This window comes from Aquimarina sp. AU119, assembly GCF_900312735.1.
Lineage (GTDB): Bacteria > Bacteroidota > Bacteroidia > Flavobacteriales > Flavobacteriaceae > Aquimarina > Aquimarina algiphila.
Genome location: NZ_OMPF01000039.1, coordinates 1 through 57,671 on the forward strand (window position 1 = coordinate 1; position 57,671 = coordinate 57,671).

Genomic DNA, 57,671 nt, shown 5'->3' on the forward strand with positions numbered 1-57,671 from the left:
ACCTGGGAACTGAAATAGATATTGTATTTACACAAAAACTATTAGCTTTTGCAACACTTAAAATAGGATACTCTCATATGTTTGCCTCTGATTCTATGGAAATACTTAAAGGAGTACCTGAACCTGCGGATAATCAATTTTGGGGATGGGCTATGCTAGTCGTAAAACCTAACTTCTTAAAATGGAGTCCAAAACCTGAGGTTCCCTCAGAATAAAAAATATTAGTTCACAATAAGTTAGCTATAAAACACTATAATATAGACAAAAACCTGCAAAATTGATTTTGCAGGTTTTTGTCTATATTTTTTAGAGATTCATAATTTACCATATTCATAATTACGTAATTCTTATTACATTAATAAGTATTAATACTTAATTTTGACTTATAAATACGTAATTTATGAAAAATGTAGTAGTGATCGGTAATGGAATGGTAGGTTATAAGTTCTGTGAAAAGTTTGTAGCCTCAGAAAAATTTAGCGAATATAAACTTACTGTTTTTGGAGAAGAGCCAAGAAGAGCATATGATAGAGTCCATTTAAGCGAATATTATTCAGGAAAGACAGCAGAAGATTTAAGTATGTCTTCGCCAGGCTGGTATGAAGAGAACAACATCGATCTTCATATCTCAGAAATGATTACAGAAATCAATAGAGAAGAAAAAACAATTGCAAATCATAGAGGAATCAAATATTCATATGATTATTTAATCCTTGCAACGGGATCTTCGGCATTTGTACCTCCTATCCCAGGTGTCGAAAAAGAAGGAGTTTTTGTATATCGTACTATTGAGGATTTAGAAGCAACAGAAGCTTTTGCAAAAAAAATAAAAGCTGCTGGCAAAACAGAAGCTGCGGTACTTGGTGGAGGGCTTTTAGGTTTAGAAGCTGCAAATGCAGTCAAAAATTTAGGGTTAAATGCTCATGTGGTAGAATTTGCCCCACGTTTAATGCCCAGACAGTTAGATAAAGGAGCAAGTGATATGCTTCAATCAAAAATTGAGAGCCTAGGCTTAAAAGTACACTTATCAAAACAAACACAGTATATTCAAGGGGATAAAACAATTGAAGGTTTACAATATGTAGATGATACAGAATTAAAAGTAGATATGCTTGTAGTTTCTGCTGGTATTCGTCCTCGTGATGAAGTTGCTCGTGAGTGTGGTTTAGAGGTAGGTACTCGTGGTGGTATTCTGGTAAACAATCAAATGCAAACTACGGATCCAAACATCTACGCAATAGGAGAATGTGCCTTACTCAACAATATGATTTATGGCTTGGTAGCTCCTGGTTATGATATGGCAGAAGTTGTTGTAGATCAAATCACAGGCGGAGAAAAAGAAATGCCTTCATATATCGATATGTCTACGCAATTAAAACTTATTGGTACAGAAGTAGCTAGCTTTGGTGATGCATTAAATGATGCTAAAGAAGAGATTGATGAAATTACGTATGTAAATAAACGTAACGGAGTTTATAAAAAAATAAATGTTACTAAAGATGGAAAAAAATTATTAGGTGGTATTCTTGTAGGTGATTCTTCAGATTATAACGCCTTATTTCAGATTTATAATACGGCGATGAAGCTTCCTGAAGAGCCAGAGGATCTAATTTTAGGAAGTCGTGGCGGAGATGGTGGTTCTTTATTAGGGGATGTTATGGATTTACCTGATGATGCACAAATTTGTTCTTGTGAAAGTGTTACTAAAGGTCAAATATGCGGTGCTATACAAAATGGAGAAGCTAAAGACTTAGCTGATGTTGTTAGTTGTACTAAAGCCGGAACAGGTTGTGGTGGATGCAAACCTATGGTAAAAGATCTAACCGATGCCACGCTAAAATCCTTAGGGATTGAAGTAAAAGATCATATTTGTGAGCATTTTGATTACAACAGGCAAGAATTATACGATATTATTCAAATAAAAGGATACACAACCTTTGACGAAGTTTTAGATCACATCGGAAACGGAGGGCATGGTTGTGAGCTGTGCAAACCTCTTATCGCCTCATTAATGGCTACTATTCATGCAGATACTGCCAATAAAGAATATACTATTCAGGATTCTAATGATCGTTTTTTAGCGAATATCCAACGTAACGGAACCTATTCTGTAGTGCCACGTATAGCAGGAGGTGAACTAACCGCACAACAATTAATTGATTTAGGCGAAATAGGAAAGCGCTATGATCTATATACCAAAATTACTGGAGGACAACGTATTGACTTTTTTGGCGCAACGCTAAATCAATTACCAAAAATATGGAAAGATTTAATCGATAAAGGTTTTGAAAGTGGGCATGCTTACGGGAAATCATTACGTACTGTAAAAAGTTGTGTAGGTTCTACATGGTGTCGTTATGGAATGGATGAAAGTGTAAGTTTTGCAATCGAATTAGAAAACCGTTATCGCGGAATGCGCTCACCGCACAAAATTAAAGGTGGAGTTTCGGGTTGTATTCGTGAATGTGCAGAGGCACGTGGAAAAGATTTTGGGGTCATTGCTGTAGAAGGTGGTTGGAATTTATATGTTGGTGGAAATGGAGGAGCAACCCCTAGACATGCAGAATTACTTGCAGAACAAATTGACAATGAAACTGTAATTAAATACATAGATCGCTTCTTAATGTTTTATATGCGAACTGCAAAACCTTTACAACGAACAGCTGCCTGGCTGGATAGATTAGAAGGTGGTATTGAACATTTAAAAGAAGTAGTGATCAACGACAAATTAGGTATTGCTGAAGATCTAGACCGAGAAATGAAAACACTGGTAAATAAATTTGAATGCGAGTGGAAACAAGCTATTGAAGATCCAGAAATGATGAAACGCTTTAGTCACTTTGTAAATAGTGATGATGACGATGATAATTTGGTATTTGTTCCGTTACGTGAACAAAAAATGCCACAACACTGGAAATAAAAAAATAGAATGGGGTTTCCGTTTTTACGGAAATAACTTAAACAAAACCTTATTATGGAAGAAATTTTAGAAATATATAAATCTACTTCATTAGAAAATGTAACCATATGGTTCGAAGCAGCCAAAGTAAGTGATTTCCCAAAAAATGGAGGAGCCTGTATCAAATACAAAGAAAAGCAAATTGCAGTTTTTAACTTTGAAAGAAAAAATACCTGGTACGCTTGTCAAAATGTTTGTCCGCATAAAATGGAAATGGTACTAAGCCGTGGTATGATTGGTGATCAGAATGGAATACCAAAAGTTGCGTGTCCAATGCATAAAAAAACATTCTCTCTGGAAAACGGAGAGAATTTAAATGGTGATCTTGCTCCTATAGCTACTTACCCTGTAAAAATAGAAGATAACAAAGTTTATATTGGTTTTTCGGAGTGAGAAAAAGTAGTATTTATAATTCTTTTGTTTAAAATTGTAATTTCATAGAAAAAGGTAGCAACCTAAGGTTACTACCTTTATTAAAAAATTAATCTAATAATTCATAAGTATTATTTAGATTATAAATAATTCCTTTTCTAGTGCACTTAAGCCAAAAAATCCTTAACCGCATGAATAAGATGCTGTGCAAGTAGTCCAATGACCGCCACCTCCGCAATCTTTACCTCTTGTAGGATAATTTCCACCTCCTACTATTTTTCTTTGGTTAGAGTTACTAAGACTACTAATTTTTTGCTTACCTAAAGACAGTTTTAAATTTTTCTTTTTTTTCATGTAATTTAGTTTTAAAAGTTATCTTAAATTTATTTAAAAAATCTAACATATCTTTTCAATTAACAAAAGTTTATTACCCTCATTAACATTACGTTAAACACTGGAAGAATATCATAAATAGTTCCTTAAATTTAATGACTGAAACCTAAAAAATACAATGAAAATACTCCACAGTTTTTGGTCAAAACCCTATTTTTTTAATAAGAACTACAAAAATATTGGAGGCTGGCGACAAAATCGTTTTTTCTATATGAGTTGGGCATTAAGTTGTTTAACTCTAAATAAAATCTACGGTAATATCTCTTTAGTAACAGATCGACAAGGCTATGACATATTAATTAAGAATTTAGACTTACCATATTCGAATATTACTATTGAGCTAGACAATTTAAATAAATATCCTGCTAATCTTTGGGCTTTAGGAAAGATTGCGGCTTATTCTTTACAAAGAGATGCTTTTATTCATGTTGATGGTGATGTCTATATATGGGATCGTTTTGGCTCAAGAATCGAGAACGCAACATTAATTGCTCAAAGTAAAGATATTGATGAAGGGCACTATGAATATGCTATTAAAGAAATTCACAAAAACAATTATATTTTACCAAAATTAATTACCAATAGATTATCATCAGAAAGTAAAATAGTTGCAGCTAATGCTGGTATTTTTGGAGGAAATGACTTAGACTTTTTTGACGAATATTGTGAACATGCTTTTAAGCTTATAGAGGCTAATCAGAAAATTAAAAATTCTGATTTAAATGGCACATCTTATGCATTAATTTATGAGCAATATTTATTTAGTTGTATGGCACACAAAAAAGGGATCAAGATTGAATATCTAGTTTCAGATACTCCTACTCACACCAATTATGTAAAAGACATATCCAACTTTAGTAACAAATACGAATCCTCGTTAAAATATGTTCATCTATTATCAACCAAAAAACGATATATGGATTCGTGTTATGAATTACAAAACCAACTAGAATTAGAGTTTCCAGAGTATATGGATAAAATAGAAAGAATATGTCACAAGATTTAATAGGTAAATTAAAAATATATTACTCCAGAAGTATTGCTTTATCAAAAACATTAGGAATATTCATTCCTGATTTATTAGATTTTCATGACGGTGAAATCAAAGATGAAAATAATCCCATAAAAGGGTATTACAAAAGCAAGATTACTTCTCTAAAGAAAAATGATCCCAAACACAATATGCTAAAAGAACTTCTTTCTATCGAATTCGAAAAAGCACAACTTTATACACCTTCTAATTTAGATAAGATTAAAGAAAATGATGTAAAACTAAATATACAAAGAGAAGAAATTTTATCAATCTCTTATGATGAATTGTGTAATAAGAAAATCGTACAAAACCCTTTTGTAAATACTTATGAATCTTCATGGGAGTTTATAAATAATGCCACTGAAAAAAAGTTCTCTACAATAGAAATGAAAGGAGATTATTATTTTGTTTTTCAGTTAACAGGAATGTTTGACAGGGAAACACAGACATCAATTTTAGAATTTCCACTTCACAAACTAGAGTACTATTTTCTTCAACTTTCTGAAACCCCAGTAGTATTATTAGAAGTAATTAATGAATTTAAAAAAGTGTTTGATATTAATGACTTAAAAGAAGAAAATACATTAAACAATGAAATAAAAACAATGATAAGAAAATTACTTTTCAGAAAGTTCTTGATTTTTTACAAAGAGGAAGAGTATTCTATTCTTAAAAACCTATCTTTACAACAAAGACATTCCTTCTCTTCCTAATTAATAATTAAGCACATCTTAAAAATCTGATTATTAGCAGCATAAGTCTTAGTAATAATTGAGATAATACACCTTACATATCCTATAGAAAAGTTATGGGTTGAGCTATATATAATGGGAATTCAAAGTAAGAATCTCATTTGAATTCTGGTTTAAAAAGCACTAACTTTGTAGGTATATCAATACAATACTTTTTATGTCAAGCAATTTATTAGTTGAGGCTTATGCTTTATTTGATCAGGCAAACGCAAAAGATCCAAATCAGCATACTATAAATGGAAAACTTGTTCCTAAAGAATTAATTTATGGCCAAAGAATGTCTCAAACTATTGAAAAATTCGAACCCAATGCTTCTGAGGCACTAAAATTAGCTGCAAGATCTCAACACATCTGTAGGTGGGAAATTCCTCGTAAAGACTATCCTATGGATCGTATTGGATACCTAAAATGGAGAGAAGACTTAAAAAAATTTCATGCCACAAAAGCTTCTGAGATATTAGAAAAGGTTGGATATGACTCAGAAATTATTGACAGAGTATCTTTTTTACTGCAAAAAAAGAAACTAAAAAAAGATGAGGATACACAAACATTAGAAGATGTAATTTGTCTTGTTTTTCTAAATTTCTACTATGAAGACTTCTTAAACAAACATACTCCTGAGAAAGTGATTGATATTTTACAAAAAACATGGCGTAAAATGTCTGGAAAAGGTCATAAAGCAGCATTACAACTGTCATATTCAGAAAAAGCATTAGATTTGGTTAAAAAGGCATTAGCATAATTATAATTGAACAAACAAGAATCATTAGATCATCAAACTTTTGGACGCCTAAGCAAAATATATAGTATTGCATTAGGTGCTATAGCGCTATTTTCTATTGGAAGTCAATTTTTTATACAGAAATACTTAAATTCTCAGATTGATGATTCACGAATCATTAATATATCAGGTAGACAAAGAATGCTAAGTCAAAAAATATCAAAGGATATTCTTGTGCTGTGCCATCTAGAAGATGAAGAATCAAAAATACAATACGCTAGTGATTTAGAATCTACCCTTGATCTCTGGAAAGAATCTCATGAAGTACTTCTTCAATATAACGAATCTGTACAGAAAAAAAATCGTGATAGTAGTGAAATAAGAAAAATGTTTTCTGTTCTAGAACCCTATTTTCAAAACATTCTACAAAGTAGCACCGAAGTCCTTAATCTTGCGAAAAACGATTCTATTGATGCTATAGCTTTAAAAACAAATCTTGATACTGTACTTCTCAATGAACCTTTGTTTTTAGAACAAATGAATGCAGTTGTTTTTCAATATGATAAAGATGCAAAACAAAAAGTCTCAAGCTTAAAAAGAATTGAATATTTACTTTTTTGTATTATAATTTTAATTCTGGTTTCTGAGTTCTTTTTATTATTTAGACCAGCGGCAATACGCATTAAAAAGACAATTTCAAACCTATTAATTTCTCAGGAAAAAGCTGAAAGCATGGCTTCGAGAACAGAAGTATTGAGAAAAATACAAGAAGAAAACGTACAGGAATTACTTACACTTACTAAAGCAATCAATCAAACTCTTTTGTATGCCAGAGTGGATAAAGCAGGCTTAGTTATCGATTTAGGTGAGCGCTTTGGAAAACTCCTTCAAGTTGACCAAGATAACAAGCAAAAAAGCCTTGCTGACCTTATGAGACTTAATGAAGTTCAAAAAAGTAGATTACTTGAGCTTATTTCACAAAATAAAGGAGGTGTTTTTAACGAAGAATTTGAGCTACAAATCGTTGCTAACCAAAAAATCTGGTTGGACGTATCTATATACACTGTATTTAAAGAATCAGGAAAATCTGAACGACTTGTATTATGTTCTGATATTTCTAAGCGAAAAGAAGCTCAAAATGAAGTAGAACGACTAAATGCTAAACAATACAAAGAAAAAGAAGAATTACAAAAATCTAACGCCAGTCAAATAGTAGAAGCCCAAGAAGAAGAACGAAAACGCATCGCAAAAGAGATTCATGACAGTATTGGTCAAATGCTAACCGCTCTTAAATTTAATATAGAATCTATAAATCTAAAGAATATTGAAAAGGCAGGGCAAAAAATTGAAGGTTTAAAGAAAGTTTCTAAAGATTTAATTCAAGGAATTAGAATGGCAACTTTTAATCTTACTCCGCCAGAATTAAAAGACTACGGAATACCTATCGCTCTGCAGAAAATGGCTAGGGAGCTTTCTAAATTGACAGGAAAGAACATCATTTTTGAAAACAAATCAAATTTTGAACAAAGGTTTGACACTTTAGTCGAAACCAACTTGTATAGGGTCACTCAGGAAGCCGTTAACAATGCTATTAAATATGCTAATTCTGATTATGTTATGATTTCAGTAAATCATTCTAATTCGATACTTAGCATCATTATTGATGATAATGGTGATGGATTTGACATTGATAGTATTCCTTCTAAACCTAAAAACAACGCCGAAGGTGGCATGGGTTTATTCTTTATGAAAGAACGTATGAATTATATTGATGGCAGAATATTTATTAACTCTATCCCAGGTGAGGGAAGTCGAATTACTTTAAATTACTCTATTTAGCGATAAGATTTCTTTACACTTTATCTTTCTTACCTTTTATAATTTCATTACGGTAATAATCAATAATGCCATCTATAGGTCTTCTCACTATATTTCCAACAGTAAGGTTATATGGCCATACTGCAGCTCTAATAATATCCTCACTAAAATGTGCTATTGAGCCAATAAAATGAATAGGTACATTTTGCGCTTCAGAAAAACACAATACTCTATTCTCTACAAACTCCTGGATACCTTCAGTTACAATTTTATAAAAATACCCATTACGTTCGCTGGTAAAGATAAATTCAGCAAAAGAAGCTAAATACGTATTTGGATTATCTTTTTTGTACAAATTTTCTTTGATCGTATCTGAAGAAAGGTCAAAACGTTTTTCAAATTCTGATGCTACTTCAGGAGGCATTCTTTTGTAATAGTAATCACGTATTAAACGTTTCCCAAAATAATTACCACTTGCTTCATCCATAAGAATATACCCTAAAGAATCCACAGTCATATGAATATCATCACCATCATAGTAGCAACTATTAGATCCTGTACCCAAAATACAAACAATACCAGGTTCTGTTGTAGCAGCATAAACTGCAGCTACCATATCCTCTTGTACATCAACCTCTGCATTTTCGAAATAATCTTCAAAAATTTTCTTTAGCATTGCAGCCGGTTTTGGTGTACCACACCCTGCTCCATAAAACTTGACGATATCTATTTTTTCTCTATAAGAAGAAAGTTCTTCGTTGGCTCTTATTCTTTCTTCTAGTAAAGATTTTCCAAATACAGCAGGATTTAACCCCTCTGTTCGGGTTTTAAAAACGATTTCTCCAGAGTTATCTAGAAGAATCCAATCGCATTTAGTAGAACCACCGTCAGCTAATAAAATCATTTGAAAATTTATTTGTTGTTTACAAAAGGGAAAAAAGCCCCGAAAAAAGCCTCGGGGCCAAAATTATATAGTCTTCTTATAGGTTACCTACGTACTCTGATAAATCAACTAACTTAGAGGAATACCCATATTCATTATCATACCAAGAAACTAGTTTAAAGAAATTATCGTTTAATGCAATACTAGCTCCTGCATCAAAAGTAGATGTATGTGCTTCTCCAACAAAATCCTGGGATACTACATCTTCATCAGTATATGCTAAAACTCCTTTAAGTTCATTTTCAGAAGCATTTTTAAGCACAGCTTTTACGTCATCATAAGATACTGATTTTTTAGTTCTTACCGTAAGATCTACTACTGAAACATCTGCCGTTGGGACTCTAAATGCCATACCTGTAAGTTTCCCATTTAGTTCAGGGATTACCTTACCTACAGCCTTTGCTGCTCCTGTTGATGATGGTATGATATTATTCAATGCAGAACGACCTCCTCTAAAATCTTTTTTAGATGGAGCATCCACAACAGCTTGTGTTGCAGTAGCTGCATGAACAGTGGTCATTAATCCTTCTTCAATTCCAAAATTATCATCAATCACTTTAGCTAGTGGAGCTAAACAATTTGTTGTACAAGAAGCATTAGAAACAATAGTATCTGTTGCTTTTGCCTGAGTATGGTTAACCCCCATTACAAACATAGGAGCATCTGCAGACGGAGCTGAGATTACCACCTTTTTTGCTCCTGCTACTAAGTGAGCATTAGCTTTATCTAAAGTTGTGAAAATCCCTGTACAATCCATTACAACATCCACTCCAGCAGCATCCCATTTTAACTCTTCTGGGTTACGCTCTGCAGTCACACGGATTTCTTTTCCATTTACTACAAGGTTTCCATTTGCAACTTCTATTGTACCGTCAAATCTTCCATGTACGGAATCATATTCTAATAAATAAGCTAAATGTTCTACATTTAATAGATCATTGATTGCTACAATCTCTACATTATCACGTTTAGAAGCAATTCTAAATGCAATTCTTCCAATTCTTCCGAAACCGTTAATTCCAATTTTTAACGTACTCATATCTAAAATTTTAGTTGTTTTTGATTTAAATAAAATGTGGTTATAATATAAACTTTACACCGAGGTGATATCTGCGACTTTTATTAATCCGTCATGCTTATGTAATCTTTTGTCTAATGCTGTCTTAAGAGGCACAATAGTAACCACCTTATGAACAATACCAATCATTACTTCACTCTTTCCTTCTAAAAGTGCTTCTACAGCGCCTACTCCTAATTTACTTGCCAGCACTCTGTCATAACAACTTGGTGGTCCGCCTCTTTGTATATGCCCTAGTACCGATACTCGTACTTCGTAATCATCAAGGTTTTCTTCAACATACTCTCCAAGTTCAAAAATATTTTTTCCTGATTTATCTCCTTCTGCAACGACAATTATACTTGACGTTTTTCCTGTTTTCTTACTTTTTCTAAGAGAATCCAAAAGTCGTTCTACACCCATATCCTCCTCTGGGATTAATATCTCCTCTGCTCCTGCTCCAATACCTGCATTAAGTGCAATATCTCCTGCATCACGACCCATAACCTCAATAAGAAATAATCGGTTATGCGAACTTGCAGTATCTCTAATCTTATCGATTGCTTCAACCACTGTATTTAATGCAGTATCATATCCAATAGTATAATCTGTACCATTAATATCATTATCAATAGTACCAGGAATACCTACAACAGGAAAATTAAATTCTTCTGATAATTTTAGCGCGCCTGTAAAACTTCCATCTCCACCAATTACAACTAATGCATCAACATTATTCTTAATTAGGTTTTCATATGCTTTTTTTCTACCTTCTACAGTTCTAAAATCTTTGGATCTAGCAGATTTAAGAAAGGTTCCTCCTTTATTTATAATATTACGAACAGAACGTGCATTTAGCTCTTCAATCTCATTATGTATCAGGCCTTCATATCCTTTATAAACACCAAAACAATTTATTTTATAATAACTACACGCACGGACCACAGCTCGAATGGCAGCATTCATTCCAGGAGCATCTCCCCCAGAAGTTAGCACAGCTATATTTTTAACTTTTTTTGTCATCGAGCCAAATCTATCGTTATTGGAAGTAATAACCTAATTTGCTAAAAAACTAAAACGTTTTCGGTTGATAAATTCAGTATTTACCGACAAAAAAGACATTATTTTAACACATTTTCATACTTTTCGTTAAGAATAAAACAATATATTAAATCACAAATTTTAAATATTATAATATCATAATAGATTATATAAAACATAAAAACGACCTGTCGAGACAAGTCGCTTTTATAAAATATTGCTTTTGTTTTTGATTATTTTATAATATACTCTTATTTAATAAACTGTTTAGTAATCACTTTATCATCCTCTACATATACTTTTACGATATAATTTCCCTTTGATAATTTTTCAATATTTATGGTATTCGTATTTGAAACACTTAACAACCTAGAATTTAGATCATAAATTTCGCTTTTTATAATATTTCCAGAATACTGTACTTTAATTTCTTCATTACCTGGGTTTGGGTAAATCTTTAAGTTTTGAATAGAACGTTCCTTTTCGATGTTAGGAGTTTGCACATCTCTTTCTGGGCCATTTGGTCCAGAAAATATTTGGCTTACAGTACTTGCCGGTACTGTCTGGGCACAATGCTGCATTTCGATTCCTGTCCATCTTATAACCCAATCTCTATTCTTTGCTGTACTTGCTCTCAATGGATTTGCAAAATTTAAAGATCCTACCGTTGGCAAATCAGAAGGAGCATCTGTCCATCTTAGATATACTCTAAATCCTGTAGGCGTAACATTATATAAAGACGGAGTACCTGAAATATACCAGTGAAAGCCTTTATTAGTTGTGGATTCTAAGGTTACCAGATAATGAGGAGTAGTATTAAAGCCACAAGCCGAGGTATTAATATCCACATAAATACCTGTTGTATTATAATCTACCCAGTCATCTGGAGAGGTTACTCCCTGGCCTATTTTTACCTGAGCTTGAATAATGATAAAACTAAATACTGTAAGAATTGTTAATACTAGTGTTTTAAGAGATTTCATGATTAAAAGGTTTTAAGAATTAAAAAGTTAGTTGTTTTGGTATACCGATTTAGTCAACTTTAAAGCTTTCCTAAGATACCATAAACCTCAAAAAACTTATTATGGAATAACAACAAAAAAAAGATTGACTCTCCTGATGTTTTGTCTTAAAAAACATATAATCCATTGATTACATGAAATTTAAAAACAAAAATCATTAAAGAAGCAATCTTCTAATATCATGCTAATTAATAAATAATTAACAGATTATTTCCCTTAATTTAATTGTGATATATAAATTATTACAATTTTATTTTTTAATCAAGATCCAATAGTCCCAAGCTGCAAGTTCATATTCTTGTCCGGGTTTTATTTCAAAATTATCTCCTGAAAGATAATTTGTAAATTCTCCTTTATATTCTGTTGTAAATTTTACTGGTTCCTTAGTCAAATTAGCCACAAAAACAACTTCATGATTCTCTTTTTTCCTTGCAAATGCTAATACTTTATTGTCATCTGAAGTTATAATACGAGTATAAGAAGCTGCATTTTTACCTCCATGTAAGGCAGGATTAGTATTTTTAAGTTTTCCTAACTTCTTATATAAAGGAAAGAACTTATTTTTCTTTTTAATAATTGTATCTTTTTCAAAGAACAATAAGCGCTTATCCATATCATATTCTTGTCCAGAATAGATTAGCGGCATTCCCGGAGCAACATATGACAGTGCCGCGAATACTTCTGCTGCATCTCCCATTCTTTCTTTTACTGTTCCGTTCCAGGAGTTTTCATCATGGTTCGAAGTAAAATTCATAAGAATATCATCTTTGGCATACATAGTGTCTATTTGTACCATTCTTTTATCCCATTCACTAACATTACTTTTACCTTGAGCGATATCATTCATCTTATGATGTGTATCCCATCCATATCCCATATCAAAAGCATTTTCTAATAATTCTGGCTCCCATCCTTCAGCTAACATAAATACTGGTTTAATTTTCTTAAGTTCGGTAACCGTCGTATTCCAAAAATCTACAGGAACCATTCCTGCTACATCGCAACGAAAACCATCTACTCCTTCTTCTTTTAACCAATATATCATATCGTTTTTCATCTGCTCCCGCATGGCGGTATTGTCATAATTGAGGTCAGCTACATCTGTCCAATCTGTATCCACAGTATGGGTAATATTACCTTCAGTATCTTTGGTATAGTATTCTGGGTGTTCTTTTAACCAAATATGATCCCAACCCGTATGATTTGCTACCCAGTCTAGAATTACATAAATATCGTTATCATGAGCAGTTTTTACCAGTGTTCTAAAATCCTCGATAGTTCCAAATTCTGGATTTACTTTTGTATAATCTGATATTGCATAATAGCTTCCTAAAGAACCTTTACTTTTGGTTGTCGAAATTGGATAGATAGGCATTAACCATAATACTTTCACTCCAAGTTCTTTAAGAACAGGAATATCTTTTGTAAACGCATTAAATGAACCTTCTTCAGAATATTGACGGATATTTGCTTCATAGATAATAGCATTTTCCATCACGGTATCACTAATTGGTTGAAGTTCTTCTTTTACCTCTTCCTTAATTTCAGTTTCAGCCTCTGCTATAACATTCTCTTCTTTTGTTTTTCCGCAAGAAAATAGAATTCCTATTGCGATAAAACTTAGTATTATTTTCTTCATTTCAAAAAATTTTATATCTGTAAGTATTCGTTTATTTTAATTCGATTATCATTGAGGTTTTTGCCGCCACGCCAAAATTCTCTGTTACATTTATATTAGAATCTGTAATAATATCTGTCCCAATCTTAAAGCTTTTTAACCCTTCTCTAAACCTATTGATATCTAATTCTTGATTTTTTAAACTATTATTAATGACCACCATAACGCTTTTCTCTGCATTATGTCTAAAGTATACGTATACATTATCAAAAGGAATAAACTGCAATAGCTTTCCTGTATGAATCACCTTGGTATTTTTCCTCCATTGTAATACTTTCTTTGTAAAAGCATGAAAAGCTTCCTGATCTTCTGTTCTTCCGTTTTTTTGATCTGAAGATAAAAATGCATTTTGCGTATCTTCTGGCCATCCTCCCGGAAAATCCCTACGAATATCTCCATCACCTTTCTTATCTTTATTTCCCAACATCCCTATTTCATCCCCATAATATAGCTGAGGAATACCGCGAGTAGTGAGTATCAATGTCATTACCATTTTATATGTATTGATATCTTCCTGGTAAATTTCATTGATACGGTTGGTATCATGGTTTCCTGAAAATAAAAGAATATTATTAATATCAGGGTATAAAAAGTCATTTGTAAAATTATCATATGCCCGTATCATTCCTTTATCCCAAGCATTTTCATCCTCATTAAACATTACTGTAATTGCATCATGGAGTGTAAAATCCATGACTGATGGTAAATGAGAATTATAATTATCGATAGCTCCTATTTTACTATCTTTTTGCCAATACGCCATTTGAGCCTGATCATGCATCCAGACTTCTCCAACAATATTGAAGTTAGGATATTCATCCATAATTGCTTTAGTCCATTTGGCAATCCCTATCTTATCATTATAAGAATAGGTATCCACTCTAAATCCATCTAAATCGGCATATTCGATCCACCAAATTGCATTTTGAGTGATATATTTGAGTAATAATGGGTTACTTTGATTCATATCAGGCATGGTAGTATCAAACCATCCATCCATACAGCCCTTACTATCAACTTGTGAAGCATTTGTATCAAACTGTGTCGTCATACGATAATTACTACGCTTAAATCCTTCTGGCCACTGATGTATCCAATCTTTGGTTGGCAAATCTGTAATCATCCAATGCTTGGATCCCCAATGATTAGTAACATAATCCATAATCAGTTTCATATCTTTCTTATGCATCTCTGATGCTAATCTTTTATAATCTTCATTTGTTCCATATCTAGGATCAATCTTATAAAAATCACTTTGCGCATAGGTATGATATGAATATGCTGGTTCATTATCTTCCAATAATGGAGTACTCCATAATGCGGTAGCTCCAAGATCTTTTAAATAATCAAGATGATCAATTACTCCCTGAATATCACCTCCATGACGTCCTCCCGGATTAGAGCGATCTGCTTTCTCGGCCGTATCTTTATGTGAATCGTTTTTAGGATTTCCATTTGCAAAACGATCTGGCATAATGAGATACATCACATCACTACTATCAAACCCTTTTCTTTTAGCTGAGTTTTCTTTTCTGGACCTAAACTCATAAGGTTGCGAAAACACCACTTTATCATTTTCTTTAAAATCAATAGAAATTGTTCCAGTCTTGACTCCTTTTATATCTATTGTAACAAACAAATAATTAGGATTTTCGGTTTTAGTAATATCACTAATTGTAATATCTTTTATATGAAGATCATATTTGGCTATATCTTTTCCATAGCAAAGTATTTGCAACTCTCCTGTGTACATATCACTCCACCAAAATGGAGGTTCAATTCTTTCTATTTGTGCATGAGTTAAAGAAAAAACAAAGCAGAAAAATAGGGTTATTAATGTACTCTTCATTTTTATATTTTTTATTAAATAAATTATTATGTAAAATCAATACTTTAAAAGTATTTCGGTACAGAAATAAATACCCCAAAAACATCGAGCGTCTTTGGGGTATTTTATCCTTAATCAACACTAAAATTTATATTGTAATTAGACTATTAGGAGAAATTTTAAACTCCTTATCATCAACATAAATTAATAGTTCATGGTCACCCTCAAGATTAAAAGATGTTCCTTCTTGAGAAACATTAACTTTTAGAATTTGATTCCTGAAATTGACATTAAAAGTATATCCTTTCCATTCTTTAGGAATTTTAGGAGCAAAAGACAAAGTATCGTTTTTAATTCTAAGTCCTCCAAAACCCTCTACGATACTCATCCAGGTACCAGCCATACTAGTGATATGCAATCCTTCTTCTACTTCTTTATTATAATCATCAAGGTCTAATCTAGAAGTTCTCAAGTAGAATGTATATGCTTGATCCATTCTATCCAATGCCGCAGCCTGAATACTATGAACGCAAGGAGACAATGAAGATTCATGTACTGTAAACGGTTCATAAAAATCAAAGTGAAGTGCTAATTCTTCTTTGGTAAACTGGTCCTCAAACATATAGAATCCTTGAAGCACATCTGCCTGCTTAATATAAGGAGAGCGTAATATTCGATCCCAACTCCACTTTTGGTTAATTGGTCGTTGTGATGAATCTAAATCAGAAACACTTATTAATTCTTTATCCAGAAATCCATCCTGTTGTAAATACACTTTATGCTTTTCTGAAAATGGGAAATACATTTTTTCTGCAACTTCAGACATTGCATTAATCTCTTCTTGTTTTAGATTCGTTTTTTCTATAATCCTGGTATAGTCACTTTTGTATTCTGCTTTTACTTTATTGATGTTTTCAATACAATATTCTATACTCCATTTTGCTAAATAGTTAGTATACCAATTGTTGTTGACATTGTTTTCATATTCATTAGGTCCAGTAACCCCTAAAATGACATACTTATTTTTATCTGTTGATAATGTAGCTCTCTGATGCCAAAAGCGGGCAACCCCTATCATAACTTCAAGACCTTTTTCTGGTATATAACTATAATCCCCGGTATAACGATGATAATTATAGATAGCAAATGTCATAGCTCCATTACGATGTATTTCTTCAAACGTAATTTCCCATTCATTATGACATTCTTCTCCATTCATAGTTACCATAGGATATAACGCTGCTCCATTAGTAAAACCAAGTTTTTCGGCATTCTCTATAGCCCTTTCTAAATGGTTATAACGATAGGTTAACAAATTACGTGCTACAACCTGATCTTTGGTTGCCATATAAAAAGGAATACAATATGCTTCTGTATCCCAATACGTACTACCTCCATATTTTTCGCCTGTAAATCCTTTTGGTCCTATATTGAGTCTGGCATCTTTGCCCAGGTAAGTCTGATTCAGTTGAAAGATGTTAAAGCGTATTCCTTGTTGTGCTTTTACGTCACCTTCAATTGTGATATCTGCCATTTCCCAAATTCTTGACCAGGCTTTCTTTTGCAAATCTAATAATGCATCAAATCCTGATTCTGAGGCCTGTTTAAGTACCGTAGTACTAGCAGAAGCTAAATCTTTTTCTTTGTGATTAAGTGATACCGTATATCCACCAAACTTTACTATACCTGCTGTTTTTCCTTTAGGTATAACAATCGAATAGTTTAATTTGACATATGTACTATTTGTTTCTACTTTGGGATAGATATTTTTTTGTTCTCCTTCAAGAAAGATTTGATTCAACATTCCTGTACACACATGAAATTCGGTCTTCATTGTTTTTGACAAAATATATGCTGAATCTCCTTGTTGTGATAAATCATAAGTATCCCAGAATTTATCATCCCAATTTGTATCTTCATTTGTAATTCCTGAATCAAGATAGGGCGTAAACACAACGGTAGCATCATGATTTATAGGAGTCACTTCGTATTTAATAGCACCAACCTCATCCAAATCAAGACTTAGGAACCGTACAGATTTAACCGATACTTCAATACCGTTTAATAAAGTAATATCAAAAGAACGCTGATACCAGCCTTCCTTCATATTTAATTCTCTTCTGAAATTAGTGATCGATCTACATCTATATAAATCGAGTTTCTCTCCATTTATTTCTACATTGATACCGATCCAATTTGGTGCATTAAGAACTTTGGCAAAATATTCTGGGTATCCATTTTTCCACCAACCTACTCGGGTTTTATCAGGATAATATACTCCTGCAACATAACTTCCCTGAAAAGTAGGACCTGAATACGCCTCTTCAAAATTGGCTCGTTGTCCCATTGCTCCATTGCCTATACTAAAAAGGCTCTCTGAGGATTTAACTCGTTCTACATCAAATCCTTCTTCAATTATTGACCAGTTATCTGGTTTTATATAATCCTGATTCATCTGCTTTTAATATTTTTTTAGATGTCAGATGGAATTTACCACTACATCAACTATATAAGTATCAACCAACGCACTAGCTGGTCTCTTCTCTAAAAATGTCTTCAAGACATTTTCTTTACATTTGATCTTATGGCTCATTTCATACTATAAACTGTTAAACTTTTTGAGTTGTAACTAACGTATCTATAAACTCTTCTTTTATTTCTGTAAAATCTTTAAAAATGTAATCTGCTTCATGTAACACACTAGGATTACCAATACCAATACTGATCATATTGGCGCTATTAGCGGCTTGAATACCTGCTACAGAGTCTTCAAACACCACACAATTCTCTGGGGAAACCCCTAGTGCTTCTGCACCTATAAGAAATACTTCTGGATCAGGTTTTGCTTTTGAAACATTAGTACCATCTACTATGCTATGAAATTTGTCGTATAGCTCTACTTTCTCTAAAATAATTCTGGCATTTTTACTGGCAGAACCTAAGGCTACGCCTTGTTCTTTTGATATTAAATAATCTAAAATTCTTGGTACATCTGGTAGAATTTCACTAGTATCCATTCTAGATATGTAGTTTAGATATTCTTCATTCTTTTCAGACATTAGTTTGGTAAATCTTTCTTCTGATATCGTTTTACCTCCCCACTCTAATATTTTTTCTAAAGAACGAACTCTACTAACTCCTTTAAGTTGTTCGTTTTGTTCTTCTGAAAAAGAAATTTCTAAACTAGTGGCAAGATTTTGCCATGCTAAAAAGTGATATTTAGCGGTGTCCACAATAACACCATCTAAATCAAATATAAATGCTTTCTTCATTATTCTACTACTTATTTTGGGTTATAGGTTATGGCGTCTTTATTAGTTATTAGCAGGTTACAAAAAGCTGCTATTGTCAAACTCATTCCTGCTATTACCATGGCATAAATTGTTTCGTTTCCAATAAGTTTATAAGCAAAATTAACTCCTCCTACAGCCGCTACAATCTGTGGTATCACAATGAACATATTAAATATACCCATTATAACTCCCATTTTCTTTGGATCGACAGAGCTTGACAACATCGCATATGGCATTGATAGAATACTACCCCAGGCAAATCCTATTAGTGTAAAAGAAAGGAACAACCAATCAGGAGAAGGGATGAAATACATAGATACAAATCCTATACCTCCTAATAATAGTGACCCCATATGAACTAGCTTTCTATTAATCCTTTTTCTAGATGTATAGAAGGTTAATATTAGAGCAAAAGCCATTGATGACAATCCATAGGTTCCCATATATCTACCAACCTCATTAGATGATTTTTGAAATGCTGTATTTGCTAATTCAAATGCTTCTTTGGATTTGGGGATACTCATATCAAATGAGGATTCGGTAGGAACTGGTGTTTTAAAAACATGTTCTGTTAATGCAGGATTAGCAAGACTCCACATTGTAAAAAAAGCAAACCAACTGAAAAACTGAATCAATCCCAGTTTCTTCATAGTAAGTGGCATACTTCCTATATTATTTAATATATCAGGAATGAATTGGTTTTTTTTCTTTTTCTCTTTTTCGAATTCTTCCATATTTTCCGGAGGATATTCGGAGGTTGTAAATACTGTATATAGAATACTTATAAGAAATATAAAAGCTCCAATAGCAAAAGCTATTTTTACTGACATAGGAATAACACCATTTGGAGCAGAATCGCTTACTCCTATTTGAGAAATCACCCAAGGTAAATTACTTGCTACCCAAGTTCCTATTCCAATAATTAGTGTTTGTGTAACAAAACCATATGATCTTTGAGATTCAGGTAATTTATCAGCTACCAGAGCCCTAAATGGTTCCATTGAAATATTAATAGAAGCATCTAAAATCCATAAAAATCCTGCTGCAACCCATAATGTTGGAGAATGAGGTACCAAAAACAAAGCTATAGAGCTTAATATAGCACCTATTAGAAAATAAGGCCTTCTTCTACCCCACCTTGGGCTCCAGGTACGATCACTTAAATATCCTATTATAGGCTGAACCAACAAACCTGTTAAAGGAGCAGCAATCCATAATAATGGTATTGCATCTTTTTCTGCACCTAAGGTTTGAAAAATTCTAGACATAAATCCGCCTTGCAAAGCAAAACCGAATTGAATTCCTAGAAAACCGAAACTCATGTTCCAAATTTCCCAGAAACTTAATTTACGCTTGTTCATCAAGTAAAAAATTTAATTATTACTCTGATAAGCGAAACTACTTATCAAAACTTATTTTAGTAGAAAGCGAAAATATAAGTTTTGAATAGAGGCCAAAGATATTATAATTTTTCAATTATTAGGATCACTCCCTATTTTTTTTGTAGATTTTCTTTGGATTAAGCTAGTATCAATAATTACCGTCCTATACTCTTCTGTCACCTCATCATCTCCTTCTAATTTATCTATGAGAAGCTTCGCAGCTCTTATGCCCATATCTTCTCCATGTTGGCTAACTGTTGTTAAACTAGGAATAAAATGCTTTGACAATATCCCATCGGTAAAACCTATAACAGAAACATCATCAGGCACTTTCTTTCCTTGTACATCAAGGACTTTGACAGCAGTAACAGCAAATAATTCATTTACTGCAAAAATAGCATCAATATCTTTATCTTTTAAAAACTCAGAGATTTCAGCTTCACAATTATCTATATCTTCTATCTTAAGTATAAACTCTTCTTTTTCGGTAATATCGTATGCTCTTAGTGCTCTTAAATACCCATTAGTTCTTAATTTCCCAACACTTATGTAATCTACGGTAGTGAGTATTGCGATTTTCTTACAACCTATAGAGAGCAAATGATTTGTAGCGGTTTGTGCTCCTTTAGTATCATCAATAATCACTTTATCACAAACCACTTCATCTATAATTCTATCAAAAAGAACCACAGGCATTCCCTGACTCATGGTTTCCTCAATATGGTGATAATCTTTTTTAAGCTGAGTCTCTTTTGCCACAGATAAAATAAATCCATCGGCACTGCCACTAGCTAACATCTCAAGATTGATCACTTCTTTATCAAATGAGTTATTAGATGAACATATAATTACATTATATCCTTTTTCATTTGCTACTTTCTCTACTCCACCAATAACCGTAGTAAAAAAGTGATGTACAATCTCTGGGATAATAACACCAATGGTTTTCGTTTTACGATTTTTAAGGCTTAAAGCTATATTGTTAGGTTTATAATTATAAAGCTTTGCAAATGCTTTTACCTTTTGTCGTGTATCCAGGCTTATTTCTACGCTATCTTTTAGCGCTTTTGATACTGTAGAAATAGAAACATCCAATTCTTTTGCAATCTGTTTTAACGTAACTTTTTGTTTCATTCCCTAATAATTTTGGTTAAAAGTCAAATTTTGAAGCGAAAATATGTCATATGGACAGAATTAAACTTAAAATTTTAACGGAATTTCAAAAGTTTTCCACACGCAAACGTTTGCGTAAGGTTATGGTTAAACCCTACTTAAAATTTAACACAAAATTTACATACTTTGGTTGCGGAAAGCGAAAATATAAGACTTAAAACAATCAAAAACTAATTTAATTTTATGAAAACATTTACTAAAAGCGCATTGTTTTTATTGTGGTTGATACCAATGAGCTTTTTTGCACAGTCGACTGTTAATGGAACAGTTACTGACGCAGGAAATGGTCAACCCATTCCTGGTGTAAATATCATTCTTAAAGGATCTACAAACGGAACAACTTCTGATTTTGATGGAAATTATACTTTAAGCAATGTTAACGATGGGGATATTATTGTATTCTCTTATGTTGGATTTTTACCTCAGGAAATGGCATACAGTGGTCAAGCCACAATAGACATTGTATTAGAAGAGGATGCCGCCGAATTAGAGCAAGTAGTTGTAATTGGTTACGGTACTACCAGAAAAAAGGATTTAACAGGATCTGTTGCTCTGATAACTTCAGAGGATTTTAATACTGGTAATAACATTACCGCAGAAACTCTATTTAATGGTCGAGTAGCTGGGGTAAACATTAATACCAACGGTGGTCCTGCAGGGAATTCTGAAATTAGAATTCGAGGAGGAGCGTCATTAAACGCCTCCAACAACCCCCTAATAGTTGTTGATGGTCTACCATTAAATGATCCTGGAGATACTGATAACGGCTCTAGATCTGTTCTTTCTGCCATCAACCCAAATGATATTGAATCATTCTCTATCTTAAAGGATGCTTCAGCGGCAGCCATCTATGGTAACCGTGGAGCAAATGGAGTAATTATCATTACAACCAAAAAAGGTAAAAAGAATTTACAAATAAGCTTGGATTCCAAAACTGGTATAAATTCTGTAACCGATGTGGTAGACGTATTCTCTCCTAGTCAATACAGAACGTTTATAGCAGAAAACTTCCCTTCTCGAGTTGACGATTTGGGTTCTGCTAATACAGATTGGCAAGATGAGATTTATAGAGATGCTTTTTCTTCAGATCACAATTTATCTGTTAGTGGTTCTATATTACAAGTATTACCTACCAGGCTGACCCTAGGCAGATCAGATCAAGAAGGTCTTAGAAAAACTTCAAAATTTGAAAGAACAACAACCTCTCTTTCTTTAAACCCTAGACTTTTCAATAATCATTTAAAGATAGATGTTAATGCAAATCTTAATTTTGAGAAAAATAGATTTGCTCCCAATGTAGAGGGATCTGCTATTACATTCGATCCTACTCAACCAGTACTCGAGCCAGGCTCGCAATATGGAGGTTTCTTTGAGTACCTAGATCCTAGTACTGGTTTTGCAAGAGCAAATGTGCAACTAAATCCAGTTGCTCAATTACTCCAAACCAGAGATATTGCAAATGTGAGAAGATATTATGGCAATGCTAAATTCGATTATCAACTACATTTTTTTCCAGATCTAAGAGCTGTAGTAAACCTTGGGTTAGATACTAGTGAAACAGATAGATTTGAAGAACGCTCTACAGAAAGTGCAAATACATTTAATGCTGCTCAAGGAGAATTCAATGGTTATAAATCTGATACGGACTTTATTGCTAAAAACAAATTATTGGATACATATTTGGTATATAATAAAAAAGTTGGCGGTTTAGATATCGAAGCAACTGGAGGATATTCTTATCAAAAATTTGAAGTAGAAGAATTGCTAACAGGAGATCAACGAGATCCAAATATAGAACCTGAAGAAACTATTAATGCCGATGTAGTATTATTAGCATATTTCTTAAGAACAAATTTAAAATTTAATGACAAGTACTTTTTAACTGGATCTATACGTCGAGATGGTACTTCTAGATTTAGTGAAGATAACAGGTTTGGTTATTTCCCTTCAGCATCTTTTGGATGGCAAATTAATGAAGAAGATTTTCTTAAAAACTCATCCTTAGTAAGTAATCTAAGATTAAGATTAGGTTATGGTATTACCGGACAACAAGATATTCCTTCTGCAAATGATTACTTAGAACGTTACAGAGGTAGTGGGCCAAATACTCAATATATCCTTAATGGAGAAGTTGTAAATATTGTTCAGGCTCAATTTAGAAATGAAGAAATCGAATGGGAAAAGATAACTGAATATAATATCGGTTTAGACTATGGTCTCTGGAATGATCGAATCAGTGGTTCTGTAGATGTGTTTAGAAAAGAATCTGATGATTTACTTTCTCAAGCCCCTGTACCAGATGGTGCGAACTTTTCTAATCAAGGGTTTCAAAACATCGGTAAGTTTGTTACAGAAGGATTAGAATTTTCTATCAGTGCTGATATCATTAAAACCAATGACTTAAATTGGAATGTTAGTTATAATGCTACTTATATTAATAGAGAAATTGAAGAGTTAGCATTTGGGCAAGACATATTAACTACCGGTATTGGAGGTGGTACAGGTAATACTATCCAAATTCAAAGACAAGGAGAAGCCCCTTTTTCTTTCTTTACATTTGCTCAGCTTTATGATTCTAATGGTAGACCAATAGAAGGAGCTTATGCAGATTTAAATGGAGATGGTGTCATAAACAACGATGACAGATATGTTTCTGGTGATGCAACTGCAGATATCACAATGGGACTTCAATCAAGTTTCAATTATAAGAATTTTGACTTTAGCTTTAACATGAGAGCTAGTATTGGAAACGAAATCTACAACAATGTAGCTTCATCAAACGCACAACTTGGAAATGTATTTAGAAATGTATTTAATAATACTCCAGTAAGTGTATTAGATACTAATTTCCAAAATACTTCTGATGTGATTTTATCAGATTACTATGTAGAAGATGCATCATTTGTAAGAATGGATAATATTACAGTAGGATATACAATGCGAGACCTAATGAAAGGGATATCAAGCTTACGTATATGGGCCGGGGTCCAGAACGCATTCGTTATTACGGATTATTCTGGATTAGATCCTGAAATCCAAAATAACGGTGTGGATAACACAATCTTTCCAAGAGGACGCACTTTGTTATTAGGAATTAACTATAAATACTAAAAAAAATAAGGAATGAAACTATATAAGATTTTTTTATACGCATTTCTTTTCATCGGTATATTTGCGTCTTGTGAAGATGACTTAAATATCGAGTTAGAAGATGATGATGATTTACTCGCTGAGGACGTATTTAGTAGTCCTGATGCTTATGAACGAGCAATAGCTGGGGTTTATGCAAACTTTTCTGTGGTAGGTTTGGATGCTCCTGGAACATCAAACATTGCAGGAATAGATGCAGGAACCGGACAATACGTAAGAGGTTTGTTTAGCCTACAAAACTTGGCTACAGATGAGATGATTTTTACATTTGAAAATGACCCTGGTATTCGTGAAATACAAAGAAATTCTTGGAATGCTAATAATGTGGTAGTTCTTGGTTTCTTTGCAAGAGCTACTTTTCAAATTTCCTTGGCTAACGAATTTTTACGTCAAACTACCGATGATAAATTAGATGGTAGAGGGGTTTCTGGGGAATTAAGAAACGAAGTTAGGACTTATAGAGCAGAGGCTCGTGTACTTCGTGCATTAGCAAATTATCATCTATTAGATCTTTTTCGAAGAGCTCCTTTTGCTACCGAAAATGATGCTGTTGGATTTACCAGAGTACCAGAAATCAAAGATCAGGAGTTATTCGATTATATAGAAGCTGAATTGCTTGCTGTTGATACTGATTTATTAGACGTAGCTCCTGGTAATGCTTCACTCTACGGGCGTGCAAATAAAGGAGTAGCAAAAATGATTCTTGCTAAACTCTATCTAAATGCCGGTGTATATTTAGGAGAAGAAAATGAACGTTTTGCAGATTGTCTTAACACTTGTCAGGAAATTATTAATAGTGGATACTCTCTCACTGCAAACTACTTAAATAATTTCAATGCTGATAATGATTCTAATGGTGCGCAAAATGAAGTTATTTTTCCTATCGTATCAGATGGAGCTTCTGTAAGAAATTTTGGTGGTGCCGGAATTTTAATTCAAGGGCAACAAAATGCTAGAGCCGGTTTTCAACCAACTCCAGAGTCTTTGGGTGTTGGAGGTTTTGGTAACCTTTATAGAACAAGAAAAGAATTTGCAGAGTTATTTGTGAATGACCCACTCTTTGTTAATGATGATAGAAACACCGTAGTTTCTAAAGATATAGAATTGGATGACGAAGGAAATATTATTACCGAAGAAGATCGTCCTATAGAAATTGCAGACATCAGTGATACATCTGGTGGATACCTTATTTCAAAATTTTCTAATATTACTTCTGGTGGACAACCCGGTAAGGATGCCACTTTTGTAGATACAGATTTTCCTCTTTTCAGACTTGCAGATGTATATCTAATGTATGCAGAAGCTCATCTCAATGGTGGAGGTGGTGACCCTAATATAGCACTTGGATATGTAAATGCTTTAAGAGAAAGAGCATTTGGTGATGACACTGGTAATATTGAGATAGGTGATCTTACTTTAGATTTTATTATAGATGAACGAGCAAGAGAATTATATTGGGAGGGTCATAGAAGACAGGACTTAATACGATTTGAAAGATATACAGGAGGAACCTACAATTGGTCATACAAAGGTGGACCACAAAACGGATCTTCAATTTCTGATAATTTTAAACTATTCCCTATCCCTGCTTCTAGTAGATCTGCTAACCCAAATCTTGGTCAGAACAGAGGATTCTAAAAAAAACAATACAACAAATTTAATTTATACAGTCATGAAAAAAATATCAATACTATTGTTTGCATTTGTAGCAGCACTATGTTTTAATGCATGTGTGGAAGATGATGAGCCTACATTTGTTATACAAGAAGAACAATCAGAAGGACCACTAATTGTAACTGCTAACTCATCTGTTACTCTTAACAAAGATATCGAAAATGATCAAGCCTTTACCTTTGTTTGGGAAGACGCTGGATATAATATTAATTCTCCGATTACATATACAATAGAAGCTGCCCGTGCAGGTACAGATTTTGAAACTCCAGAAACAATTGCTTCTACTACTGACCGCTTTTATAGCTGGACAGTAAAAGAATTAAATACTATGGCAATACTAGTTGGTTTATTGCCTGATGAAGAAGCTTCAATAGAATTACGTGTTGTCTCTTCACTTGGAACAAATGGAGGCAGTGCTATAAAATCTAATGTGATTTCTGTAACAGTTACTCCTTACTCCACAATACTTCCTGTGAAAAACTTATTTTTAGTTGGAAATACCGTTGATACTAACAAAAGTGGTGCTGCTGATAATGATGATTGGGAAAATGGTACCAATCCTAGTTCTATAAACACTTACATATTTAGAGATGCAGATGATCCTAATATTTTTCATTTTAGAGGATACTTTGAAGTTGATCCAGGAGAAAATGAATTTAAATTATTAGAAACTCAAGGGTCGTGGCAACCACAATGGGGATTAGATGGTGGTGGATTTACCAGCAGTGATATTCTTGGAGGTGATCCTGGTGCATTTACAGTTCCAGCATCTGGGTATTATGATTTGACAGTGAATATTGATGATTTAACTCACTCTTTTACGCCTTTCACTATTACTACTGAACCTACATATACTACTATTGGTATTATTGGTGCTTCAAGAACTGGTGATGATAGCGGATGGAATACTCCTGACACAGATATGACTCAATCTCCTTTTAACCCGCATATTTGGTATTTAGAAGGGCAAACTTTATTTGATGGACCTTTAAAATTCAGACATAGTGATGACTGGCCTGGAAACTGGGGAGGAACAACTGAATTTGCAGGTGTTGGAATTACAGATGGTGATCCACCAGCAATACCTGTGACTGCAGGTACATATGACATCTGGTTTAATGACCTTGATGGACGTTATTTATTAGTTCCTGTAGAATAAGTGAATTTAACAAACTTAAAAAGTTGAAATGAAAAAAATAGCAAATATATCAACCAAAGCAATCCTCCTTTTAGGAGGGTTGGTTCTTGGATTGACAGGGTGTTCTGAAGATGATGATTCTGGAAATAATAGTGAAGCTGTTATTACTAGTCAATCACTAAAAATGGACCTTACACAATTTGAAAAAGAAGACGCAGGTGTTTTTATGCAAGCTTTCTATTGGGATGTTGAACCTATAGGAGATTGGTATAATGTAGTAGGCGAAAAAGTTGAGGATTGGGCCGATTCTGGTATAAATAGAATCTGGCTACCTTCTCCAAGTAAAGGTGCTTCAGGATCATTTTCTATGGGGTACGACCCGATGGACTATTTTGACGTAGGTGAATTTAGTCAACGTGGTGAAGATAATGTTGAAACTCGTTTCGGATCACGACAAGAATTAGAGGATTTGATCCAAAAATCCCATGCAAATGATATTGAAGTTATCGCAGATGTTGTTATGGGTCATAACTCTGGTGGTGGGTTACAATATAATCCATATAGAGATGCAGAGGTATTTAGCCTATTTAATGAAGAAAATGGAAATGCTTCTGGTAAATTCAATAGAAATTTTGAACATTTTCACCCTAATGCAATTGTTGATTCTGATGAAGAAGCACTGTTTTTTGCTGAAACAGATCTTAGCCACGCAGTACCTTATGTACAAGAATGGTTATGGGGCAGGGATGATTCTGTAGGAGAATTTTATAAATCTTTAGGATTTGATGGATGGCGTTTTGATTATGTAAAAAGTTTTGCTCCAAAATGGGTAAAAGCATGGAATGATAAAATTGGAGGGTTTTCTGTTGGAGAAAATTTTGATGGAAACCAACAAGTATTAAAGGACTGGGTTGATGCATCTGGGTCACCAGCATTTGATTTTGCATGTTTCTATAGATTGGACGAAACACTTGACAGAGCACAAGATCTTACTCCATTGGGAGAAGCAGATAATATGTTAAGAAAACTGGATCCAAATATGGCGGTTACATTTGTTGCCAATCATGATACCGAAAAAGATGAAAACCCTGATAATAGAATTAGTTATGGAAATAAATTATTAGCATATTCTTACATTCTTACGCATGATGGGTATCCTACAATTTTCTACCTCGACTACGAAGCTTTTAAAGGACAGTTAAAAACATTAATACAGATTTACAATACTTTGGCTGTTGGTGATGTCGAGATCATTGAAGCTAATAAAGATGAGTATATAATGAAAAGAAGTGGTAGTGGTGATAACCCTGGTCTAATTCTTTACATGAATATTAGTAAACAGACAAAACAACGTGTTGTAAAAACCAATTGGGCGGGTAAAACTCTAGTAGACTACACCGATAACTCTAGAGCAACGCCTACCGCAGATGCAGAAGGTAACGCTACTATTCAAGCCCCGCCAGGTAGTTATTCTATCTGGTCTATTACTAAAGAATAATAAAACATATAATTTTATAGTGTTAGCCAATAACAATTAAAGAGTGCTTTTTAGCACTCTTTTTTTATTCCGTTAAAGTAAACCCAAAAAAGAGTCAATAAAATGGTTGATAATTTTAGTATTATAATTTCGATAGTATAATCAAAAAGAATTACTTTTCTTTGTAAGATATCTTATCACACAAAATCAACTTAATAATAACACTTAATGCCAAAATTTCCTTTCTACAAACAAGCTGAATCTAAAGATTGCGGACCTACTTGTATTAAAATTATCGCTAAGCATTATGGAAGAGTTCTTAATACTCAAAAATTAAGAACATTGAGCGAAACAACTCGAGAAGGAAGTTCTCTTTTAGGACTAAGCGATGCTGTAGAAGAAATTGGATTTAGGTCTCTGGGAGTAAAACTTTCATTAAAAAAATTAGACGAAGTACCATTACCATGTATTGTTCATTGGAATAAAGTTCATTATGTAGTTGTATATAAAATCAAAACTACTCGTAAAGGCCAAATGACAATATACGTTTCTGACCCGGCACATGGATTGATAACGTATACAAAAGAGGAATTTATAAAAGCATGGATAGGTAATAATGCAGACGAAAACACAGAAGAAGGTGTAGCGCTATTGGTAGAACCAACACCAAAATTTTACAGTGACAACCTGGATGAAGAAGATCAAAAATTTGGTTTTAAATTTATCTCTAAATATATATTCAAATATAAAGCCTTCCTTTTTCAATTGGCCTTAGGGCTCGGTGCCGGAAGTTTGCTGCAACTTATCACTCCTTTTTTAACACAAAGTATTGTTGATGTAGGTATAAAAAATCAAGACCTTAATTTTGTTTACCTTGTTCTCATTGCAATGCTTTCTCTTTTTATAGGTAGAACTTTAATTGATGTTCTAAGAAGTTGGATTTTACTTCACCTAAGTACTCGAATAAATATTTCACTGATATCTGATTTCTTTATCAAACTTATGAATTTACCTATCTCCTACTTTGATGTAAAAATGACAGGAGATCTTTTACAGAGGATTAACGATCATAAGCGAATAGAACAAATATTAACCATGTCATCACTCAACGTGTTGTTTTCAATGGTAAATCTTATTGTGTTTAGCATCGTTTTGATTTATTATAGCATTCCTATTTTTGGTATTTTTGCTATTGGTAGTACTTTTTATTTTGCATGGATACTCGTGTTCTTTAAGAAACGTAAAAAACTTGATTATAAGCGCTTTTCTCAAATAAGTGAAGAACAAAGTAAAGTCATAGAATTAGTTAACGGTATGCAGGAGATAAAACTCCATAATGCTGAAAAAAGAAAACGTTGGAATTGGGAATTTGTACAAGCCAAACTATTTAGAATATCAATAGAAAACCTGGCATTAGAACAATACCAAAGTGTTGGATCTTCTTTTATAAATGAATTAAAAAATATTCTAATTACCGTTTTCTCTGCCAAATTAGTTATTGATGGAGATATCACATTAGGTATGATGCTGGCAATAACGGCTATTGTAGGACAGTTAAACGCTCCTATTTCTCAGTTGATTAATTTCCTAAGAGAACTTCAGGATGCACAAATTTCATTAGAGCGTCTGGGAGAAATACATAACAAGGAAGATGAGGAACAAGCTGGAGAAGAGAAAATAAAAGAAATAGCAAAAAATTCTGGTTTTGAAATCAAAAATCTACTTTTTAGATATGTAGGATCTGATAAACCTGTATTAGAAAACCTGGACCTTTCTATTCCTGCTAATAAAATTACTGCTATTGTTGGAGTTAGCGGAAGTGGAAAAACCACCTTGATGAAACTCTTACTAAAGTTTTATGAACCTGATGAAGGACAAATTTTTATCGGTTCCCATGATTTAAAAAATGTATCCCAAAGATCATGGAGAGATCAATTTGGTGTGGTAATGCAAGAAGGGTATATTTTTAATGATACCATTGCAAATAATATTGCTGTAGGAGAAGATTATGTGGACAAGAAAAAATTAGCACATGCTGTGGATGTAGCAAATATTAAAGATTTTATCGAATCTCTCCCCCTTTCTTATAATACTAAAATAGGAATGGAAGGTGTGGGATTAAGTACCGGTCAAAAACAACGTCTTTTTATTGCTCGCTCGGTATATAAAAATCCAAAATATTTGTTTTTTGATGAAGCAACTTCTGCCCTCGATGCGAACAATGAAAAGGTAATTATGGAAAAATTAGATATCTTTTTCAAAGATAAAACCGTTATGGTAATAGCCCACCGATTAAGTACTGTTAAAAATGCACATCAGATTGTCGTCCTGGACAAAGGTGAAATTGTAGAAGTAGGAAATCATGAAACTTTAATCGAAAAGAAGGGTAATTACTATAATTTAGTAAAAAATCAACTCGAATTAGGAAAGTAATACATGAATTAAGAATTATTAATTAGAAATTTATTGATTCGTAACTAGATATTATGCCAGATACATTAGACGATATACAATTACGTAGTGAAGAAGTACAAGAGATTTTAACAAGGGTTCCACATTGGATGATCAGGTGGGGTAATCTTTTAATTTTGGCCTTAGTGCTTATGCTTTTATTTCTTTCCTGGTTGGTTAAATACCCTGATGTAATACCTGCAGAAGCTATTATAACCACCAGAATACCACCACAAAAGGAATATGCCAAAGTGAGCGGAAAAATTGAATCGATCCTAGTTGAAGACAACCAGATTGTTCCAAAGGATACTCCTCTTGCAATATTAGAAAGTAGTGCAAACTATAAAGATGTGTTCTTGCTTAAATCTATTATAGATACTATTAAAATAAATAATAAATCGTTTAGTTTTCCTATAGAAAACCTACCTGTTTTATTTCTGGGAGATATTGAAACTAGTTTTGCTTTATTTGAAAATAGTTATTCTGAGTATATTTTAAACAAAGAGCTTCAACCTTTTTCTAATGAAGCAATAGCAAATCAAGTATCTCTTTCTGAACTTTATAGAAGGCTTGAAAGTCTTAAAGCACAAAAAAGACTTGGTAAAACTGAACTTGAGTTTAAACGAAAAGAACTTCAGCGCCAAAAGAACCTATTTGAAAAAGGAGTTATCTCTGCTCAAGAATATGAAAGTAAAGAACTCGATTATCTTCAAGCTAAACGTACTTATGAAAATAATGACGTTCAGATATCCCAAATCAATGAGAGTATTAGCAATGCTAACAAAACATCTAAGGGTACAGAAATTAATAAAAGAAAAGAAGAAATTAATCTATTTAAAAAAGTATTACAGTCCTTTGATCAATTAAAAAAGAGTATTAAAGACTGGGAGTTACAATATGTCCTTAAATCAGATTTAGAAGGACGCGTATCTTTCTTAAATTTTTGGGTAGAAAATCAGACGGTATCTGTAGGAGATCTTGTCTTCATTGTTATTCCATCAGAAGATTCTTCATATTTAGCAAAAATCAAAGCACCTTCTCAAAACTCTGGAAAAATAAAAATTGGACAAATTGCTAACATTAGATTAGAGAATTTTCCTGATGATGAATTTGGAACTCTGAAAGGTAAAGTAAATCACATATCTCTACTTCCTGATAAAGACGGTTTATACTTAATTGATGTGGCTCTTCCAGATAAACTTATCACTACTTATAATAAAGAAATTCCTTTTAAACAAGAGATGAGAGGTGTAGTAGAGATCATAACAGAAGACCTACGCCTTATGGAGCGTTTCTTTTATCAATTTAGAAATCTTATGGATAAATAAGTAATAAACAAAATAATATCATCTAATAATAAAAGTGCTTCCTAAGAGATTTAGGAAGCACTTTTGTTATCTTGATAAAGACAAACTCTAAGAACTTTTCGATTCTTTAGTTTCATTAGAAATTGTATTTGCAATCCATTGCTCTACTAATTCTTCTAATATGGTAAGTGGCACAGCACCATTAGTTAATACCACATCATGAAACTCTCGTATATCAAATTTATCTCCAAGTTTTTCCTTTGCATTTTCACGTAATTCAAGGATTTTATTCATTCCTATTTTGTACGCCGTTGCTTGACTAGGCATTACAATGTGTCTTTCTACCATTTTTATAGCATCGCTCTCTGCATTCGGAGTGTTATCTGTATAATATTTAATCCCTTGTTCTCTACTCCACTTTTTACTATGAATTCCTGTATCTACTACTAATCTACATGCTCTCCAAAGTTCCATTGCTAATCTACCAAAGTCTGAGTATGGATCACTATACATTCCTATTTCTTTGGGTAATAACTCATTATATAAACCCCAACCTTCTACATAAGCCGTATAGCCGCCAAATTTTCTAAACTTAGGAATATTTTGTAGTTCCTGAGCTATAGAAATTTGCATATGATGACCTGGAATACCTTCATGGTATGCCAAAGCTTCCATTTGATACTTTGGCATCGCTGTCATATCATATAGATTTGCATAGTATGTTCCTGGTCTTGATCCATCAGGAGTACCCCTTTGATAAAAGGCTTTTCCTGCACTTTTTTCTCTAAAGGATTCGACTGCCTTTACTATAATATCTGCTTTAGGTTTGGTTATAAAAAGTTCATCCATCCTTGATTTCATTGTATCTATTAATCCAACAGCTTGCTCAAGATAAGCAGCTTTTCCTGCATCGTCATTAGCAAAATAGAATTTTGAATCCTCTTTCATGTATGTAAAGAAATCCTGTAACGTCCCTTCATATTTAACTTGTTTCATGATATCCCGCATTTCATTATGAATTCGGTCTACCTCTTTTAAGCCAAGTTCATGAATCTGATCTGCAGTCATGTTAGTCGTTGTAGTTCGTTGTAAGGCATTATTATAGAATGCATTTCCCTTAGGAAATTTCCAAACTCCATCATCTGTCGTTGCTCTTTTCTGTTGGTCACTTAATAATTTAACCAGGTTATCAAAAGCTGGTTTTACTCCTTCTAATAATGCTTTTTCTGCATTGGCAATTAATTCTTGTCTTTCTTCTGGAGTAATTTCAATTTTTTCAATTTTACCTTTAAAATCAGAAAACAATGTACTTTCTTGGTTAGATTTATCAAATGGTCGTCCAGTTATTATATTACGACTATCATCCAGAACCTTTGCAAATACAAACTTCGGAGGAAGAATACCATTTTTTTCTCTGATTTTCATATTTTCTACAGCCTGTGCAAACATATCATTCATACCATTAAGTCGAGAAATGTAAGCTTCTGCATCACTTTTATTTTCTATCCTGTGCATATTAATCATAAAAGCAGGTATTTCTGCTTGCATTCCATGCATCTGATTTACAGGATAGTCATAAAAACGATATTTAAAATCGTCTATCTCATTCTCAAGATCTTGTTTCATCAATTTATAGCTAAGCGCAGTTGCAGCATTTAGTTTAGATACATCAATAGAATCTTTTAGATACACAAGCCTTCTCTTTGCTCGTTCCAGATCTTTCGCATCCTGCTTAGATGAAATATCATCCCATTTACCATAATCTGTTTTTATTCCTAAGTATGTTTGTGTCATGGGAGAGTTGGCTACTTCTTCTTTGAATTGCGTTTCGAACCAATCATTTAGATCTTTAGAATGTTCTTCAATTATTTCTTCTGAAGAAACTACATCCATGTTTGATTCTTTTGCTTCTTGTTTACAGCCAATTACTACAAAAAGTAAAGAAAACAGTAATACACTGACTTTCAATTTATTCATAATATAATTATTAGGGTTAATTAGTTACTTTAAAATTGAGATTTCTATTGCAGAATCATAATATACCTTATGAGTTTGTTTAGTGAAATCTGAGGCTTCTGCCTTAAAAATATTAGGAACATATTTTTGAGGATTTAAATCTATTAAAGGAAACCAGGTACTCTGAACTTGAATTTGAATTTTATGTCCTTTTTTGAAAGTATGATGTATATCCTGTAATTTTATATTCACATCAGTTTTCTTATTTGCTATAAAAGGTTCTGGTTTGCTGAAATCGTTTCTAAACCGCCCTCTCATTACTTCACTACGTACCATCATATGGTAATTCCCCATTTTTAGGTATTTTTGAGTCTCTTCTGTGTCCTTTACATCATTAGGATAAACATCTACCAATTTCACCACCCAATCGGCATCTGTACCTGTAGTAGCAACTTTTAGCTTTGCTAAAATTTCTCCCGATAGTGTCATATCCTCTGTAAGAACCGGGGTTTCAAAAACTAATACATCGGGGCGTCGAGCAGCAAATCGTTGGTCATCTGCCATATATTTTCTAGGAGTGAATACCATTTTAATATCCTCAGAATATGGAACGGGCTTTTTAGGGTCGCTTACAAATTCTATGGCACCTCCTCTTGACGAATTTGATAGTTTTTCATTTTCTGAAAGATATAAAGTTTTCTTTTCTGTATTTGAAGGTGGCCATTTTTCAAAAGAATTCCATTCTTTTTTCCCAGTGTCGAAAATTTGAATTTCTGGTAAACCTGTTTTTCCATCTGCAGCCCCTTTAAGGAAATGATTAAAAAACTTAGTTTCTACATTTTTTTGATAGTTTATTGAAAGATCATCTCCAAAGTACACATTACTAACCGCCTGACGTTTTTTAGTTCTAGACCAATCCCCATGACTCCAGGGACCAAAAACCATGATATTATAGTTATCACTTCGTTTCTCTATATTCTCATACGTCTCAAATGGGCCATATAAATCTTCTGCATCAAATAACCCTCCAACGACCATAACAGCTGGTTTTATTTTTTCTAAATGTTGAATAATACCTCTCTTTTTCCAAAACTCATCATAGTTAGGATGTTCTTTCAACTGAGTCCAAAATACATTATCTTCCTTGTAATAGGTATCCAAATTACTTAGAGGTCCTGCATCTAAAAAAAATTGATACTGATCCTCACTTGGCAATTTTGCAAATTTATACCAGGCTTCAGATACAGGTTGTGTCTTTTCATGACCAAATAATGCAGTGACTCTCCAATAACTTAGCAAATAGGCTCCATTATGATGAAAATCATCAAAAAAGAAATCCCCTATACATGCTTGTGGAGATACTGCTTTAAGAGCCGGATGAGCATCTAGTAATGAATATGTTGCATAAAACCCTGGATAAGAAATACCCCATATCCCTACTTTTTTATTAGTATTGGCTACGTTTTTAACCAGCCAGTCTATGGTATCATAAGTGTCGCTAGCTTCATCAAATTGTTTTCCTTTTTTATTAGGAATATACGCTCTCATATTATCATATACTCCTTCACTCATCCAACGTCCTCGAACATCCTGATAAACAATAATATTACCTTCTTTCATAAGAAATTCGTTTGGACCTATTTTAGATCTAAACTTATCTTCTCCATATGGCCTGGAGCTATATGGCGTTCTTTGCATTAAAATAGGATACTTTTTGGACGTATCTTTTGGAGAATAAATTGTAGTGTGAAGCTTGACCCCATCTCTCATAACAATATCTACTTCCTGTTTAGTATATTGACTCTTTACATCATAAGAGGCAGTTTCCTGAGAAAACCCAGTGATAAAATAAAAAAAGTATATGCTTCTTAAAAGAATAAATCTGACTGATCGCATTGGTTTAAGTTTAGTTTATGGCTGAAGATAAAAAATTGGAATCTCGGTGAGATAGTTTTAAGGAGATTTTAACACCTAAATACAGGTTATAAAAGAAAAGAAAACCTTTGACTGTGAAGTCAAAGGTTTATCATCTTAGGTTACGAACATTTATATCCCCCAATATAAATGGTTTAGTTCTAAGGAAGGGTATATCTTATTGTGGTTGGATATTTATATCTATTATATTATACCCTCCTCTTGGATCTCCAGACCAAGTTACCCCTGGAACGCTATTAATAACTCTTTTACCAAATTGCACATCATCTAATGATGATACTCTTCTAATCATAGTATTTGCATCTGCTGGCCCCATATTATCAGATCCCTGATTCATTACCTGATTATCTCCAAATCCAACTGGCTGGTCTTCTTCTGTTCCTGCATCATATAAATATGTATTCGAACTTATGCTGTTACCTGAAAACGCACTTCCATCTTCATTAAATAATGTCAAACCAACATTATTGTTACTTATAAACCAGTCATTAGATTTTACAAACATAGTCCCGAATCCAAGTTTATAATTTTGTCCTTGTGGCACTTCAATTGTAAAAGTATAAGATCCACCTGGGCCAATTGGTCCATTCTCTGCTGGCAGAGCTACAGGAATTCCGAAGTCTTTTAAATAATTATAAGCAACCATTCTATTTCCGTCTTCAGCTATTTCTTCTATACCACTTGCTCCTTTGGCCGCATCTCCTTGTGTAAACCATGGATCTTTTTCTGTATTAAAAGCATATATTAAGGCTGGAGAGAAAGGCGTTAATGAAGAAGATAAACGTAAAGGTGTTCCTTGAGATCCTGTTTCTGTGAACCAATCGTACAATGCTCCTGGCATACCATCTTCTGCGATACCTTCGAGACCTACTCCTCTATCTACTTCTCCCAAAGTAAATAATGGCTCTGACTGAGCATGCAATACTACAATTCCCGGAGTAATTACAAATCCATTATTCTGACTTGCCGGCATGCCAGCATCTGGAGCATTAATTGCAGTAATAGTTAATGTAAACGTTCCAGCTTCATTTCCTCCGCTTGCTGCATAATTTAATATCGCCGTCATATATATATCTCCTGTACCTCTTCCTGGTACCAAACGTACTGATGTATTTGAATCTGCTGGTCCTACATTTTCTCCTGCTGTAGGAAAAGTAGCCGGATCACCATCTGCCTCTGTTCCTAGGTCATATAAAGAAAGTTGATCTGCAATATCAACACCATTAAGTGCTGTACCTCCAGGGAATAAATCAATTCCTGCAAGGTCTGTTGGTGCAAGAAACCAGTCATTACTATTCCCCATCATAGTTACTGGTGTAAATTTGGTCCCAGGAACAGCTTTAAAAGATATCTGATACTGTGCATTATTAGTCGCTAATGGACCTGGACTTCCTGCTCCAACAGGAGTAGTAAAGGTATGTACATTAAGATAGTTAATTGTATTCTTAATTGTTATAGAAAACGTAGTACTATTAATAGGAGTTGCATTTCCCATTCCGAATGTTGGATTAATTGCTTCAGACCAATCAGAAGCAGCGTTTCCTTCTCCATCATATGCAATACTATAACTAGGCAATCTTACGGATTGAACAAATTCTCCTTCAGTCCATATTCCTGCTGTTACTGCTACATTTTCTCTTGCGCTTCCTGCAGCTCCCCATTGTACAAAATCAATAATAGCGTCAGCGCTTGCAAAGCTATCCGAAGAATATAACCCTAAACCTTCACTATCGCCTAATTGATCCCAGTTTACAACCAAAAATTCTCCAGCAGCTAATTGTGTTGTACCACTAATTACAGAAGCATTCTCGATTTGCACATATCTTCCAGGTCCAAGACACAACCAATATGGTGCCAAATCTACGGCAACGGTACCGTTATTCCACAATTCTATTTGTTTACCTTCTCCATAGTTAACTTCATTGATCACAATAGAACGCACATCATTGTTAGGCATCGTAAATACATTTTCTTCTCCAAGAGTAACCGTAGTCGTTTCTGCCCAATTAGCAGCACCATTACCATCTCCATCAAACACAATACTATTATCCTCGTTCCTCACTGTTGGGACAAATTCTCCCTCGGTCCATATTCCTGCTGCAACGGCTACATTTTCTCTTGCACTTCCTGCTTCTCCATATTGAACAAAATCTACAATAGCATCAGCACTTGCGAATTGATCGGTTGAATATAATCCCAGACCTCCGCTAGTATCATTTAGTTCATAAGGTACTACCAAATATCCTCCTGCTGGAATTGTAGTAGTTCCACTTAATGGAGTTACATCACTTAATTGCACATAAGTTCCTGGTCCAAGGCATAACCAATAGTCGCTAATATCAGCCTCTTCAGTTCCTTTGTTAAAGATTTCGACCCAGTCTGTTCCTTGGTACTTTACTTCGTTTAGTACCACATCAATTTCTGTTGATCCACCATCTGGTGTTACTACATCATCATCATCGCTACACGAAGCGAAAACGACCATAGCCATAATTAAATACGTTAATTTCTTTTTCATGATTTTATTTTTTTATTCATTTATTTGGTACAAATGTAAAAGCACAAAACCACTAAATTTGGTGACAAAAGTTACTGAAAAACGTTAAAAAAAGATTAAAAAATAAGCGCTCAAATACCTGAATATCAATTATTTAAAATAAAAAAACAGAACAAAAAACCAATACTTAAAAAGCATGGTTTTTTGTTCTGTTTTTTTATATAATATCTGTTATTTTTTTACATCTAATTGCTGGCTAAAAGTTCTATATGTCTTTTATGTTGAATCAATAAATTTGTCGATTGTAGTTTTTTTGTTATCCTCGATACCACTTCTCTCGAAGTTCCTAAATCAGATGCTATTTGTTGATGAGACATCTGAATCATATTACAATTTTGAAGTTTTGCCTTTTCATTCAAATAATTTACCAACCTATCTTCAATTTTATAACAGACAACTTGCTTAGTTGTATTTAGTAAATCTTCGTAATTGCGTTGAAAATCTTTTAATATAATTCTAATAAAAGATGGGTATTTTACAAACCATTCTTTTACTTTTTCTATTGGTAAACAAAGAACTTTAGTATCTTTTTCTGTTTTAGCAGAAAACCGAACCGCTTCCTGGTTAAATAAATGATTAAAACTAAGAATACAACACTCATTTGGATGTATGTAGTACAACAGAAACTCTACTTCATCTTCTTCTGCATACATTTTAATTAAACCATCCAAAATGATCGGTAAAAAATTCATGTAGCTTCCTTGTTTTACAACATATTCGCCTTTAGGGATTTTTTTAAATGCACCAGAAGAAATTATTTCGTCTTCAAGTTCTTTTTCGATAAAAGGAAAACATTGAGAAAGTTCTATTTGTTCGACCGACATAGATTATTAGTTTTAATACATACAAGAAGTCGATAATATATCTCATCCTTACAATTTTATTATAACAAAAATCTATACAGTTATAAGTGACTATTTTTTATTATTATTCTTTAAACCAGTTTGGAGCCACTTTAGATATTCAATTGCATCAGGAGTATACGCAGTAGTATGGTTTAGAAGATTCATACTTGTATCTAGTAACACATAATAAGGTTGAGAATTATTTTGAAAATTTAAGGTTTGAAAAGTTGCCCATTTATCCCCTATTGTTCGAATATTTTTAACTCTTCCATCTGGTTTTAAAAATTTGAATTGAGATTCTTCAGGTAATTCTTTACGATCATCTACATATAAGGAGATTAATACGTATTTATTTTTGAGAATATCTATAACCTCAGGATAACTCCATACCTGTTCTTCCATCTTACGGCAATTTACACAGGCCCAGCCCGTAAAATCAACTATAATTGGTTTATTCTGAGCCTTTGCTGCCTTAACTCCTTCTTCAAAATCTGTATAGGCATTTAGGCCTAAAGGACCATGTGCTTCCTTTTCATAAATACTATAAAATAACGGTGGTGGAAAACCACTAAGTAGTTTTAAGTTAGCGTATGCCGTATTGGTTAATCCCGGTATTAAATATAGTACAAATATAAGAGTCAGTATTCCCAGTGTTTTCCTTCCTACACTTAGTTTTTGTATTGGGCTATCATGAGGAAAACGTATTTTTCCAAAAAGATATAATACCATTCCTATTCCTACTAATATCCAAATTGCGATAAATACTTCACGTTTTAAAACTCCCCAATGTTCTACAAGATCGGCATTAGATAAAAATTTAAATGCCAGTGCAAGTTCTATAAATCCAAGAACGACTTTTACAGCATTTAACCAACCTCCACTCTTTGGTAACGAATTTAACCAGTTTGGAAATAATGCAAATAATGCAAATGGCAATGCCAATGCCAATCCAAAACCACCCATTCCAAAACTTAATTGCATTGCTCCACCATCACTACTAAGAGAACCTCCTAACAAAGATCCCAAAATTGGACCAGTACATGAAAATGATACCAATGCTAATGTTAATGCCATAAAAAAGATCCCCACCACTCCTCCTATACTTGTAGCTTTACTATCCAGCTTTGTACTCCAGGATGCGGGTAATGTGATTTCAAAATACCCAAAAAAGGATATTGAAAAAATAATAAAAATGACAAAAAAGATAACGTTAAGTGTAACATTTGTCGAAATATTATTCAATATTTCTGGATCTACAGAATCCAAAAGATGAAATGGAAGACTTAAAAGTACATAGATAAAAAAGATAAAGAATCCATAAAGTACTGCATTAAATAACCCTTTCTTACGATCTTTTGCTCCCTTTGTAAAAAACGATACGGTAAGTGGTATCATAGGAAATACACAAGGTGTCAACAGTGCTATTAATCCACCTAAAAAACCTAAAATAAATATATTGAAGTAACTTTTCTTTTCTACCTCTTCTGAAGGAAAAACATCTTTACCTTTAATATCGATATATAATGCATCTGATTTATTTTGATCTTCTGCAGTAATTGCCGACAAATCTCCTTTATTCTCTGTTGCTTCACCAGAAAGACTGATATCAAATTCTATAGTCTCGGGAGCCAAACATTTTTCATCATCACATACAGAAAAGAATACTTCTGCCTTAATAGACTTTAAGTTTTTATCAATACGCTTTATCTTTTGAGAAAATGTAACCTTATCTTCAAAATACTTAACATCCATCTCGAATATATTATCGTATTTCTCTATTCCTTTTGGCTCTATAGTCTCGCCAATAAGTTCATATGTCTCTGGAGTATTATTATATCCAAATTCTGTTGGTGTAGGTGCTATTTCATCCGAATCTGCCTCATTTTGTGAGTATAAATGCCAACCTTCATCCAGGGTAGCCTCAAAATATAATGTATAAGAGTCATCTGTCTCTTTTTCTACGCTTGCTTTCCATTTAATGGGGTCAAGCGTCTGAGAAAAAAGTGTCGTTGAAAATAATAATGTGGTCAGTAAAATTAGGAAGTAACGCATCAGGTTATTGTAATTTTTAGTAGTTGTTTAGTTTGGGGCATTATTTTAAATCTATTATCTGCTCTATAATTTATAATCCAGACAATTTCTTTTCCAGAGCACAGTAACCATACTCTTTCCTTGGCAAGTAAAGATAATTTTTCGTCTTTAAAATATTTACTAAGTTTCTTTTTACCTTTCATTCCAAGTGGATAAAAATAGTCGCCTTCTTTCCATTTCCTTACAGATAAAGGGTACTTTAACTTTTCTTTATCTACATAAATAGTTTTAAGGTCTACTTCAGAGATTTCTTCTACAATCTTAAATTTTAGTGTCCCAGAAGGAATCATTAGCATACTCTCTGCTTCAGAGATTTTATAAGTGCGATCCGAAATATCTTCGATTATGGGGCTTAACAGTAAATAAGCACGATCTTTTACTAATCTATGCGTCTCGGAAAACACTTGCTTTCCTGATTGCGCCACTATCATTTGCTCAATGTCATCCCAAGCCTTAAACCCATATGGTTTTAACAAAAAGTAAAGACATGTTCTTGGATTTCCAAATTCTCGTAATCTATGTATCGGTATTTTGATACAATCTGTTTCACGAATTTCAAATAGCTCATTTTTTAACCGAAACACCTGACTCTTTATAAATTCATTACTTTGCTTAAGATGTTCTAAAGTTGTCATGAAATTTTGCAAAAACTGAGGATTCACTAACTTTAATTCGGGCACCACTTTATGTCTAATAGCATTTCTTAAATACTTTGTACTGCTATTACTACTATCTTCTCTCCACTCTAATTTGTTTTTCTTCGCAAATTCTAAAATTTGATCTCTTGAAAATGGTAAAAGTGGGCGAACAAAAATATCATTAACTTCAGGTATACCTGTTAATCCTTCTATTCCTGTTCCTCTAGATAGATTAATCAAAAAAGTTTCGAGATTATCATCTGCATGATGGGCTGTAAGAATATAATCAAACTGATGTTCTAATGCGAGTTCTTTAAACCAATCATACCTCAACTCCCTCGCCGCCATCTGAATCGATATATTTTGTTTATTGGCATAACTCGATGTATCAAAGCTGGTTATTAAAAAAGTAGCATGAATATAATCTGCCAATGCCTTTACAAACTTCTCATCTTCATCGCTCTCTTTACCTCTCAAATTAAAATTGCAATGCGCAATATCAAATTCGAGGTTTATTAATCTACAAAGGGCGATAAGCACAACGCTATCTAACCCCCCGCTACAGGCAATTAATAATTTGCTTCCTGAAAGAAATGAGAGCTTGGTTGTAATATGATCTTTGAACGCTTGTAACAACGGATTCTCGATTAACTTTTTAGTTTTTCAAATATACGATTTTGAATTGCTATTGCAATTCTTCTTAAAAACAGATTTAATCATTGATTATCAAGTTTTTAACACCTAAATTGATTTGTTTTCGTTATTTTTAGGAAACAACTCTTAAATCATTTACCAATGAATAGGACGCATGAATTATCAAAATTTAATGAGGCTGATGATCAAAGAGAATTCAGCAAGAAGTTATTATCAATTGTTCCTCACTTACATCCCTATGTAAAACATAGATTATATATTGCCGAAAGCGTCGGTATCCTCCCACAAAATATGTATTGTTCCAATGGTATTATTGACGACGCTATTGTAAAACTACATCATGATGAAATTGACTTTGAGATAAATACATTATCTCTAGAACTAAAACTTTTTAAAATAGCAGACGAGCTTATCGACGAATTACACATACGAGAAGGCTGGCATCAAAGAAATATTAGCACAAGTCATTTCTTAAAAGAAGAATTAGAAAAACTAGAAGAAAACTTTACCGCAGAAGCCGATAATGAATTGGTCATGAAAGAAGAATTAGATGATATTTGTTATCATCAAAATACAGAAGATAAACAAAACTTTATTTATAATGATAAAGATTCTGCTATTCTTAAGGTTATAAATTCAGAGCCCTCATCAGATTTCAGAAAACAAAAACTACTTGGTAAGTTCTATAGTTGGTTACCAATGGAAGCCTCTAAAATAATTGATCTTTTTGTCTTTGGTAGATTAAATTTTGAAGAAATAGCTATTATTAAAGGTATTACGGCAAAAGAAGTTAAAGAAACTATTATTGATGTTAGAAAAAGTTTTAGACGTAATCTAATATGATTATGAGATTTCACATATAGGAAACACCCTTCTATAATTGATATTGATCTATTATATCAAATCACTTTATATCTCATTTTAAGCCTTTGGTTAAGATAAGGTCTATTGACTATAGTAGACTTTATTTAATACAAGGTTTATTGTTTTAAAATTCTCCATACAAAGCCCTGGATTCCTCTCCTTTTTTATCCAAAAAACACTTAGAAACAAAACTTTATTTTTTCAAAATTTTAATTATGGTAAGACTTATCTATCTGTTTTAAACTAAAAAGAAAAATAATGTTTTTAAAAGGATATTCATTTGTTGAGTTGTTTTTATAATAGAATGGCAATCAAAAAGATTTAACTAATCAAATCCATTCAAAATTATAGAAAGAATAAAACCTAACACAAACCCAACTCACCGTGAACACAAAGACATATTTGATTGTAGTCATTCTTTTGACTATATCAAAGGGCTTATTCGCACAAACAATGACATTAACCTCAAATGCGCCTTCAAATACCATTTGTAGAGGAGATATTATTCAGGTTGATGTAAATATAACTCCTCCAAATGGAGCCAGTGGATATAATTGGACAAATGTAACTACTGGTCAATTTATTAAAAGTGTAAATGGCAATGCCGGAACATTTCATCTTTTTACTGGTGCAGATAGACTTCTCACAAATAGCACCATAAGAGTTGAAGCTTTTGGCGGAACAGGAGGAAACCTATCACAGACCATTGACATTATAGTACAACAGCCTGCAAACCCAGGTACAGAAGGTAACCTCCTTTTATGTAATAAAACAGGAGATATTGATTTGTTTACATTACTTCAAGGAAACCCTGACAGAGGAGGAACTTGGGATCCTCCATTGGCCAATGGAGATAGAGGTACTTTTACCATTGGTACTGATACTCCAGGGATATATCGATATATGATATCGGCAACAGCTCCCTGTTCTGATAGCGAATCTCGTGTAGTGGTAAAAGAGTGTTTTAATGATGATTTTGATAATGATGGAGTTAACAACAAAGATGATTTAGATGATGATAATGACGGAATCCTAGATTCCGTAGAAAACTCTGCTTGTACTTCTGCTACTTTAACTGAATCGAGTCCTGTCGTAGATATAGATTTTGGAACAGGCAATACTCCTACTACAGATCCTAATATACAAGGACACCAACATAATCCTAATTGGCCGGATGATGGATTCTATAATGTAGCAAATTCTTTATACATGTTTAATTCTGCCAATTTTGATGTATGGTTTATAACGACAGATACAAATCCAGTACCACATTCTGATGGAAACGGAGATGTTAATGGTCGATTTTTAGCGGTCAATATTGCTTCAAACTTCGGAAATAAAGTATTATATGAGCTAAAAGACATTCCTATTTCTGCCGGAATACAATACAATTTTAGAATTGACATGGTTGGACTATGTGATAGAGGGTGCGCAGATGTTCCAGCATTAGACCTGGAAATCATAGATCAAACAACAGGAAATACTATACTTTCTACTACTTCTGCAGCTCTGGGAGTTGCCAATGATGATATTTGGAGAACACTATTAGACGATATTACGGTTCCTACAAATACCTTATTAACATTACGTATACGAAATCAACAGTTGCAAGGGAGTAATGGAAATGATATCGGAATTGACAATATTCGTTTTGCTCCTTTAGAATGTGATTCTGACAGAGATGAAGTCCCAAACTTTCTAGATCTTGATAGTGATAATGACGGTATTTTTGATATTATCGAAGCTGGTCGTTCTGATTTAGACACCAACGGTGATGGAATTGTCGATGGAATTCGCGATACAGATGGAGATGGAATCGCTGATATTGGAGTTGATGTAAATGGTGTTCCTATAGCAGCATCTGGAGGGTTAACTCCAATAAGTAGTGATGGAGATGGACTCCCTGATTATTTAGATATCGATGCTGATAATGATGGTATACAGGATAATATTGAAGGACAAGCTACATTAACTTATATAGCCCCAAGTGGAAATGATCTGAATAAAAATGGAGTTGATGATGCATATGAAGGTGTTGGTTCAATTACTCCTGTAAATACGGATACAGATACTTTACCCGATTATTTAGACCTAAATTCTGATGATGATTGCTTAAATGATACTGTAGAAGCATATGATCTTAACCTAGATGGTATTTCTGACATCACCGCTATTGGAACAGATACTGACAATGATGGTATGGATAATGCCTTTGACGTTGTAATATTAGATGCACTCACAGCTATTACAAACCCCACAGATAATGGTGAATTACCTACCGACTTACCAAACAATCATAACATTGGGGGAGATGCTGATTTTAGAGAAGAATTTAAAAAAGTAGATGAAAAGAAAACCGCTGGCGGATGTGCAAGCGGAATACCAACTATTAACCTATTTGATAGTCTGGCGGATGCTGCAATTCCGGGTGGAACTTGGTCAGGACCTAGTGTTTTAACAGGAGGTGAATCAGGAACATTTAATGCAACTACCAATGTAGCAGGAACATATACATATACACTTCCAACAATTGGATCGTGTCCCTCCAGGAAAGGAGAAGTTAAGGTATCTATTGTAAGTACATCAGATCCAGGGACCAATGGAACATTGAATACATGCGTATTGGTCACAACACCTATTAATTTGTTTGATAGCCTAGGAGGTACTCCCGATACAGGAGGGTCATGGAGTGATCCAAACGGAAATCCTTTTGGAACCACTGATCAAGGAGTACTTAACCCCTCTGCTACTGGCACACTACAAGGTACTTATGTATATACTGTAGGAACAACAGGTTGTAGTAGTAGTGCTAACGTAGAGGTTACTATAAACCCTGGAGCTAACGCAGGACTAGATAATAAAGTATCATTCTGTTCTACACAAAGTAGCATCAATTTATTTGATAGTCTTGGAGGTACTCCAGACATAGGAGGATCATGGATTGACCCTAATGGAAATCCATTTGGCACTACCGATCAAGGAGTGTTGGATCCATCACTTACAACTACATTATCGGGTGATTATATTTATACCGTTTCTGCAACAACTTGTCCTATTCAGGACACAGCTATAGTTACAGTAACCATAGAAATTGCTCCAAACCCAGGAACTAACGCATCGTTAGAAATCTGTGCCAATGCTTCTGCTATTAATTTGTTTGATAGCCTTCGGGGGGCTCCAACAACAGGAGGAACATGGACAGGGCCTGGGGGAGCAACTTTTGGAACTAATGATAAAGGAGAGTTTAACCCGGCTAGCGATGCTGCCGGAACATATACTTATACCACAGGAACAATAGCGTGTAATAATACAGCAACGATAACCGTAACTATTAATCCTGCAGCTAATGCAGGTGAAGATAATAAGGTTTCTTTTTGTTCTACTGATACAACTATGAATTTATTTGATAGTTTAGGTGGTTCGCCAAACATCGGTGGATCATGGACAGATCCAAATGGAAATCCTTTCGGAACAACCGATCAAGGAATAATAGACCCGTCAGCAACAACTACCCTATCTGGAGATTATACCTATACTGTTTCTACTGGAAAATGTACAATACCAGATATTGCTAAAATCACCGTGGTGATTGAAACAACACCAAGTATTTCTTTTGATAAAACTACTTGCTCTGATGATCGCAATAGTTATAGTGTATCATTTACTTCTAACGAAACATGGTCTATAACCATTGATCCACCTAATGCCGGTATCATAGATGTTACAAATTCTATGATTACAGGTATTGCTAGTGACACCGATATCATAATTACTGCCACAAACCCAACTAATACTACTTGTGAAGATACTTTAAATATCATTGCTCCTGATTGCACTTGTCCTGATATTACAGAACCCACTAACCCTATTCATCAACGAATTTGTGCTGGTGATACTAATCCTGTATTGTCTGTAACAGTTTTGACAGATCAAACAGCAAATTGGTATACTCAAGACGGCACTCTTTTAGTTGCAAATACTACTACGTATACTCCAATAGAAACTGCTATCGGGACCTATACCTATTCTGTAGAAGCTTTTGATAACAACGAAAAATGCCCAAGTGATCGAATACCTGTATTTTTTGATATTGTAACTGCTCCTGAGGTAACATTATCTAGTGACAGTGCGATATGTGTTTCTGAAGATGGAGTGCCTTTACCTACTAATGATTTTCCCTTTATTGATACTTTTTTAAGTACTACAGATTTTACATTTATATGGAGTTTTGAGGGTACAGTAATTCCCGGACAAAATTCTTCTGGTATTGAAACCTTGTTACCAGGTACTTATACAGTACAATATACTGATAAGGTTTCAATGTGCTCAGATACTTCAAGCGTCACCATAAATGCTATAGAAGGTCCGCAAAGGTTAGATCTTTCTTTATCGTTAGGAACTTTTGCAGATCATAATGATATTATTGCCACAGTAGCTGGTAATAGTGAATATGAATTTAGTCTGGATAATGGATCTTTTCAAACTGAAAATATTTTTAGGAATGTTGCCTTGGGATTACATGAAGTCACGGTTAGAGATATTTATGGTTGTGGAAACCTATCTAAAGAAATTTTCGTCATGGGTTTCCCTAACTTTTTCACTCCTAATAATGATGGCATTAATGATACCTGGAATGTAATTGCTGACGAAAATTTACCAGAAATGATAATTTATATATTCGATAGATATGGTAAGCTTTTAAGTCAACTTAATCCCAATGGACCTGGATGGGATGGTATTTATAATGGGCGAACTTTACCTTCAACAGATTATTGGTTTGCCGCTCAGTTTAAAGATGGTTCAGAAACTTATCGTAGTCATTTTACTTTAAAGCGATAGCCGTGATCTCATTTTTTATATCAATACAAATCATATGAAACTCATTAGCATTTCCCTTCTCGGAATATTGATGTTATGTACAAAAATTGGCATCGCTCAGGAAGGATTACCAATATACTCAGATTATCTTACCGATAACTATTATCTTATACATCCATCAATGGCTGGTGCTTCACAATGTTCACAAATACGATTAACCGGTAGAAGAAATTGGGTAGGAGAAAAGGATACCCCAGGGCTTTTTACGGCTGCTTTTAATGGAAGACTAACAGATCAGTCTGCAATTGGTGCTACCGTATACAACGATGAAAATGGTTTTTTTTCACAAACAGGAGGTTTTCTTACCTATTCGCATCATTTAATGTTTTCGAGGAGTGAATTGGACCTAAACATGTTATCGTTTGGATTAAGCGCTGGAGTTATTCAATATAGACTTGATCAAAGTAGTTTTATTTCAAACGGAGACCCCTTAATATCCGCAGGGTCTTTAAGTTCTGCAGAGTTTAATATCGATTTTGGATTATCATATAATCTATACAATTTCTATACACATGTGACCATGAAAAATGTATTAGAAAACTCCGGAGTTAATTCTGATTTTCAAGCTACACCTAATCTTAGAAATCTATTAATATCTGTCGGGTATGTTTTTGAAAGAGGTAATAAAAACTGGTCGTTTGAACCATCCATATTATACTCATACAGAGATGGTGTTAAGCAATCTAATATCGATTTAAATCTTAAATTTTATCGCAATGTAAGCGTTGGAAAAATTTGGGGAGGATTATCATACAGAACCAGTCTGGACAAAATAGATTTTGCAGATGGTACCGAGTTAAAAACTCAAACTCTAAATTATATTACTCCATTTATTGGCGTAAATTATGGAAAATATGTATTTGCTTATACCTATTCATATCAATCAAACCCAGTAGTATTTAATAACGGAGGATTTCATCAAATCACTTTAGGAATTGATTTTTCATGTAGAAAGAAACGTTATGCTTGTTATTGTCCTGCTGTAAATTAGGCGTTATAGTATTGATGTAAAAGTAATTCTTATTTCTTTTAATAGTTGTTTGTATCATTTTTCCATAGTTTATCTGATAGTACTTTTTCTTTAACTTCTTTACGATAATTTCGGCTAATAGGAATACTATCAGAACCAATCAAAACCTCATGACTTTCGATAGAATCGATTTTAGGAATAGATACAATATAGGATTTATGAGTTCTTATGAAATTCTTATCTTTTAATTTTTCCTCAACACTTTTTAGTGGTAATAAGGATATGTATTTTCTATCATATGTATGAATACTTACATAATTCTGTAGCGCTTGAACAAAAAGTATATCTCTAAAATAAATTTTTTCAAATTTATGATCACACTTTATAAAAAAATAGTCTTCTGTGTACTTATCAGAAACCAATTGACCTGATGTATTTTGTAATTGAAAAAAATCGTTAGCTTTATTTGCTGCTTTTATAAAACGTTTTAATGTAACAGGTTTTAATAAATAATCCAATACATCCAGATCAAAACCTTCTAAGGCATAACTAGGATACGCAGTAGTTAGAATAACCATAGGAAGATTTGACGTTATCTTCAGAAAATCTATTCCATTAATCACAGGCATCTGAATGTCCAAAAAAATAAGATCTACTTTTTTCTGATTCAGTATATTGGTTAATTCAACAGGACTATTCCCCTCACCTACTTGTTCCAAAAAACCTATTTCAGCTATATAATTATTAATACATTCTCTTGCCAAAGGTTCATCATCAATAACGACACATTTTATCATAACTGGTATGGTTTTAATTGAGGAGAGATATGCTCTTCTAGATTTAATTTTAGTACAACAATATATTTGTCGTTCTCCTGATTTAGTTCTAATGTATAATTATTAGGGTATAGTAACTCTAATCTTCGCTTTACATTTTTTAAACCAAGTCCGCCATAGGTAACTGCGTCTCTCGAGATTTTTTCATTTTGTGCTACTGTATTCGATATTTTAAACATAAATTGATTATCCACCAAACGTACCTTGATCTCTATACGGTTAGGTTTATTGTTATGTTGAGATATATGTTTGAAAGCATTTTCTATGAAAGGCATTAGTAAAAATGGAGCTACGGCAAGATTTCCTGATGACGAGTTTGGTAGGTCTGCCGTAATCACAAAGTTATCATTCTGCCTTAGTTCTTCTAATTCTATAAAACTTCTTAAATAGGATAATTCTTTATCCAACAAAATTTGATGTTCATTACATTCATATAATTGGTACCGTAGTAGATCCGAAAATTTAGCTAACGACTCAGTTGCCATAACTGTATTCTTATTAATTAGCACAAAAATAGAATTGATTGTATTAAACAGAAAATGTGGATTAAATTGTGATTTCAAAAACTTTAGTTCAGTTTCTAATTTCTCTTTTTCCAATACTCGTTGTTGTTTTTGTGATGACAGCCAATTTTTAGACAGTTTGATACTCATACCAAGCGTCATTGAACCTATGGAAGAAGGGAGTGTATTCTGCAGAAAAATCTTGTATAATCCTGACAAAGAAATTTGTAGTTCAGGAAAAAAATAATAACCCATGATATTTGGAGTAAGAATAAGTATAGCCATTGTTATAATAGTAATGATAACCAGTACGATATACTTCAAATATTTTGATTTCTCTAAATATTTGGGAATGAGAAAATATAAACAAAAATATACTCCTATAGCTTGAAAAATCACAAAAGAGAAAAACCAAATAAAAACTGAAGGTTGACTAATCTGATCAAAAACTTTAATAAAACCTCCTTTAAAAACTATCCACCAGGTAAAATGATATGCAAACCAAAATACAAGATGGTAAATCTTGTATTTAATTACCCAATCATATATAGACTTTATCGCATTCAACAGCTTTCTGTTTTTTAAACCAATGAAAATCAAACTTACAATATTTTAATAAAAACATTCCATCACTCATTATCAACAGTTTAGTTTTATTGACAAGATGCTAACTTTTATTGATAAGATGTCTATTTAATATGAATTGGACATGATAGGGAATTAATAGAGCAAAATAGTTGTTTAATCAAGTATAAACGACCTGTAATCAATTTGATTTTACCATCATTCTCATTTGCTATTGATTTGTAACACATTAATTTATTAAATCAAAAAACATGAAAACATTAATCATACATCTTTTAATAACAATAAGTATAACGACTATAAGTTATGCTCAAAATCTAAATGCTGAGTTAGAAAACACAACTTATAAAATTAAGTCAAACAAAAATGTAACTCCACATTTTATTAAAGAAGTGCAAAATAGAAATACGCCCAATCATGCAAAACATTTTGAAAACTTAGCTTCACAATGGGGTATACAACAAGTATCTAAATATGATAAACCTAAAAAATCATTTAATGCTACTTTTAAATCCGACAAAGGGCAAATCGCTGTAACTTATGACAAAAATGGAAAACTAATAGCTGCAGAAGAAGAGTTCAAAAATATAGCTTTACCAAAACATGTAATACAATTTATTTATAACAAACATAGAGGATGGACAGTAACTGGCAATATATATTCTGTTTCTTATCACAGAAATAAACTCCTTAAAATTTTATATGAAGTACAATTAAAAAAAGGGTATCTAAACAAGAGTGTACAGCTTAACATTGATACTATATATTAGTTAGCCTAATACATAGTAAAACTATCAAAAATGAATGGTAAATAATCTAAAAAAATAGTACCTTAAAAATGTTTAAATCAGAATGTAATTAACATCATCCAATTACTTTTAATCTTAAAACCTAATCATTATGTTAAATCACTTTCTAAACCCTGTAAATATTAGGGTACTAAAGAAATCAGAGCAAAGTAAAATTAACGGAGGTACTGAAAACCCTTGTTCTCTTGGACATCATGTTTCCTGTGGATTTTGTATTCCTAAGGAAGAGCCTTCTGATGTTTGCTTAGATCCTTGAAAATTATAAAAAAGCTGTCTTAGACGACAGCTTTTTTACATATTTAGTTTAAACTATGAAGCTTCTAGAACTTCACGCATTGCTTTAGCTTTTAGTAAACACTCCTCGTATTCTTTATCTGGATCTGATTCTGCTGTTATTGCGCCACCTACAGTATATGAGATATATTTTTTTTCTTCATTATAGAGTATACTTCTAATCACTACATTAAAATCAAAATCTCCTGTGGGAGTAAAATATCCAACGGCTCCACTATACAAGCCTCGTTTAGATTCTTCTAAATCTTCAATAATCTGCATTGCTGAAATTTTAGGCGCTCCGGTCATACTTCCCATAGGGAATGTAGTTTTAATAATATCTACAGGCGAAGTGGTTTCATCTATTTTTGAAACTACAGTAGATATCATCTGATGGACTTGATTAAATGAATATACCTTACAAAGTTCTTCAACAGTAACAGAACCTTTTACAGCGGTTCTTGATAAATCATTACGAACCAAATCTACTATCATTACATTTTCAGAACGTTCTTTTGGATCATTTTTTAAAGCTGATACTAATTTTTCATCTTCTACTCTATTCTTAGATCTTTTTGCAGTCCCTTTAATCGGTTGAGAAATAATTTTCTGTCCTTCTTTACGCAAATAGCGTTCGGGAGAAGCTGACAATAAATAGTGTTTATCTATTTTTAAAAATGTAGCAAAAGGAGGTCGTGAAATAGCATTAAGGTGATGATAAGTCTGCAAAGGATTAATACAACTCTCTTTTGCAAAAAACTCCTGACAAAAATTGGCTTCGTAAATATCCCCTCTATAAATATGAGTCAACATAGCATTGACTTTTTCTTTATATATATCTTTGGTTATCCTAAGACTTATCTTAATCTTACCACAAGGAGATTCTTCAGCTTTATTTTGTGTTGTCAATAAAGTGGTAGAAATGGTTTTAAAATCCTCTTCAATTTCATCATCAACCATTCTTAAGTAATGCATTTCTAATACATCTCCAATAAAAAAAAATATTTTTTTGGGCTGAAAGAAATATAAATCTGGAAATTCTAATTCGTCTTTATTTCTAGAAACAAGTTCTTCTGTATCATTTTTAAGCTCATAGGAGAGATATCCAAAAATCCAATCTCCCGATTGTTCTTGATATTCTTTTAAGCTATCAAATCCATTATGATAATCTGTCTTAATTGCGGTAAAAGCCTCAACAGCCAAAATACCATCAAAACTAGAATATTGTTGAGTAAAATCATTAGAGTCCATCCAGGTGATTTCATCAAACTGTTGTGCCCATTGTAAGAGTTTGAGTTTAAATTCTGACGGGTTTTCTAATGTATATTTTTTGATACTTCGCACCTACTCATTAAATTTGATGTGCAAAAGTACTTATAACCTGATTTAATCCCAATAAAAGTGTCTCATCTGTTACGGTATTGGACTCTACCGAAAAATTATCATAAAAAGAAGGAAAACTAAAGCTTTCTATAATTTCTGCTCCAAATCTTGGAAATACATTTTTGGCATATTCTAAAGAACTTACTCCTCCTCTTTTTCCAGGAGAAGTACTCATTAAAAGAATTTTTTTGCCTTCTAAAAAATTACGGTCCAAACGGGATAACCAATCTATTATATTTTTAAAAAAGGCTCCCCAACTACCATTATGTTCATTTACTGAAATTATCAATGCATCTGTATCAGATATTTCCTGTCTAAGTCCCATTGCCATCCCGGGAAAACTATTATTTCTTTCCTCATCTTCACTATACATTGGCATATTATAATTTGTTAAATTGACAATTTTAACCTTATGTCCTTCTATTTTTGATGCTACAAATTCTACAAGTTTATGATTGATAGAAGTACTGCTATTAGAACCTGCAAAGGCGATAATGTTTTTCATTGCTATATCTTAAGAAACCAAAAGTAACTAAAATCAAAACAGTCACAAAATAAGGCTACCTTTGTATCATCAAAAAACAAATCAATTGACTTTTCAAGATTTAAATTTAAGCACGCAACTTCTTAATGCCCTTGACGATTTAGGGTTTGAGACCCCCACTCCTATCCAAGAGCAAGCTTTTTCTGTAGTAATGTCTGGAAAAGATGTAGTAGGTATTGCACAAACAGGTACAGGAAAAACATATGCTTATATGCTTCCTATTTTAAGAATGCTAAAGTATTCTGTACAACAAAACCCAAGAGTATTAGTGTTGGTTCCTACAAGAGAATTAGTAGTTCAGGTAGTTGATGAAATTGAAAAACTATCCACATATATCAATGTAAGAATTACAGGAGTATATGGAGGGACAAATATAAATACTCAAAAACAAGCTGTTTCTCAAGGATTAGATATCATTGTAGCTACTCCGGGACGCTTATATGATCTAGCTGTGAGTAGAGTGTTACAATTAAAATCTATTCAAAAAATAGTAATCGATGAAGTTGATGTAATGTTAGACCTTGGTTTTAGGCATCAATTGATGAATATTTTTGATATCCTTCCTCGGCAACGACAAAATATTATGTTTTCTGCTACTATGACCGATGAAGTAGATAAAATGATTTCAGAAACATTTGTCAAACCTCAAAAAATATCTGTTGCAAAAAGTGGAACTCCTTTAGAAAACATTAAACAGTTTGGATATAAGGTCCCAAACTTTTATACTAAGGTTAATTTACTAGAACATTTACTTTCAGATAAAGAAACGTTTCATAAAACCTTAATTTTTGTCGGTTTTAAAAAAATAGCAGATCGACTATTCGAACAGTTAGAAAAACAATATGCCGATGAAATTTGCATTATTCATTCTAACAAAACTCAGAATTATAGACTACGTAGTATTGAGCAATTTAGACAAGGAGAAAATCGTATTCTAATTGCTACAGATGTTATGGCTAGAGGTTTGGATATAGAAAATGTAAGTCAGGTAATCAACCTTGACACTCCAGAATATCCTGAAAATTACATGCACCGTATTGGTAGAACAGGTCGTGCAGAAAAAGAAGGAGTTTCTTTTGTGCTTACTACCGAAAAAGAACAAGAACATCTTGACCGTATCGAGAATTTAATGGAAATGAAAATCGAGCAACTGGATATGCCAGTAGGCGTAGAAATTTCTGATCAACTTACTCCTGAAGAACAACCTGTTGTAAAAGAGATTAATAATCCTCATAAACGTCCTAATGATGAAGTTGGACCAGCTTTTCACGAGAAAAAAGAAAAAAACAGAAAAGTAAACCTGGGAGGATCATATCAACGTGAAATTAAAAAGAAATACAAAAAACCTAAGACAAAAGGTGATAAAACCTATAATTTAAAGAATAAGAAAAAAAGGAAATAAGATTCAGTCTTTCGTTCAGAAAGGATTACAAATAAAAGAAAAAGCAAGAATCCTTGAAAAACTAATTCTGAATTTCTTGTAATGGAAAAAGTACTGATTGAAATACGTTTTTTTAAGATACTTTTTTTAATCAATTTTTGGAAATACCTGATTGGTATTTACTATAGAGATCATACTGTTCCGCATTTTTTTTAATTCAATAATCTGAAAAAAAATAACAATCACAAAACAACCAATACCTATATAAGTATTGAGAAATGCTAAGAGTGCTCCCATTATATATATAGCTGAAAAAATGATATCTTTTTCTTTTCGCCCAATAAGTTTACCCAATACAGAGGTCTTCCCAATATGACCAATTATACATTGTTTTAAAATAAAAAATGATATTCTACTCATTAGTAATACAAAACCGTATAAAGCAACAGGGATGGCATCAATATGATTTTCACCAATCCAAGAAGTTGTAAAAGGAATTAATGATAACCAAAACAATAAATGCAAATTAGCCCATAAAATTTTGTTATTAACGGTTCCTATTATTTGAAATAAATGATGATGACTATTCCAATAAACACCAATATATATAAAGCTTCCTAAATAGCTAATAAATATTGGAAAAGACGGAATAATAGCTTCGAATGTAGTTTCCTTGGGTGCTTCTAATTCTAAAACCATAATAGTAATAATAATAGCAAGTACACCATCGCTAAAAGCTTCTAATCGACTTTCATTCATTTTTTTTAGTATAACTAGTTAAACATAGATATGTCAAATACTACTTATTTAAAATAATTTCGATCATCTGGTGCTTCGTTTAAAGTAAATGTATGTTGGTATTCTGGATCATATACATTTAATATAGTATAAGTTCCCGAAGTTTTCCATGATTCGCCATCCCAGGTTCCATCATCATTAAGTGATTTTTGAATATGTTGTGACTGAATTAAAACACGACCCCAAAACAACCATTTACCATTTATATTATGCACATAATAGACTCTAACCGGATCTAATTGAAAAATTCTGGCACTTGGTTTATCTTTAAACTCAAACACCATACCTTCTACATCTTTTAATGTAACTGGTGTTTTCTTATGCTTTTCCAGGTCAAAAATATGAACAGGAAATCCCTGTTCTATTGTTAGTTGTAATGTGTCATTAATTTCTACGAGACTTCCCATTTTTATATTTTTTAGTTATTAATTAATTTTCCTCCAAACATCTTCACTAAATTTTTGAATCCATTTTGATAAAACTGTGTTAACCCATCTTCTGAAGAATAG

General features: G+C 33.0%; 42 protein-coding genes and 1 pseudogene (1 of these 43 running past the window's edge). 19 read left to right on the plus strand and 24 right to left on the minus strand.

The window, feature by feature from the left end; all coding sequences use genetic code 11:
• From DK442_RS28565 to nirD, 3 genes and pseudogenes are all read left to right on the plus strand, one after another.
• Positions 1–215, plus strand: a pseudogene (locus DK442_RS28565) (hypothetical protein); the annotation flags it as partial.
• A 185-nt stretch (positions 216–400) separates the two neighbouring features.
• On the plus strand, positions 401–2,920 hold the full coding sequence (gene nirB, locus DK442_RS27245) for a nitrite reductase large subunit NirB (RefSeq protein ID WP_109439086.1): 2,520 nt from the start codon (positions 401–403) through the stop codon (positions 2,918–2,920).
• A 54-nt stretch (positions 2,921–2,974) separates the two neighbouring features.
• Positions 2,975–3,352 (plus strand): nitrite reductase small subunit NirD, encoded by a 378-nt coding sequence (gene nirD / locus DK442_RS27250; protein ID WP_109439087.1) that lies wholly within the window; start codon positions 2,975–2,977, stop codon positions 3,350–3,352.
• Between the two features lie 162 nt (positions 3,353–3,514).
• On the opposite strand, the gene DK442_RS28415 is transcribed toward nirD, so the two are convergent.
• The gene (locus DK442_RS28415) at positions 3,515–3,685 is read right to left on the minus strand and encodes a class I lanthipeptide (RefSeq protein WP_160114390.1); all 171 of its coding nucleotides are present in this window, start codon (positions 3,683–3,685) and stop codon (positions 3,515–3,517) included.
• 157 nt (positions 3,686–3,842) lie between these two features.
• On the opposite strand from DK442_RS28415, the gene DK442_RS27255 reads away from it, so the two are divergent.
• The 4 genes from DK442_RS27255 (at position 3,843) to DK442_RS27270 (ending at position 8,069) form a co-directional block, all read left to right on the plus strand.
• On the plus strand, positions 3,843–4,730 hold the full coding sequence (locus DK442_RS27255) for a DUF6734 family protein (protein ID WP_160114391.1): 888 nt from the start codon (positions 3,843–3,845) through the stop codon (positions 4,728–4,730).
• Positions 4,715–5,470 carry a hypothetical protein gene (locus DK442_RS27260; RefSeq protein ID WP_109439089.1) on the plus strand — a complete coding sequence of 252 codons (756 nt, stop codon included), beginning with the start codon at positions 4,715–4,717 and terminating at the stop codon, positions 5,468–5,470. The genes DK442_RS27255 and DK442_RS27260 overlap by 16 nt, the downstream gene beginning before the upstream one ends.
• A 196-nt stretch (positions 5,471–5,666) precedes the next feature.
• A complete protein-coding gene (locus DK442_RS27265; RefSeq protein ID WP_109439090.1) occupies positions 5,667–6,251 on the plus strand; it encodes a DUF4202 domain-containing protein in 585 nt (194 codons plus the stop codon).
• Between the two features lie 6 nt (positions 6,252–6,257).
• On the plus strand, positions 6,258–8,069 hold the full coding sequence (locus tag DK442_RS27270; protein WP_109439091.1) for a type IV pili methyl-accepting chemotaxis transducer N-terminal domain-containing protein: 1,812 nt from the start codon (positions 6,258–6,260) through the stop codon (positions 8,067–8,069).
• A gap of 13 nt (positions 8,070–8,082) precedes the next feature.
• Here DK442_RS27270 and DK442_RS27275 read toward each other — a convergent pair whose 3' ends face one another.
• The 10 genes from DK442_RS27275 to DK442_RS27320 all read right to left on the minus strand — a co-directional run bounded on the left by DK442_RS27275 (position 8,083) and on the right by DK442_RS27320 (position 21,426).
• Positions 8,083–8,952: a BadF/BadG/BcrA/BcrD ATPase family protein gene (locus DK442_RS27275; RefSeq protein ID WP_109439092.1), complete on the minus strand. Its 870-nt coding sequence runs from the start codon at positions 8,950–8,952 to the stop codon at positions 8,083–8,085.
• A 76-nt stretch (positions 8,953–9,028) separates the two neighbouring features.
• Positions 9,029–10,030: a type I glyceraldehyde-3-phosphate dehydrogenase gene (gene gap / locus DK442_RS27280; RefSeq protein ID WP_109439093.1), complete on the minus strand. Its 1,002-nt coding sequence runs from the start codon at positions 10,028–10,030 to the stop codon at positions 9,029–9,031.
• Between the two features lie 54 nt (positions 10,031–10,084).
• Complete coding sequence (pfkA, locus tag DK442_RS27285; RefSeq protein WP_109439094.1) at positions 10,085–11,071, minus strand: 6-phosphofructokinase; 987 nt, start codon at positions 11,069–11,071, stop codon at positions 10,085–10,087.
• A gap of 269 nt (positions 11,072–11,340) precedes the next feature.
• On the minus strand, positions 11,341–12,072 hold the full coding sequence (locus DK442_RS27290; RefSeq protein WP_109439095.1) for a T9SS type A sorting domain-containing protein: 732 nt from the start codon (positions 12,070–12,072) through the stop codon (positions 11,341–11,343).
• Between the two features lie 289 nt (positions 12,073–12,361).
• Positions 12,362–13,750, minus strand: coding sequence for an alpha-amylase family glycosyl hydrolase (locus tag DK442_RS27295; protein WP_109439096.1), 1,389 nt, complete (start codon positions 13,748–13,750; stop codon positions 12,362–12,364).
• A 31-nt stretch (positions 13,751–13,781) separates the two neighbouring features.
• Positions 13,782–15,638, minus strand: a complete 1,857-nt coding sequence (locus DK442_RS27300) for a glycoside hydrolase family 13 protein (RefSeq protein ID WP_109439097.1) — start codon at positions 15,636–15,638, stop codon at positions 13,782–13,784.
• Between the two features lie 127 nt (positions 15,639–15,765).
• Positions 15,766–18,072: a glycoside hydrolase family 65 protein gene (locus DK442_RS27305; RefSeq protein ID WP_109439098.1), complete on the minus strand. Its 2,307-nt coding sequence runs from the start codon at positions 18,070–18,072 to the stop codon at positions 15,766–15,768.
• 154 nt (positions 18,073–18,226) lie between these two features.
• The gene (gene pgmB, locus DK442_RS27310; protein ID WP_109439099.1) at positions 18,227–18,892 is read right to left on the minus strand and encodes a beta-phosphoglucomutase; all 666 of its coding nucleotides are present in this window, start codon (positions 18,890–18,892) and stop codon (positions 18,227–18,229) included.
• Between the two features lie 8 nt (positions 18,893–18,900).
• Complete coding sequence (locus DK442_RS27315) at positions 18,901–20,271, minus strand: MFS transporter (protein ID WP_109439100.1); 1,371 nt, start codon at positions 20,269–20,271, stop codon at positions 18,901–18,903.
• A 111-nt stretch (positions 20,272–20,382) separates the two neighbouring features.
• Positions 20,383–21,426, minus strand: a complete 1,044-nt coding sequence (locus DK442_RS27320) for a LacI family DNA-binding transcriptional regulator (protein WP_109439101.1) — start codon at positions 21,424–21,426, stop codon at positions 20,383–20,385.
• A gap of 222 nt (positions 21,427–21,648) precedes the next feature.
• Between DK442_RS27320 and DK442_RS27325 the strand changes: the two genes are divergently transcribed.
• The 6 genes from DK442_RS27325 to DK442_RS27350 all read left to right on the plus strand — a co-directional run bounded on the left by DK442_RS27325 (position 21,649) and on the right by DK442_RS27350 (position 32,683).
• Positions 21,649–24,576, plus strand: coding sequence for a SusC/RagA family TonB-linked outer membrane protein (locus DK442_RS27325; RefSeq protein WP_109439102.1), 2,928 nt, complete (start codon positions 21,649–21,651; stop codon positions 24,574–24,576).
• A 12-nt stretch (positions 24,577–24,588) separates the two neighbouring features.
• Positions 24,589–26,253, plus strand: a complete 1,665-nt coding sequence (locus DK442_RS27330) for a RagB/SusD family nutrient uptake outer membrane protein (RefSeq protein ID WP_109439103.1) — start codon at positions 24,589–24,591, stop codon at positions 26,251–26,253.
• 34 nt (positions 26,254–26,287) lie between these two features.
• On the plus strand, positions 26,288–27,448 hold the full coding sequence (locus DK442_RS27335; RefSeq protein WP_109439104.1) for a SusE domain-containing protein: 1,161 nt from the start codon (positions 26,288–26,290) through the stop codon (positions 27,446–27,448).
• Between the two features lie 28 nt (positions 27,449–27,476).
• On the plus strand, positions 27,477–28,925 hold the full coding sequence (locus tag DK442_RS27340; protein WP_109439105.1) for an alpha-amylase: 1,449 nt from the start codon (positions 27,477–27,479) through the stop codon (positions 28,923–28,925).
• Positions 28,926–29,132: 207 nt separating this feature from the next.
• Positions 29,133–31,337, plus strand: coding sequence for a peptidase domain-containing ABC transporter (locus tag DK442_RS27345; protein ID WP_109439106.1), 2,205 nt, complete (start codon positions 29,133–29,135; stop codon positions 31,335–31,337).
• Between the two features lie 53 nt (positions 31,338–31,390).
• On the plus strand, positions 31,391–32,683 hold the full coding sequence (locus DK442_RS27350; RefSeq protein ID WP_109439107.1) for an HlyD family secretion protein: 1,293 nt from the start codon (positions 31,391–31,393) through the stop codon (positions 32,681–32,683).
• A gap of 87 nt (positions 32,684–32,770) precedes the next feature.
• On the opposite strand, the gene DK442_RS27355 is transcribed toward DK442_RS27350, so the two are convergent.
• The 6 genes from DK442_RS27355 to tilS all read right to left on the minus strand — a co-directional run bounded on the left by DK442_RS27355 (position 32,771) and on the right by tilS (position 43,320).
• Positions 32,771–34,639: a DUF885 family protein gene (locus tag DK442_RS27355; RefSeq protein WP_109439108.1), complete on the minus strand. Its 1,869-nt coding sequence runs from the start codon at positions 34,637–34,639 to the stop codon at positions 32,771–32,773.
• A 24-nt stretch (positions 34,640–34,663) separates the two neighbouring features.
• Positions 34,664–36,514: a CocE/NonD family hydrolase gene (locus tag DK442_RS27360; RefSeq protein ID WP_109439109.1), complete on the minus strand. Its 1,851-nt coding sequence runs from the start codon at positions 36,512–36,514 to the stop codon at positions 34,664–34,666.
• 196 nt (positions 36,515–36,710) lie between these two features.
• Positions 36,711–39,071 carry a spondin domain-containing protein gene (locus DK442_RS27365; protein WP_109439110.1) on the minus strand — a complete coding sequence of 787 codons (2,361 nt, stop codon included), beginning with the start codon at positions 39,069–39,071 and terminating at the stop codon, positions 36,711–36,713.
• A gap of 224 nt (positions 39,072–39,295) precedes the next feature.
• Positions 39,296–39,934, minus strand: a complete 639-nt coding sequence (locus tag DK442_RS27370; RefSeq protein WP_109439111.1) for a Crp/Fnr family transcriptional regulator — start codon at positions 39,932–39,934, stop codon at positions 39,296–39,298.
• A gap of 90 nt (positions 39,935–40,024) precedes the next feature.
• Positions 40,025–42,007: a thioredoxin family protein gene (locus DK442_RS27375; protein ID WP_109439112.1), complete on the minus strand. Its 1,983-nt coding sequence runs from the start codon at positions 42,005–42,007 to the stop codon at positions 40,025–40,027.
• Positions 42,007–43,320, minus strand: coding sequence for a tRNA lysidine(34) synthetase TilS (gene tilS, locus DK442_RS27380; protein WP_109439113.1), 1,314 nt, complete (start codon positions 43,318–43,320; stop codon positions 42,007–42,009). Before tilS ends, DK442_RS27375 begins: the two co-directional genes overlap by 1 nt.
• A gap of 159 nt (positions 43,321–43,479) precedes the next feature.
• On the opposite strand from tilS, the gene DK442_RS27385 reads away from it, so the two are divergent.
• The 3 genes from DK442_RS27385 to DK442_RS27395 all read left to right on the plus strand — a co-directional run bounded on the left by DK442_RS27385 (position 43,480) and on the right by DK442_RS27395 (position 50,071).
• Positions 43,480–44,181 carry a hypothetical protein gene (locus DK442_RS27385; protein WP_109439114.1) on the plus strand — a complete coding sequence of 234 codons (702 nt, stop codon included), beginning with the start codon at positions 43,480–43,482 and terminating at the stop codon, positions 44,179–44,181.
• 405 nt (positions 44,182–44,586) lie between these two features.
• Positions 44,587–49,041, plus strand: coding sequence for a T9SS type B sorting domain-containing protein (locus DK442_RS27390; RefSeq protein ID WP_160114392.1), 4,455 nt, complete (start codon positions 44,587–44,589; stop codon positions 49,039–49,041).
• Positions 49,042–49,075: 34 nt separating this feature from the next.
• A complete protein-coding gene (locus tag DK442_RS27395) occupies positions 49,076–50,071 on the plus strand; it encodes a type IX secretion system membrane protein PorP/SprF (RefSeq protein ID WP_109439116.1) in 996 nt (331 codons plus the stop codon).
• A 38-nt stretch (positions 50,072–50,109) separates the two neighbouring features.
• Here DK442_RS27395 and DK442_RS27400 read toward each other — a convergent pair whose 3' ends face one another.
• Both DK442_RS27400 and DK442_RS27405 read right to left on the minus strand, forming a co-directional pair.
• A complete protein-coding gene (locus DK442_RS27400) occupies positions 50,110–50,847 on the minus strand; it encodes a LytTR family DNA-binding domain-containing protein (RefSeq protein ID WP_109439117.1) in 738 nt (245 codons plus the stop codon).
• The gene (locus tag DK442_RS27405) at positions 50,844–51,956 is read right to left on the minus strand and encodes a sensor histidine kinase (RefSeq protein ID WP_200825181.1); all 1,113 of its coding nucleotides are present in this window, start codon (positions 51,954–51,956) and stop codon (positions 50,844–50,846) included. Before DK442_RS27405 ends, DK442_RS27400 begins: the two co-directional genes overlap by 4 nt.
• A 269-nt stretch (positions 51,957–52,225) precedes the next feature.
• Between DK442_RS27405 and DK442_RS27410 the strand changes: the two genes are divergently transcribed.
• Both DK442_RS27410 and DK442_RS28420 read left to right on the plus strand, forming a co-directional pair.
• Positions 52,226–52,744 carry a hypothetical protein gene (locus DK442_RS27410; RefSeq protein WP_109439118.1) on the plus strand — a complete coding sequence of 173 codons (519 nt, stop codon included), beginning with the start codon at positions 52,226–52,228 and terminating at the stop codon, positions 52,742–52,744.
• Positions 52,745–52,874: 130 nt separating this feature from the next.
• Positions 52,875–53,039: a hypothetical protein gene (locus DK442_RS28420; protein ID WP_160114393.1), complete on the plus strand. Its 165-nt coding sequence runs from the start codon at positions 52,875–52,877 to the stop codon at positions 53,037–53,039.
• 53 nt (positions 53,040–53,092) lie between these two features.
• On the opposite strand, the gene pabB is transcribed toward DK442_RS28420, so the two are convergent.
• Together pabB and DK442_RS27420 are read right to left on the minus strand one after the other, a co-directional pair.
• Entirely contained in the window at positions 53,093–54,400 is a 1,308-nt protein-coding gene (gene pabB / locus DK442_RS27415) for an aminodeoxychorismate synthase component I (RefSeq protein ID WP_235011042.1), read from the minus strand.
• Between the two features lie 7 nt (positions 54,401–54,407).
• Positions 54,408–54,944, minus strand: coding sequence for an NADPH-dependent FMN reductase (locus DK442_RS27420; protein ID WP_109439119.1), 537 nt, complete (start codon positions 54,942–54,944; stop codon positions 54,408–54,410).
• A gap of 85 nt (positions 54,945–55,029) precedes the next feature.
• Here DK442_RS27420 and DK442_RS27425 point away from each other — a divergent pair, with 85 nt between their 5' ends.
• A complete protein-coding gene (locus tag DK442_RS27425) occupies positions 55,030–56,385 on the plus strand; it encodes a DEAD/DEAH box helicase (RefSeq protein WP_109439120.1) in 1,356 nt (451 codons plus the stop codon).
• A 126-nt stretch (positions 56,386–56,511) separates the two neighbouring features.
• On the opposite strand, the gene DK442_RS27430 is transcribed toward DK442_RS27425, so the two are convergent.
• The 3 genes in view from DK442_RS27430 to DK442_RS27440 are tightly spaced (at most 44 nt apart) and all read right to left on the minus strand, a layout consistent with a single transcriptional unit that may run on beyond the window.
• Complete coding sequence (locus DK442_RS27430) at positions 56,512–57,123, minus strand: TMEM175 family protein (protein ID WP_109439121.1); 612 nt, start codon at positions 57,121–57,123, stop codon at positions 56,512–56,514.
• 44 nt (positions 57,124–57,167) lie between these two features.
• Complete coding sequence (locus tag DK442_RS27435; protein ID WP_109439122.1) at positions 57,168–57,569, minus strand: hypothetical protein; 402 nt, start codon at positions 57,567–57,569, stop codon at positions 57,168–57,170.
• A gap of 11 nt (positions 57,570–57,580) precedes the next feature.
• On the minus strand, positions 57,581–57,671 hold the final stretch of the coding sequence (locus DK442_RS27440; protein ID WP_109439123.1) for an SRPBCC family protein. 362 nt of this gene lie beyond the right edge of the window; 91 of the gene's 453 nt are visible here — the last part of the coding sequence; its start codon lies off the right edge, out of view — the gene reads right to left on this strand; its stop codon occupies positions 57,581–57,583.

Excerpts from the sequence above, each read along its gene's own strand:
- DK442_RS27255 (WP_160114391.1), top strand. The coding sequence starts at position 3,843 with ATGAAAATACTCCACAGTTTTTGGTCAAAACCCTATTTTTTTAATAAG.
- nirD (WP_109439087.1), top strand. The coding sequence starts at position 2,975 with ATGGAAGAAATTTTAGAAATATATAAATCTACTTCATTAGAAAATGTA.
- DK442_RS27430 (WP_109439121.1), bottom strand. The coding sequence starts at position 57,123 with ATGAATGAAAGTCGATTAGAAGCTTTTAGCGATGGTGTACTTGCTATT.
- nirB (WP_109439086.1), top strand. The coding sequence starts at position 401 with ATGAAAAATGTAGTAGTGATCGGTAATGGAATGGTAGGTTATAAGTTC.
- DK442_RS27260 (WP_109439089.1), top strand. The coding sequence starts at position 4,715 with ATGTCACAAGATTTAATAGGTAAATTAAAAATATATTACTCCAGAAGT.
- DK442_RS27325 (WP_109439102.1), top strand. The coding sequence starts at position 21,649 with ATGAAAACATTTACTAAAAGCGCATTGTTTTTATTGTGGTTGATACCA.
- DK442_RS27330 (WP_109439103.1), top strand. The coding sequence starts at position 24,589 with ATGAAACTATATAAGATTTTTTTATACGCATTTCTTTTCATCGGTATA.
- DK442_RS27305 (WP_109439098.1), bottom strand. The coding sequence starts at position 18,072 with ATGAATCAGGATTATATAAAACCAGATAACTGGTCAATAATTGAAGAA.
- gap (WP_109439093.1), bottom strand. The coding sequence starts at position 10,030 with ATGAGTACGTTAAAAATTGGAATTAACGGTTTCGGAAGAATTGGAAGA.
- DK442_RS27290 (WP_109439095.1), bottom strand. The coding sequence starts at position 12,072 with ATGAAATCTCTTAAAACACTAGTATTAACAATTCTTACAGTATTTAGT.
- DK442_RS27335 (WP_109439104.1), top strand. The coding sequence starts at position 26,288 with ATGAAAAAAATATCAATACTATTGTTTGCATTTGTAGCAGCACTATGT.
- DK442_RS27355 (WP_109439108.1), bottom strand. The coding sequence starts at position 34,639 with ATGAATAAATTGAAAGTCAGTGTATTACTGTTTTCTTTACTTTTTGTA.
- DK442_RS27435 (WP_109439122.1), bottom strand. The coding sequence starts at position 57,569 with ATGGGAAGTCTCGTAGAAATTAATGACACATTACAACTAACAATAGAA.
- DK442_RS27300 (WP_109439097.1), bottom strand. The coding sequence starts at position 15,638 with ATGAAGAGTACATTAATAACCCTATTTTTCTGCTTTGTTTTTTCTTTA.
- DK442_RS27295 (WP_109439096.1), bottom strand. The coding sequence starts at position 13,750 with ATGAAGAAAATAATACTAAGTTTTATCGCAATAGGAATTCTATTTTCT.
- DK442_RS27340 (WP_109439105.1), top strand. The coding sequence starts at position 27,477 with ATGAAAAAAATAGCAAATATATCAACCAAAGCAATCCTCCTTTTAGGA.
- DK442_RS27275 (WP_109439092.1), bottom strand. The coding sequence starts at position 8,952 with ATGATTTTATTAGCTGACGGTGGTTCTACTAAATGCGATTGGATTCTT.
- DK442_RS27315 (WP_109439100.1), bottom strand. The coding sequence starts at position 20,271 with ATGAACAAGCGTAAATTAAGTTTCTGGGAAATTTGGAACATGAGTTTC.
- pfkA (WP_109439094.1), bottom strand. The coding sequence starts at position 11,071 with ATGACAAAAAAAGTTAAAAATATAGCTGTGCTAACTTCTGGGGGAGAT.
- DK442_RS27345 (WP_109439106.1), top strand. The coding sequence starts at position 29,133 with ATGCCAAAATTTCCTTTCTACAAACAAGCTGAATCTAAAGATTGCGGA.
- DK442_RS27385 (WP_109439114.1), top strand. The coding sequence starts at position 43,480 with ATGAATAGGACGCATGAATTATCAAAATTTAATGAGGCTGATGATCAA.
- DK442_RS27395 (WP_109439116.1), top strand. The coding sequence starts at position 49,076 with ATGAAACTCATTAGCATTTCCCTTCTCGGAATATTGATGTTATGTACA.
- DK442_RS27320 (WP_109439101.1), bottom strand. The coding sequence starts at position 21,426 with ATGAAACAAAAAGTTACGTTAAAACAGATTGCAAAAGAATTGGATGTT.
- DK442_RS27360 (WP_109439109.1), bottom strand. The coding sequence starts at position 36,514 with ATGCGATCAGTCAGATTTATTCTTTTAAGAAGCATATACTTTTTTTAT.
- DK442_RS28415 (WP_160114390.1), bottom strand. The coding sequence starts at position 3,685 with ATGAAAAAAAAGAAAAATTTAAAACTGTCTTTAGGTAAGCAAAAAATT.
- DK442_RS27400 (WP_109439117.1), bottom strand. The coding sequence starts at position 50,847 with ATGATAAAATGTGTCGTTATTGATGATGAACCTTTGGCAAGAGAATGT.
- DK442_RS27365 (WP_109439110.1), bottom strand. The coding sequence starts at position 39,071 with ATGAAAAAGAAATTAACGTATTTAATTATGGCTATGGTCGTTTTCGCT.
- DK442_RS27265 (WP_109439090.1), top strand. The coding sequence starts at position 5,667 with ATGTCAAGCAATTTATTAGTTGAGGCTTATGCTTTATTTGATCAGGCA.
- DK442_RS27410 (WP_109439118.1), top strand. The coding sequence starts at position 52,226 with ATGAAAACATTAATCATACATCTTTTAATAACAATAAGTATAACGACT.
- DK442_RS27370 (WP_109439111.1), bottom strand. The coding sequence starts at position 39,934 with ATGTCGGTCGAACAAATAGAACTTTCTCAATGTTTTCCTTTTATCGAA.
- DK442_RS27375 (WP_109439112.1), bottom strand. The coding sequence starts at position 42,007 with ATGCGTTACTTCCTAATTTTACTGACCACATTATTATTTTCAACGACA.
- DK442_RS28420 (WP_160114393.1), top strand. The coding sequence starts at position 52,875 with ATGTTAAATCACTTTCTAAACCCTGTAAATATTAGGGTACTAAAGAAA.
- DK442_RS27350 (WP_109439107.1), top strand. The coding sequence starts at position 31,391 with ATGCCAGATACATTAGACGATATACAATTACGTAGTGAAGAAGTACAA.
- DK442_RS27420 (WP_109439119.1), bottom strand. The coding sequence starts at position 54,944 with ATGAAAAACATTATCGCCTTTGCAGGTTCTAATAGCAGTACTTCTATC.